Here is a 56788-nt window from a genome sequence, read left to right as displayed (position 1 = left end):
TCAGACCCGGTTGTGGATGACACGAGCGATGACCCGACGCCTGCGGATGACCCAGTGCCTGATACGGATTCCGATGGAACTGGCGATGATCCCACCGCCGATCCGCCTGTCGATGATCTTTCTCCGGAGGATGAGCCGGGGGATGGGGACACCGATCCCACTCCCAATGACAGCACCGGCGACCCAGAGGACGATGCCGGGTCTGATCCGGACAAAGGAAACGGTCAGGGCAAGGACGGGGACAAGAAAACCTATGTTGACCCGAATAGTGGCCGTGATGGTGCGGAGCCCGGCCCCGCCGATGTTTACAAGGTGATCACCGATGAGGATGGGGTGACCACGGTCACCTCGCCCACCGACAAGCGGGGCGGTGGCAAGACTGGCGATGATGGTGGTCTTGATCCCGACATTGATGTGGATGGGTTGTTTGGGGACTTCACCAATCTGGAGAAGGACGGGGCACCCGGGAATGGCAATGGCAATGGCCGGGGGAATGAAAAAGCGGCCGAGCTAGACGACCTATCCATACCTTTCGCTGCGGATGGGGGCGAAGACAACGTCTTCATGGGCGACGATATGGACGGCTTCGATTCCGATGTCGGCTCGGCCTTGGATATGGCGCATGACCATGGACCGCATGTGAATTTTTTCTGAAGCCCGACCTTTCGGTTGGCGTGTGAGAGTGACGAGTGCAAAGGGTAGGTTTGAAGTGGGATGTGGTCCCGTTGGTCGTCGCGACGCTTCTGATCGTCGCGCTGGAACTGGTGATTCCGGTCACGGTGCGCCAGGTCTATGACACGTTCATTCCACACCAATCGCTCGACTCCCTGAATGTGCTGATGACCGCTGCCGTCGGCTTTTTGCTGGTGGATGCGTTTTTGCGCTGGGCGCGGGCAAATCTTCAGGCATGGCAGGGCGCACGGCGGGCGCATGCCGCGGGCACCCGGATGATTGACGCGCTGCTGCAAGGGAATGTGGCGCCGAGCCGGAACAACATCGGCGGAAAGCTTGCGCTGATCAATCTGGTGCGCGGTTATCATGCCGGGGGCGGGGGCAGTTTAGCCGTGACGCTTGCCGAATTGACGATGATCCCGCTGATGCTGGTGCTGATTGCGCTGATCGCGGGCAAGCTGGCGCTGGTATCGCTTACGCTGATTGCCGTTTTCTGTGTGGTTATGGTGGTCGCGGGTCGGTCCTTGCGCGATGCCCGCGATGCGCGCCGGGCAGAGGATGCTGTCCGGCTTGATATGATGGTGGAGACGCTGGGGGCGGCGCAGTCGATCAAGGCGCTTTCGGCGGAGCGGGTCATGGCTGCGCGGCATGCGGGGCTAAAATACACCTCGGCGCGTTGGCAGTTTGAGGTGGGCCGTTTCCAAACGCTAGTTTTCGACATCACGCAAATCTTCGGCACGGTGATGATCTTGGCCGTAGTCTTTGTGGGCGCGGGGATGGTGCTTGATAAAGACCTGACGGTCGGTGCGCTTTTGGCGGCGATCATTCTTTCCGGTCGCTCGGTCGTGCCGATGCAAAAGGCGCTGGGCGCGCTGCATCGCAGCCAAGCGCAGCGCAGTGAGCGCAAGCAGGTCGAGGCGCTGCTCGCCACCCCTGCCAGCGCTACAGTGACGACCGTTTCTGCGGCCTTGCCCGAAAACGAGGGCAAGCTGGCGCTGCACGGCGTGCGGATCATGGAGGCCGAGGGGGAGGCTCCGCTTCTCGACACAGTCGATTTTGCCTTTCCTGCCCGTCAATTCAGCCTGCTGGATGGTTTGGATCATGCGCAGGCGATGACGGTGTTCAAAACCCTGTCCGGCTTGCAGCGCCCAGAACGGGGGGCGGTACGGCTGAATGATGCCGATCTGCTGCAACTGCCCGAAGCCTGCCGGGCGCAGCAGATTGCCTATCTGCAAGCTGAAACGGTGCTCTACCGTGGCACGATCTTGGAAAATTTGACCCGCTTTGGACAGGTGAAAATGTCCGATGCGCAATTCGTGATGCGGCAATTGCGGTTGGATGAAGATCTGAACGTGCTGCCGCGGGGCTTGCAAACCGTTTTGCGGGGCGATGGCGGCGATCCGGTGCCGCCGGGCCTGCGCGAACGTATTGCGCTGGCGCGCAGCTTGGCGCCTCGGCCGCGGGTGATCCTGTTCAATCATGCAGATAGCGGGTTGGACCGACGCAGTTATACCGCGCTTTACGAATTGCTGGCCAAACTGCGTGGTCACGCAACGATTATCATGGCCAGCGATGATGAAACGCTGCGCTCGCTTGCGCAGCATTGCTTTGTTTGTGAGGGCGGCGGGTTGCGTGCGAACGAAGGGGTCTGCCCGCCGAGCCGACCGCAGACGCGCTATCGTGAGTTGCGGCTATGAGAGATTTGCCGCTCGATATGCTGGCGCAATTGCGCCATGGGGCGCCAAGCGCACCAAAGCTCGGCCATGCTGAAAGTGCGGCGCAATTGTTTTATGCGCGGTTGAAGGGGGCCGATTGGCATGTGTCGCCAGACGCCGAGCCCTTGGCGCTTTGTTTTTGCATGCTGGTCTTGCGGCTCAAACCAACCCTGCATCCGCGCAGCTTGGCGGCAATCATCAATGCGTCCGCAGATCACGGGTTTGACCGTATGGCCTTGGTCAACACGATGGCCGCGCTGGGCTACCGCTATGATCGTGTGCGGTTGATGCTGACGGATCTGGATATTCGTGTGCTGCCGGCGCTGATTGTGGGGCGCGATGGGCAGGCCTTGGTCTATTATCGCGATGGCGATGATATCGCACTTTTTGATGGTGCGACGCGCCAGCTCGTCGATCCTGCGCAATATCGGCAAGAGGTTGAGGTTTATCTGTTTTCGCGTCTGAACCCAGACGATTTGGCGACCTCTCAAACGCGCCGTGAGGCCACGCAGCAGGCATGGTTCCTGTCATTGTTCAGTCGGTTCTGGCCGCATCTGCGCAGCGTGGTTTTGATGGGTATCAGCCTCAATCTGTTGGCGCTTTTGGTGCCCGCGCTGATCTTGGCCGTTTATGCCTTTGTGATCGACAGCGGCCAGATCGCGCCTTTGCAATATTTGGCGGCGGGCGCGGCTTTGCTTTTGGGCTTTGAGTTCACGCTGCGGCGGCTGCGCTCTCGGGTGCTGACCTGGATGATGGCGCGGCTCGATTATCTTGTGGGCGTCAGCAGTTATGACAAGCTTTTGGGCCTTTCCGCCGAGGCGTTGAATACGGCGGGCGTGTCGTCACAAATCGCGCGGATCAAGACCTTTGAGGCGGTGCGCGATTTTCTGTGCGGGCCCTTGATCCTCTCGGCGATAGAGCTGCCGGTCACGGTTTTGGCGCTGGTCGCCTTGTTCTGGATTGGAGGCACGCTCGCGGTGCCGATCCTTGTCGCCATTATCTTGCTTGTGGCGATTGCGCTTGTTGCGCGGCGCGGCATTGCGGTGCGCATTCGCCAAAGCGCGGTCGAAGGCTCGAAGATGCAGCAGTTCATCTTGGATACCTTCACGCGGCTTGAAAGCATTCGTCTTGATGGGCTGGCAGGGATCTGGATGGACCGGTTCTTGCATCTGTCGGGGCGTGAGCAGTTCGCCATGCTGCGGATGAGCCGCCTTGCCGCCACGGCGGAGATTTTGGCGCATCTGACGGTGGGGCTGGCGACGCTTGGGCTGCTTTTCATTGGCACGAAGCAGATCTGGGCCGGGCAGCTTGCCGCTGGAGCCTTGATCGCGGCGATGATGTTGCAATTGCGGGCCTTGGCGCCCTTGCATGCGATTGTTGGGATGCTGCCGCGCATCGAACAACTTCGCAATGCCATTGAGCAGATCGACCGGCTGATGGATATGGCGGAAGAAATTGACCTCAATGACCATGAAGAGGTGAATGCGGCGGCGCTGAACGGACAGATCCGCATTCGCAATGTTTCGCTGCGCTATGGCCCCAAGGTGCCTGCGGTTCTCTCGGGCTTTTCTATTGATATTGCCGAGGGGGAGGTGATCGGGATCACCGGCGGCAATGGCAGTGGCAAAAGCACCTTGCTCAAACTGCCGCTGGGGCTGAGCACGCCGCAGCTTGGGGCGGTGCAATTGGGCGGGTTTGATATTCGCCAGTTCAACGCGGCAGAGTTGCGCGAGCGGGTCGCCTATTTTCCGCAGACGGTGGATTTGTTCAGCGGCACGCTGGCCGACAATTTGCGGATTGCGATGCCGATTGCCCGCAATGCCGATTTGGAGGCCGCGCTTGAAGAAGCTGGTGCCTTGAACCAGTTACGCAGCTTGCCCGATGGGCTGCAAACGGTGGTGGACCCGGTACGGCTTTCGGCCAGCCAACCTTTGTTGCGCGAGCGGATTGGCCTTGCGCGCGCGCTCTTGCGCCCGGCGCAGGTGCTTTTGATTGATGAGCGGCCCGCGATGGCGCTTTTGGCCGGGTTGGATCGGGATATCGAACGGGTTTTGAAACAAAGCCGGGGTCATAAAACCACGCTTTTTGTCAGTTCGCGCACCGATTTTCTGCGCCTTGCGGATCGGGTGATTGCGATGACCGGAGACGGGCGCGCGCAGGTGGGGCCGCTCGATAAGATCATGAGGACAGCATGAGCTATTCGGATCAAACTGCGCTGGCTGTGTCGGCCTCGGCTGGGGGGCTTCAACCCGCGGGTGGTGTGTCTTTGGGGGCCGCGAAAAGTGGCCGTCGCCGCAAGCGCAATATCCAGTTGCGCCATTTGGCCGAAAGCATTCGCCTTGAAGAGCGCACCGATGGGATTGGTTTGCAGGCGGCGATTTGGCTTTGTGCGGCCATGTTGGTGGCCATCACCCTCTGGGCGGGGCGGGCAGAATTGCCGATTGTCGTGCAGGCTCCGGGGCAAATCATGCCCGCCAGCTTTGAACGTGAATTGGTGCATCGTGAAGCTGGGCGGTTGGTTGAATTGGCGGTGCGTCCCGGTGAAAAGGTGGCGCAGGGGCAATTGATCGCGCGGCTTGATGACGACGATCTGGTGGCGGATTTGCAGTTGCAGGCGCGCCAGCGGCTTTCGTTTTTGTTGCGGATTGAACGCCTGACAGCCTTTGTGGAGGCGCGCGACCCCGACTTTCGCACGGGTAACCCGTCTGCGCCTTTTGCGGCAGAAGAGCTTGTTTCCGCGCGTAATGCATGGGCGGCGATGAAAACCGCGCTGCACGATCAGACCACAATCGTCTCGGAACAGCTGGCGAAGGCTGTGCGCGAGCAAGGCATCGTTACCAGCCGGATCGCCGCGCAAAAGGGCCTGTTGGCGTCTATGGAAGACCTGCTTGGGCGTAAGGAGGTTCTGTTTGCCAAAGAATTGGTCGCTTATCCGGTGATTATCGAGGCGCGGCAGGCGGTGATTTCGGCCAAGGCCGAGCTGGAGATTTTAGAGCGTCAGTTTCAGCGTAGTGTGAATTCGATCCGAGAGTTGGACGCCCGGCTTTTGGCGGTGACAAGCGAGCGGCAAGCCTCTGCGCGGCAAGACCTTGAGGTGGCGCGGGCCGGGCTTGCGGAAACCGATGTGCGGATTGCGACGCTCTCCTCTGCTATCGAGATGCGCCGCATTCGCGCGCCGATTGATGGCACGGTCAAGCTGCCAGAGCGGCTGGCTGTGGGCGATTATATCGGGGCAGGGCGCCCGATTGGCCATATTGTCCCGACGACGGATCGGCTTGTTGCGCGGGTTAGAATTCCGGCGGAAGATATTGCAAATATCGCGCCGGGGATGTCGGTCGAACTTAAAATAACCGCGCTAGATTACACGCGATTTGGAACGATCTCTGGTATTTTAGAGACTTTATCGCCTGCGGCGATGTTGGCCGAAAATGGGGCGGTCTACTTTACGGCGGAAGTTTCGCCTAAGGTTGAATATATTGAATATCAAGGCCGAAAATTAACATTGATTCCGGGAATGACTGTGGAGGCTGGTCTTATTAATGGGTCGCGAACCATTCTAGAATACCTTTTTAATCCAATAAATCAAGCGGTGTATGGTGCGTTTCACGAGGGTTGAATATGTTGGAAGCAGGATCAGAGAGCTTTAAGGTCGCCTCCACCATTATGGCGGTGGATGATGATCCTGTGGCATTGTTGATGATTTCCGAGCTTCTCAAGAAGCTTGGCTATCAAACGCTTACCGCCACCAGCGGTTCGGCGGCGCTTGAGATGATGGAGCAGGGCTCTGTGCCGCAAGTTTTGTTGTTGGATCGACAAATGCCCGGCTTGAGCGGCATGGATGTCGTCCATCACCTGAAAGAAAAGAAGCAGTTCGCTCGGATTCCTGTGATTATGGTGACGGGCTCAGATGATCCGAAAGAAATCCGCGAAGGCATTGATGCGGGGGTCTTTTACTACCTGCACAAACCGGCGCATGTGGGCGTTTTGTCTTCGGTTCTGGCGGCAGCTTTGCGGCAGGCAAGCGAAAGCACCGCCCTCGTGCATGAAACGGTGCCGCAAGTTGGCTTTGACCTGTGCGAAGCCGCGAAATGGACGTTCCGCACCCCGCGCGAAGCCACGGCATTGGCTGCCACCATCGCGAATTATTTTCCGGATCCTGATCGCAGTGTCGATGGCATTGGGGCGCTTTTGCTCAATGCGGTAGAGCATGGGATTTGCGCGATCGGTTTTGAGGAAAAGGGGCGGTTGCTTGAGGAAGGGCAGCTTTCGCAGAGCATCAAGGAACGGCTGATCCAGAACCCCGATACCCGCGCAACCGCCGCGATTTCGCGCCGGGACGATGGGATGATGCTGATCGTCGATGACCCGGGCGCGGGCTTCAATTGGAGCGAATTTACGACGCTGGACCTGTCGCGTTCAAGTGCATCGCATGGTCGGGGCATCGCGCGAGCAAAGGCCATGGCTTTCGATGATTTGAAATTCAACGAGGCCGGGAACCGCGCCATCGCTTTCATGCGGTATAATGCGACTTTTGAGTGGTGAGGCGGTTCGATGCCCTTTTCTGAAGGCCTTGCTGGCGCTGCGGCAAATAAAGGAAAATACGCCGATACATGGTGGTTGCGTTGGTCCTTGGTCGCTGTATTGGGTGTGTTGACGATTGTTGGCTTGAATGTCTACTTTTTACGAGCCGATTACGAGGAATATGTAGCAGGTCAGAACGTTCATATTTCAGAAGAAATATCGAAGCAGCTTGAAGACCCTTTTCAAAAATCATCCGGGCGGGTTTTGGCCCTGCGTTCGCTCATCATGTCGTCGCATGAGGTGACTTTAGAAGAGTTTGAGGCGTTTTCTGCCGTAGCTGTCGCGCATGGGACCGATTTTGCGCATGGCTATGGTTGGCTGCCCAGTGCGGGGAGCGGGCCGATCATGATGGTTGGCAATATGCCGAACGCGCCAACATTCGAAATGAAAGACTTAAGCCCCCAAGTTCGGAAGCTATTGGAAGATGTTGAGGCCGGACGCGGCCTTCAGCGTGATGTGCTTGTGGGCGGCGTTTTGGCCGAGCAAAGCGCGAATACCGATCTGGTCACGCTTTTGCGCCAAGTCTCCACCAGCTCCCATAACGGCGACGAAAAGGGGATTGTCTTTGCCACCTTCAGCATTCGGCGGTTCTTGCTGTTTGCCTCGCTGCCGCTGGAAAGCTGGATCACGCGTGTGGCACTGGTTGAAGAGAGTGGAGAGACAACGCTTTTCCGGCATGCGCGGATGCCCGGTTTTAGCGCAGAAGAACCGCTGACCCTGACCGAAGGCCCGATGACGTTTTCGCTTGCGGTGCAATACGAAAATACGCCGTTTTGGACCTTTTTCGTCGAAGAGAAGCTCGCGAACCAATTGGTTTTTGTCGCCATGATGGTGCTTTTGTCGGCCTCGGCCTATCTGACGCTGCGCCAAATCCGGTTGAGCCGTAAAGCGGCGCAAATCTCGGCCGAGGCGAATTATCAAAAGACCCGCTTTTTGGCGACGATGAGCCACGAGATGCGCACGCCGCTCAACGGGATTATCGGCATGTCGGATTTGTTGCTTGATACGAAGTTGGATGACGAGCAACGCAGGAATGTGCAAACGCTAAACCATTCGGCCGAGAACCTGCTGGCACTGATCAACCAGATCCTCGACTTTTCCAAGATTGAGGCCCGCGAAGTGGTGTTGGACCCGCAGATCATGGATCTGGGGGAATTGGTTTCGAATGTGATCAATGCCGTTGGCGTGTTGGCCTCAGATAAACAGATCGAATTGGTGGCAATTATGCCGTTGGACGCCTGTATCTCGGTGCAGGTGGACGATATGAAGCTGCGCCAAATCCTGACCAACCTGATGTCAAACGCGATCAAATTCACCAATGAGGGCAGCGTCACGCTGCGGGTGGATGTGATCGAGAAAGACAGCAATGAGCGCGCGGTGTTCCGGTTTACGGTGGAAGATACCGGTGTTGGTATTCCGGCTGAGCGGCTGGAGACGATCTTCAAACCCTTTGAGCAGGCCGATAGTTCGACCACGCGCAATTATGGGGGCACCGGGCTTGGGCTTGCGATCACGCGCGAAATGCTTCTGGCAATGGACAGCGATATTCGTGTGCGTTCGGAAGTTGGCAAAGGGTCGGCCTTTGGGTTTGAACTGCGGCTTGAGGCCGACACCCACACCCCGGTATTGCGTAAGGAGCGCTGCATTCTGGGGCTGCAAAACATGCTGGTGGTGATGCCCGATACGCCACGCAGATTGGCGGCGATCATCGAGCTTGAAACGGTGGGCGCGCAGCCGATCAGCGCTTTCACGGTCGATGCGGCGCGGCATGTTTTGGAGGGCGCGTTGGAACGGAACGAGCCCATCGGTCTTGTTTTGGCGGGCGATGCGCCAACCGCCGCTGCAATCCGCGCTTACTGCGCCGGGCGTGAAGAATTCTCCAAGATTAAAATCGCGATCGTCCGCTCTTCGGTGCGCAACACGCAACCCTTGAGCAAAGAAGAACAAGCGGCGGCGGATTTCTTTGTGGCCTCTCCGCATACGGCAGTGACCCTGACGCAAAATATCGCCTCTGCCTTCCAGCATTGGTTCTTTAGTTCTGGCCCCGACACGGCGATGACCCAGCCGATCCAACCGCCGAAAGTGCGCTATGACGGGCTGCGGGTGCTGCTGGTGGATGACGACAAGGTCAACCAGATGTATGGCACCTCGCTTTTGGGCAAAATGGGCTGCGAGGTTGGTACGGCATGGAATGGGCAAGAGGCGATTGAGACTTTTGGCTCTGGGGCCGACTGGGATGTGATTTTGCTCGATTGTCAGATGCCGATCATGGATGGCTATGAGACGGCGCGAAAACTGCGCGAGGCAATGCAGGAGCGGCGGGTGAAGCGCCGTCCGATCATTGCGCTCACCGCCAATGCGCAAAAAGGCGACCGTGAAAAATGCCTCGCCGCGGGAATGGATTCTTTCCTCTCCAAGCCTGTGCGCCAAGGCGATGTGGAAGCCAAATTCAAAGAGCTTTTGCGCGGCTGGAGAGCGAAATCCCCTGCAAAACCTGAAGCTCAAGAACCGGAAGCCCCGCCGCCACAGCCCCCGATGCTTGTGGAACCCATCGACGCGCAGAAGGTGCTGATCGACGATGACGACATACCGCCTGCGGTGCCCGTGGCGGAGCCGCCCCCCGCGCTGACAGGGTTAGAAACCCTCGATGAATTGGAGGGCAACGCCGTGCAAGCTGCGCCCGAAGCGACGAAGGAAGAGACACTCCCCGAATATCGCCCGCGCGCCGAGATCGTTGCCACTGCGGTGATGCTTGAAACGAAAGAGATGTTGGGGGAGGCTTTCGTGCAGCTTTTGCAGACATTCCTAGATGGTGTACCGGGGCAGTTGGGCGCGATCGACTTCGACATTGACGCCCGCAATTATGACAATGTCCGGCTCGTCGCGCACACGTTGAAAAGCTCTTCAAAAATGGTTGGGGCGATGGCGATGGCGGAAGTGGCCGAGTTGCTCGAAGCGGAGGCGCGCGCCGCAGAGCCATCGCGGATCATGGCCTTGTCTTATGCCGATGCCTTGCGGCGCAGTTTCGGCAATTTTGTACGGGTGCTTGATACCGCCCAAAACCTTGCAAAATCGGCCTAGGGGGGACCATGCGGCAGTTTTTCTTTGCTTCGGTGCTGGCCTGTGCAGCGGTTTTTGCCGCCCCGGTGAGGGCCGTTGAAATCTCGATCATCGTCAATGAACCCTCGAACGAGTTCTGGTTCGAAGAGGGGGAATTGGCAAAACGCTACGCGCGGAAACTGGGCTATGACGTGCGTGTTTTTGCGCATTCGGGTGATTTGACCACGGAAACGGCCTTGCTTCAGCGCGCGGTCGAAAGCGGCAGTGCCGCGATTTTACTGGACCCTGCGCATCTGGAAAATTCGGCCAGCGCGGTGGACGAGGTGGTCGCGCGCGGTGTCCCCGTTTTTGTACTCAATGCCAAGCTGAACTCTGCCAGCGTTACGGCGCAATTTCTGTCAGATAACGAGGCTTGCGGGCGGTTGGCCGCGCAGCAATTCGTGACCGAAATGCAGGGGGCGGGCACATTCGTGCAGTTGGATGGCCCCGATAGCGATCTGAATTCACAACTGCGCCGCCAAGGGTTCGAATCGGTTTTGCCGGAATACCCCAAATTGCAGCGGTTGAAAGCGATGAGCGCGGGCTGGGACAGACAGACCGCGTTTCGGAAAGTCTCTGCATTGCTTGAAACCGGGGCGCATTTTGATGGCGTGCTCTCGGCCAATGATACGATGGCGCTTGGCGCAATTGATGCGCTTGCGAATTATGATCGGGCGCAATTCGTGATCATTGGCGGCTTTGATGGCACTTTCGAGGCCCAAGAGCGCATCACCCGGGGGGACATGAGCTACACGATTGCCCAGCCCCTGGAGCAGATCACGCAAAATGCCGTGGATATGATGGACCGGCTCTTGAAGGGCGAAGAACTGCCCAAGGTCGAGGCCCCGTTCCTGTTTCCCTGCCATGTTATCGGTGGTGGGGCGACGGGCTAAAACGCCGGAGATCAGCGGGGACTGTTCAGCTTTTAGAGGGTTCCCCAAAGCGCCACGGCTGTGATCGCGGTGGCCCCTAGAGCCAGCCCGAGCGCTTGTAGCTTGGCCGTTCTTCGCAGCCGTTTCCTCAGCGCGGTATTCTCGGCGGTGTGCTGCTGTGTTTGCGCTTTCAATTCAAAGACAAGACGCTCCAGATTGGCGAGCGATCGCGAAATGGCGGCCTGACCGGTTGGTGTGAAGCCTTCACCAAAATCGAAGGAACTGCCGGTGGAGTTCTGCCCATGCGTGCCAAAATGCTGAACCTGAGATTTTGTGGCGCAGTAGATTTTCCGCCTTCCGCGCATGTAGGTACAGATGTCCCAATCATAACAGGTTGATTGGGGAACATGGCGCAGAACCTCGGCAACCACCTCTTGCGACCAAACGGTTCCTGCAAAGCCAATACTGTGTTTGACAACCATGTCGGTGGCATCCGTTGAGGCGTAGGCTGGATGGGCCGAGGCGTTGAGCAAAGACAGAATGCCCTCGGTTTGGGAAAAATGCGCGTCCACAAAGGTAAGCGCAGAAGAGGAGACGATCAGATCGCTGTCGCACAGAAATAGGCGCTGGTAGTCGCTCTGTGCGAAATGGTTGAAAATCGCATGAACCGCGAAATCCGCGCGGCCGCTGTTGGTGGGCGAAGAGACGATCTGTGCCTGCGGGGCGAATTCTTGCGTAAGGTCACTATGGCTGTAATCTGTGCTGCCATCATTGAAAATCACCAGATCCGCATGGGTGAGCCCGTCGAGTTCAAACACCGTGCTCATCGTGTCGCGCAGGCGATCAAGCCTGTTGAACGCCGGAACCGCGATCAAGGTTTTCATAAACGGTATCCTTCCCCAGCGCAGAGCGAGGCTAGGGGAGAGTAGGGGCCTTGCCAATATCCACAAAGCCGCGGCAGCGCAGGGTCTATGGCGCCCGCTGCCGCGCTTGAAGGATCGGCCTTCTTAGGCGCTCGCGCGCGTGAAGGCGTGGTAGAGGCCGCGCAGTTCTGCGAGGCCTTTCAGGCGACCAATCGCGGGGTAACCGGGCTGCGCTTCGCGGCCAATGTCATCGAGAATGTCTTGCCCGTGGTCGGGCCGCATCGGGATCGACCAATCTGTCCGCCCAGCGTCGCGCCGCCGCGCTTCCTCCGCCACCACGGCGCGCATCATTGCCACCATGTCGGTGTGCCCGCTCAGATGCTCATCCTCAAAGAAGGAGTTCATCACCGCCGTGCCCTCGATCCGGACATTACGCAGATGCAAGAAATGCACCCGGTCCGCCAAAGCCTCAAAGATCTTCACCGGGTCATTGTCGGGCCGCGCGCCGAGTGAGCCGGTGCACAGCGTGACCCCGTTTGCGGGCAGATCGACAGCCTCCAGAATGGTGCGGTAATGCGCCTCGCTCGACATGATCCGGGGAAGGCCCAGAAGCGGGAAGGGCGGATCATCCGGGTGGCAGCACAACCGCATGCCCAGTTCTTGCGCAAGCGGCGCGACCTCAGAGAGGAAGTCGATCATGTGGCGCTGCAATTGCGGCTCTGAAATCGCATCATATTCGGCCAGATGCGCACGCACATCTTCCAGCGTGAATCGCTCTGCCGCGCCCGGCAGACCAAAGACGACATTCCCCGCGATCAAGGTTTTCTCGGCTTCGGTCATCTCTGCAAAACGTTTTTGCGCCGCTTCAACCACTTCGGGCGGGAAGCTTTCGGCAGCGCCTTTGCGCGCGAGGATATGAATATCGAACGCGGCGAAGTCGATCAGATCAAAGCGCATGCAACGCGCGCCATTGGGGCGCTCCCACGCCAGATTGGTGCGCGTCCAATCCAAGACCGGCATGAAATTATAGCAGATCACCTCGATCCCGGCGGCGTGCAGGTTCTGCATCGAGCTTTTCCACGCCGCGATATGGGCTTTCCAATCGCCTTGCTGCTTTTTGATGTCTTCCGACACGGGCAGAGATTCGACCACTTCCCAGTTTAACCCCGAGGGGCGGCCATCGCGCCGGGTGGCAATTTCAGCTTGGCGGTGGGCAATTTCTTCGGGGGTCCAGACCGTTCCAGTCGGCACATGATGGAGCGCCGAAACCACGCCTTCGACCCCGGCTTGCATCATATCATCAATGCTCACACGGTCTTGCGGCCCAAACCAACGCCAGGTCTGACGCATGTCTTCTCCTCCCCTATGTCGTCGCCCGGATGGGGCGTTCCTCGCGCTTTTCCTAGCATGCTGGGGAATGTGTTGACTAGTATGGAAGTATGGCGCATGGTCTGCCTCAGGAGGAGAGAATGACCAAGACGCGCCCCGACCCGGCACGCCTAGATCCGACTGCGCCTGTAGGGCCGCAGTTGGCGCGGCTGATCCGCTGGTCTATCGTTTCCAATGCTTTAGAGCCCGGTATGCGGCTGTCTGAATCCGAAATCGGCTTGCGCTACGGTGTGAGCCGCCAGCCTGTGCGGGAAGTGTTCATCAAACTCGCCGAAGAGGGTTTGGTGGAGGTGCGCCCGCAGCGCGGCACCTTCGTGCGCAAGATCAATATCGCCAATGTGCTGGATTCCCGTTTCGTCCGGGAAGCGATTGAGGCGGATATCGTCAAAGCCTGTGCCCGTGCGCCGGCCCCCGGTTTGGTCGAAGAATTGCGCAGCCAGCTCGAAGCGCAAAAACGCGCGCGCGGTGATGATCCGGCGGTTTTCGTCACGCTCGACGATCTGTTTCACCGCACCTTGGCCGAAGGGGCAGGGCGCCCCAGCGCTTGGGGCGTGATTGATGGGGTGAAGTCGCAGCTTGACCGGGTGCGCCAGCTGACCACCGCACGGATGCCCGTCGATCACCTTGTGACCCAGCATACCGCCGTGGTGGAGGCGATTGATGCGCGCGACCCTAACGCCGCCGAAGGCGCCATCCGCCACCACTTGCAAATGATCCTGTCGGACCTGCCCGCGATCCGCGAAGCCTGCCCGCAGTTTTTCGAACCTCAGGACAATAACCCTGACCTGAGCCAAAACCGGCCACTCCGGCCAGACCCCGAAGCGACCCAAGGGAGGAAACCATGACCGTCGCCAAATCGCTTAAGACCCTGCTGGCAGCCAGCCTTGCCACTGCAGCCCTTTCGGCTGCGGCCTTTGCGCAAGATGTCACGCTCAAGCTGGGTCACCCGGCGAACGAGCAAAACACCTGGCACCTCGCCTCGGTGAAATTTGCCGAAGAAGTCGCTGCGCGCACCGAAGGCCGTGTGGCTGTGGAAGTGTATCCGAACGAAACGCTCGGCAAAGAGATGGATGTCATCAACGGCATGCAGCTTGGCACGGCCGATATGACGATCACCGGGGAATCGCTGCAAAACTGGGCGCCGATGGCCGCGCTGCTCGCCGTGCCCTATGCCTATGGCTCGCTGGAAGAAATGGATGCCATCGCCTCGGGCGAACTCGGCGACCGGATTGAAGCGCAAATCGTTGAAAACGTGGGCATCCGCCCGATTGCTTACTTCGCCCGTGGGCCGCGCGATCTGACCTCGAACCGTCCGATCACCTCGCCCGCCGAGCTTGATGGGCTGAAAATGCGCGTGCCGAACGTGCCGCTGTTCCTCAACGTTTGGAAAGCGCTTGGCGCGAACCCGACGCCGATGGCCTTCTCGGAAGTCTTCACCTCTCTGCAAAACGGCACCATCGAGGCGCAAGAGAACCCGCTCGCGCTGATCAAATCGGCCAACTTCAACGAAGTTCAGAAATACATCAACAAGACCGAGCACGTGCGTTCGTGGATCTATCTGACGATTTCGGAACTTTCGTGGGAAAAACTCTCGGCCGAAGATCAAGCCGCCGTCATGGATGCCGCCGCCGCCGCGCAAGCCTATGAGCGCGAGCTTTTCACCGCGCAGGAAGCCCAACTCGTGGGGGAACTGGAAGCGCTTGGCGTGACCTTCGTCGATGTGGATGGCCCGGCCTTCGCCGCCGCCGCCAAAGATGCGGTTCTCTCCTCGGTTTCCGATGAGATCCGTCCCGAGGTTGAGAAACTCTTCGACAAGTAAGCCGATCCGGCATCATGAGCGGGGGGCGCATCGCGTCCCCCGTTTTTCGGACCGGGCAGGAGACCCCCGATGCAACGCCTCATAAAAACACTGAGCCTTGGCCTTACATGGGTGGCGCGTATCGCCACCGGGCTCGCCTTTCTTGTCATCATCATCGCTGTGGTGATCCAGCTTTTGGGGCGCTCGGGCGTGATCGACTCGGTGATCTGGTCCGAAGAACTGACCCGCTTTGCGCTTTTGTGGCTTGTGGCCTTTGGCGCCGGGCTTGGGCTGCGCTCTGGCGCGCTCGTCAATGTTGATATTTTCTGCGAGGCGTTGCCGGAGCCTTGGCCGTGGCGGCTGCGGCTTTTCTCGGCTGCGCTAACGGCGGTCTTCGCCTTTTCGCTTCTGCCCTCTGCGGCCTTCTTCATGCGCATTGGCGCGCGCCAAACCGCGCCGGCCCTGGGCATTCACATGAACTGGATCCACGCCTCCGCGCTGGTGACGCTGGCGGTGCTTGGCACGGTCGCCACCTTGCGCGTGATCGGCATGCTCGCCGGGACGGAAAAGGGCCGCCCCGACAATCTGGAGGATATCTGATGGGCCTTGCACTTCTACTGGGCGTTTTCGTGCTCGGCCTGATTTTGGGCGTGCCGGTGGCGGTGACGCTTGGGGTGGCCTCGGTCGCCTATCTGCTTGAGGCGGGCATCCCGCTCGTGACGATCCCGCAAAAAATGTATGCGGGCATCGACACCTTTGTTTTGCTTTGCATTCCGGGCTTTATCCTTGCGGGGAACCTGATGAATGAAGGCGGCATCACCACCCGGATCGTGCGGCTGGCGCAAGCCATGGTGGGCTGGATGCGCGGCGGCTTGGGGCTGACCAACGTTGCCGCTTCGATGCTGTTTGGCGGTGTCTCGGGCACCGCTGCCGCCGATGCGGCGTCAATCGGGGGGATGATGATCCCCGGCATGAAGAAAGCGGGCTATCCGGTTGAGTTTTCAGCGGCAATCACCGCTGCCTCTTCAACCGTGGGGCCGATCATTCCGCCCTCGGTGCCGATGATCATTGTCGGCACGCTCTCGGGCATTTCGGTGGGCAAGATGTTCATCGCCGGCGCGCTTCCGGGCGTTTTGATGGGCGTTGCCATGATGATCACGGCTTGGATCATCGCGCAGCGCCGCAATTTCCCGCGCCAGCCGTGGCAAGGCTTTGGCGAGTTGGGCAAAGCCTTCCTTGGCGCGTTTTGGGCCGTGTCGATGACGCTTCTGATCATTGGCGGCATGCTTTCGGGCTTTGCGACGCCCACGGAAACCGCCGTTGTGGCCTCGATCTACGCCTTTGTCGTCGGGGCCTTCATCTACCGTGGTCTGAAACTGAGCGCCGTGCCGCGCATCTTGATCGACAGCGCCGTCTCTGCCGCTTCGATCTTGCTCTTGGTTGGGCTCGCCAATGTGTTTGGCTGGATTTTGGTTTCTGAGCGCATCCCGCAGATGATCGCGGAAACGGTGCTGTCGATCACGACGAACAAATATGTGGTGATCTTGCTGATCAACCTCGTGCTGTTGTTCATGGGTATGTTCATGGAAACGATCGCGGCGCTGATCATTTTGTTCGTGCCGCTGCTCGCGCTGGCGCAAGGTGTCGGCATTGACCCGATCCATTTCGCGACCTTCGCCGTGCTAAACCTGATGATTGGCCTCACCACCCCGCCGGTGGGGGTGTGCCTGTTCATCTGTGCAGGCATTGGGCGAATTTCGCTGGCGCAAATCACCAAGGCGATCTGGCCGTTCCTGCTCACCAACCTCATCGTGCTGATGCTCGTGTCTTACGTGCCCTTCTTCAGCACGTGGCTCCCCAATCTTCTCTCCAACTAGGCTTTCCCGATGACCCAAGCGCTCAACCGCATCGTCCGGCTGCATGGACAAAACGACCTGCGCCTTGAAACCGAACCCATGCCCACGCCCGGCCCGGGCATGGTGATGGTCGCTATTGGCGCCGTAGGGTTTTGCGGCTCCGATCTGCATTACCATTCCGAAGGCGGCATCGGCACGATCCGCGTGCGCGAGCCGATCATTTTGGGCCATGAGGCGGCGGGGAGCATCGTCGCGCTTGGCGAGGGGGTGCAGGGCTTGGCCGAGGGCGATGTGGTCGCGCTGAACCCCTCGCACCCCTGCGGGGAATGTGAGTTTTGCGCCAAAGGCCAGCATCAGCATTGCCTGAACATGCGCTTCAAAGGCTCGGCCATGTTCTTGCCGCATGAACAGGGCTTCATGCGCGACCGCGTGGTGATTGGGGCCGCGCAATGCCACAAAATTGCGCAAGGCGTGCCAGTGACCGAAGCAGCACTTGCCGAGCCTTTGGCCGTGTGCCGCCGCGCGATCACCCGCGCTTTGGAGGTCGCGGGCGATCTGACGGACAAACGCGTGCTGGTGACCGGCGCCGGGCCGATTGGCGTGCTCTGCGTCGCACTCGCGCGTCATTTCGGGGCACGCGAGATCGTTGTCACCGACCTGCATGATGCCACGCTTGAGGTCGCGCGTCAGGTCGGCGCGACGCAGGTGATTAATGTCGCGCGCGAGGCCGAGGCTTTGGCGCCTTGGGGCGAAAACAAAGGGCAGTTTGATCTCGCCTTTGAATGCTCCGCCGCACAACCCGCTTTGCGCAGTGCGATTGCCTGCGTGCGCCCGCTCGGCACCATTGTGCAGGTGGGGGTGATGGGCGACACGCCGGTGCCCTTCAACATGCTGGTGGCGAAAGAACTCAATGTCATCGGCACGCACCGCTTTGATGCCGAGTTTGCGCAAGCGGTGGAACTGATCAACAGCCGCGCGCTCAACCTCGCCCCGGTGGTCACGCAGGTCTTCGACGGGGCCGAGGCGCTTGAGGCGATCAAGGTCGCCGCAGACCGCAGCTGTGCTGTGAAGGTCCAACTCGTCTTCACGCCCTGAGCCTCCCTCAGCGAGAAGACATCGCGCCGCTCCTTCGGGGGCGGCGTTTTTGATTCTTTTGGCGAAGGTTTCAGGTGGCGATCTATCGCGGCGGGCCAGATCGCGCGGTGGTTGGCGACACGCCGGTTTCAACGCGGATGATAACCGCGCAGTGCCGCGGCGGATTGGTCGCTTTCTTTAACTATTATTGGGTTGTGCCGCATCGCGGCGAGATCGTACAATCAAGTCGATGGGCAAGCCCGCTGTTAGGCAAGATATCCTTGCGTAAGGTTCCCTGCGTCCGTAATTGAAGACTGGTCCCGCCCGAGCGTTTTGCGATTGGAGTTACACTTGCGATTGATCATGACCGCCCTGCTTTCGGGCACCGTTCTTGTTGGCCCGTTGTCGGGCTGCGGCGTCGTCTATCACAGTTCCTCCGTCTCGCCCGGGGTCTCGGCCGAGGGTAAGGTGCGCGTGTTGCCCCTCACCGCTGAATCGGTGATGGTGGCGAATGCGGCCCCCTACCAACCGCGCGAATTGCCAAGCTATTTTCGGCAAACGGCAGGGTTGAGCGGCTCGATGTCGGCGCCAATCGCGGCCCCTGACGCCGCGTTTGACCGTGTGACCCGCCCGGGTCGGCTCGACACCCGGCTGCCGCCGCCCGCGACCACGCCCAACTACCGGATCGGCATTGGCGACGTGGTGCTTCTGGCCACGCCGCAAGCGGGGTCGACGGTGGAACAACTGACCGGCATTCTTGCCGCACAAACCGCCCGGCAAGGCTATACAGTGCAAGATGATGGCTCGATTTCCGTGCCCACCGTGGGGCGCGTGCAAATTGCGGGCCAAACCGTGGATGATGCGGAAGCAACGCTGTTCCAACGCTTCCTCGACAAGCAAATTGACCCGACCTTCTCGCTTGAAATCACCGAGTTCAATTCGAAGAAAGTCGCGATCGGCGGCGATGTCTCCAATCCGGGGATCGTGCCAGTCACGCTGCAACCGCTGCATCTTGATGAAGCGCTCGCGGCCGTGGGCGGCGTGAAATCCGCGGATCTCGATACGGCAGTGGTGCGGATTTACCGCTCCGGCAAGCTTTACCAAGTGCCGCTCAAATCGGTCTATGAGAAGCCCGAAATTGGCCGGATGTCGCTTCTGGCGGGGGATAGTCTCTTTGTCGATACGGCCTATGAGCTTGATAAAGCGGCGGCCTATTTCGAAGAGCAGATCAAATTGGCCGAGTTCAAGCAGGCCGAACGGCAATCGCGCCTGCAAGCCCTTCAGACCGAGATCGGCCTGCGCCGCAGCGAATTGCAGGAGCGCCGCGATACCTTCGCGACACGGCTCGAACTGGGCGCTGAGGCGCGCGACTACGCGTACATCACCGGCGAAATCAGCAAACAGACCCGCTATGCATTGCCCTATGACCGCAAGGCGACACTGGCCGATGCGATCTATGATGCGGGCGGCGGGCTTGACGTTGCGCGCTCTAACCTGAAGGAAATCTACGTTCTGCGTGGCTCGAGCGATCCGATGGAATACGAATCCATCACTGCTTGGCATCTCGATGCCCGCAATGCGGCGGCAATGCTTCTGGCCACCCGGTTCGAACTGCACGCCAACGATGTGATTTTCGTCGCGACCCAGCCCGTGCGCCATTGGGGCAATGTGGTGAATGCGATCACGCCTTCGCTGATCGTCTCCTCGGTGAATGCAGCTTCGAACTGAGTTTGGCAGGATCTGTTGTTGATGATCTGGACTGCCCATGGGGCAGTCCAACGTTTTTTCGCATGCCAGTCAGTGCCATACTATGTGTTGGTTTGCGCGTGTGATCGGGTCTGGATGACGGATGAAGAGCGAGCGCTAAAGCTTTGGTTACTTTGGCAATTCTATGTCACAGCAGCTTCCGCAGCGCGTAGGGCAAGGGCCATGATGGTCAGGGAGGGCGACTCGCCAAAGCCCGAAGACGGGAAAACAGAGGCATCTGTGATCCAAAGATTTTCGTGATCATGCGCGCGACAGAGGGGGGTGACCACAGAGGTTTCTGCCGCGCGTCCCATACGTGCCGTGCCAAAAACATGCGTTGCAGAGAAAGTGTCTCGGCTGCTTGCTTCCTCAACAAGCGTGGTGTCGGCGGCGGCCAAAACGGCGCGCGCTGCCGTGCGCATGGCGCGCAGGCGGGCGATAGATTGCGGCGTCAGCACTGAGGAGATCCGCGCGATCGGTTGGCCGAACGCGTCGCGCAATTGCGGATCAAGCCGAATATGCGAGCGCGCATCGGGAACCACTTGGCCGATGGCCCCGACCGCGATGGCCGCCCCAAAATTCTGCCGCATCGCCGCTTTTAGGTCGTTTCCAAAGCCAGGCAACAGGCGGTTTGCATAGGCGATCGGGCCATTGAGCCCCGTTTCGGAGGTGGTATGGTTCAGCCGAAACCCGCCTTGCGCCCCCGGTCCCCACCAAATTGCATCGGCGGGAAGGCCAAACTGGCTGCGGATGGGCGCTTTTGCCAAGCCGACACTGCGCAGCGACAGGGTTTCCATGAAATTGCGCCCGAGTTGCCCAGAGCCGTTCGCAAGACCCTCTGCATGATCCCTATTTGCCGAAGCCAGCAAAAGCCGTGGCGTCTGGACGGCACCGGCTGCAAGAAACACCATCGGTGTTTCCACATCCTGTGCGACGTCCCCCACGATCACCGTTGCCCGTTCGATGCGCCCCCCCGGCCCGGGATGAAGTTGGGTCACCGTTGCATAGGGGATCAGCGTCAGGCGCCCGGTTGCATGCGCTCTTCGCAGCAAAGAGACATCGGTTGATCCTTTGTCGCCCAAGGGGCAGCCGCGCGCGCACTGGCCGCAATAATTGCACGGGGGGCGATCATCATAGGGTTCGGAAAGCGTGAAATGCGGATTGACCTGCCAGCCTTGGCCAATCTTTTTGCCCGCTTCCAACAGGACTTGGGCGCCGGGGCTTAGCGGATGCGCGGGAAGGGGGTAGGGCTGGCTGCGCCACCGACCGTTGTCTTCAGGCGTGCCGGCGACGCCAATCATCTGTTCGACGCGCGTGTAATAGGGTTCCAGATCGGCATAGGCGATCGGCCAATCTGCGCCGTCTCCGGTCAGGCTCCCCGCCCGAAATGCATCGGGGTGAAAGCGGTGCGCTTCGCCAACAAAATGCAAAGTGCTGCCGCCCACGCCCATCACATGGAAATAGCCTTCGTTTAAAGGTGGGCGGGCGCTGCCAGTGGGCAGGCGCCAAGGAAACCCCGCCTGAGACCAATCCGCCAGATCTTCGTCTTCCGGCGCGAGGGTTCCAAGATCGCCCCATGAAACCTGCGCCCGGCTACCGGATTTGACCGGAAACGGGCGGCGCTCCCAGCCCGGCGTATCAAGCGGATAGTCCACCACAGGGTCAAAGGCCGGTCCCGCTTCCAGCAAAAGCACGCGCAACCCAAGGTCACACAATTGCCACGCCGCCGCAGCGCCCCCCGCACCGGAGCCGATGACCACAGCATCGTGTAAACCGTTTAGCTCCATGGGGGGAGGTATCCCTCGGGTTGCGGGCTTGGGTTCAACTCCAACCCCGCAAGGGACTCGGGCGTCGCATAGTAAAACTCCACCGCGAGTGCGCGCGCGATATGATAAAAACGGCCCGGGATCTGATTGTAATCCGCCGCCGACATATGGGTCAGAATCTCGGTTCTTTCGGCGAAGGAAAGCTGCCAGAACGGAACCTGCGCCAAGCCATCCATCCAGTTCAGCGCGATGATGAACAATTGTTCAAGTTGGCCATTTGCGGACAGAAAGGCCCGCAAGTCAGTGGCAACCCCGACCGCTGTCGCGGCGGGAGACAGCTCATCTTCGGGCAAGAACGTATCAAGCAAAGCCCCAAGAGAGGCGAAAGCCGCCTCATCCGAGGTGTTTTGCGCCCGTGCCGTGGAAGGCACACCGATCAAAGCAGACAGGCCCGCCGAAAGCGCAAGTGCCAGCGCTTCGCGGCGGGTCGTCTTGTTTTGCGAAAACGGCGTATGAACCGTTTTGGGCGTCATCGGGCAGGCCGAGGGTTTTTACCGGTTCTCTTCCGGGTACATGTAGCTTGTTGTCGTGGTCGTGGTCGGCGATTTGGTGGCGCCAAGACCCATCTGGAAGCCGCGCTTGCAGATATCATAGCTCGAGGTGATCGTCGCGCCAGAGGTGTTATAGGCCACCCCAATGTCACAGCCGAACGTGCCATCGAAGTTGTAGGTCACACCGCCCGTCAACGCGCCGCTATCACGTTTGTTGGTCGAGAGCGCTTTCAGGGTAATGCCCGGCGTGCCCGGAGCGCCGCCGCTGCCAAAAGTCCAAGACATCCCCAAAAACAGCGAGGGGTCATTATTGGTGGTCGTGACCGTCGTCGGGATACTCCCCCCGGCAGAGGCGATCGAAGCAACAAAGACAAACGGCGCCGCAAGCAGCAGCGCTTTAACATGGGAACCAGTCATGAGTGCCATCTAGATATTCCTTTGCGCCAATCGTGTTTGGGCTGGATGCCAAGGCGTCACGCTTTGCCCATAATTTGCGGTGCAACCCCATCCCCCAAGGCTTATGCGTAGGCTTTCCGTTTATTTGCGTCAAGTTTTGCCGATTGGGGCCTTTGTAAATGGGCGTTTCTGCCCATCGAGCGGGCGGCCTTTGGGGCCAATTCTCTTCGGTGTCAGTTTGCCCTGCGCGCCGTGTTTCCACTTCACGCGGGCGCTTAGTGCCCTATTGTCAAAACAGGGGCAGCAACCAGCGGCGCGCAAAATGAAAACCGATAGAAAACAAGTCTTTGATCGCCAAGCGCTATATTTGCGGACCAAAAATCGCGCCGAAACTGGTGTGAAGCGGTGCGTTCTTAGGATCAAGACATGAGCATGAGGCTCTTTGTATCGCTGCGCGGGGCAAGCCTGCGCCATGATCTGATCGCCGCGCTGACCTTGGCTGCGCTTGCTCTGCCCGAGCAATTGGCGACTGCGCGTCTGGCGGGCTTGCCCGCGGCGCAGGGGATCGCGGTCTTCGCGGTCGCATCGCTGGTGATGGTTTTGGTCTCGCGGAACAAAGTTCTTTCGGTCGGTGCGGATTCGAGCATTTCGCCGATCATCGCCTCAGCGCTGATTGCGGCGACCGTGCCGGGGGCGGCGCCATTGATCGCGGCGCTGGTCGGGGTGATCTTGTGCATCGTGGCTCTTTTGCGCCTAGAGGGGATTGCCCGCCTTTTGTCCTTGCCTGTCGCGACGGGAATGATGGCGGGGATTGCGCTGCATATTCTTGTGGGCCGTCTGCCCATCGCGCTTGGGATAGAGATCCCTGCGCGAAGCCCCGTCGCGACGCTTGAAGCACTATGGCAGGCCAGCGATGCAATCCGTTTTGAACCACTCGCGTTGACGGTGCTTGTCACGGGGCTGTGCGTTCTTGGCCGGGCGTGGAGCGCGCGCTTCCCCGCAGCGCTTGTTGCCTTGGCGGCCGCTGTGGCGATTGCCGCCTTTGCAGATCCAGACGCAACACTCTGGCCACGTGTGGAAACCTTTGGCGGCAGTTGGGGGCTTACGCCGCTCACGGTCTCGCCCGATGCGATCCTTTCTTTGCTGCCGGTGGCACTGGTGATCGCCTTCCTGTGTCTTTTCCAGACCACGGCGGTGCTGCGCGAGGGACGCGCGGATCAGCCCAAAGACCGCCGCAATGCGCTTGGCGCGCTCGGCCTGTCGAATTTGGCTGCCGCCGCGATTGGTGGCTTTGCGGTGAATGCCAGCCCGCCACGCACCGCCATCTTGCGCGACGCCGGTGCGACGAGCCAGTTTGCGGGGGTCATTGCCGCGCTGGTCGCGCTTGCGGTCATGGTTTTGGCACCGGATCTATTGCAACGGGTGCCCGCCGCCGCGCTTGCCGGGATTTTGGTCTTTGTTGCACTGCACATCTTTCCGCTGCGTAGCTTTGTTACGCTTTTGCGCCACAGCCGGATCGAGGCCGGTATTGCCCTCACGACCACGGCGCTGGTGACGGTGCTGCCTTTGCAAAGCGGGCTGCCACTTGCGATTTTGCTTTCTTTCTTGCACGCGACACTGCCACTTTTCGCAACGCAGGTCGTGCGCCTGTCGCAGGTTCCGGGCACGACAATTTGGTGGCACCGTCCCGAGGCCGATGCCGCCGGTCGTGTGCCCGCTCTGCTGGTGCTAGGCATCACCGCGCCGATGAATTTCGTCACGGCGGAGGGGATTGTCGCGGAAATTCGCGCCTTCCTTGCCTGCGCGCCAAAGCCGCCGTCGCGGTTGGTTTTGGAATGTGCGGGCCTTTTGTCGCTCGATTTGACCGGGGCAGGGGCCTTGATCGCGTTGATCGAGGAATGCCATCGCAATGGCACGGCGGTGGCTTTGGCAAGGGTGGAGTCCGACCGCGCCTATGCGCAACTTGCCCAAGGCGGTGTGCTGGAGGTGCTGGGCAAGGACCGCGTCTTCGACAGCGTAGCGGAAGCCGTTCATGCGCTGGGGCCGCCTGCAATCTTGTGAAGAGAACGCGCTAAGACATTGGGCTTGGCGGGGGTGCCAGTGGCCCTTTTGTGGCCCTTATCACGCAGAAGCGAAATCCAGAGAAACGCAGTGTGCGCGCAAAAAAACGCGATCGGGAGGTCAATGTGCTGCGTAGCATCATGGCCAGCTCGGGAAAGCGGGCCACGGCTATCTTCGAATTTGCGCCATCCAATCCCCTAGGCCCTCGCCTTACATGCTCCCGGAGGCTACCCGGCGTTATGTAAATTCATCCTATATTGTCAAAGGTTTGCCGTGGGCGGAAAACGGATATGGGGCGATTGCGCCTCTGATGATTTGATGAAGTAAGAAAGGTTTTTCGATGAAACTCAGCGCACGCAATATCCTTGATGGCACGATCACCGCGGTCGAGGTGGGTCAGGTAACGACGCATGTCAAACTCGACATCGGCGGCGCGACGATCACCGCTTCAATCACCAATGAAGCCGCAGCCGATCTGGGGCTGAAGGTCGGTGAAAAAGCCTGCGCGGTGATCAAATCGAGCGATGTGATCATCGGTATCGCCTAATCTTAGGGGCGGGCCAAGATCACATGGCTCGCCTTGAACAGCGCCGTGGCGGGAACGCCCGGCGCTAGCCCCAAAGCCTCGGCGCTGGCGTGGGTGATGACAGCGGTGATGGATTTGCAGGCGCCAAGGTCGATCACGATTTCGCTGTTCACCGGGCCATCGGTGCGGGCCGCCACAAGCCCCGTGAGCCGGTTGCTTGCCGAGACGCGCCCCGGGTCGCCCCCCGCCGTTAGCATCACGAAACTTGCCTTGATCAAAGCAAACACCGTAACGCCGGGTGCGAGCCGCATCTCTGCCGCCGAGCGTTCGGTGATGACGGCGGTCAGGTGATGCCCGTCGGTGAGCGCCAATTCCACCTCGGCGTTGACGGGCCCCATCGTCACCCGTGTGACCGTGCAGCGGAAGGTGTTTCGGGTGGAGGTGTGCATTGTCATGCTCCAAAGTTTCTCCAAGACCTGCTCGGGGGCGGCGCAAACCCCGCCCTCCAGCGTTGTGAGCGCCTGCGCCAATGTGGTTTCCAGCTGCTCAAAACCCGCAATCAAGGCCCGTCCAGCCTCCGTCACCCGTGCATTGCCGCCCGTTCGGCCTCCCGGCGCGGCTTCGACCAAGGGGCGGTCGAACAGGTTATTGAGCGTGCCCACCGCATCCCAAGCCGTTTTGTAAGACAGGCCCAGTTCGCGCGCGGCCCCGGCGATGGTGCCCAAGCGCTCAATCGCGGCCAGAAGGCGGATCCGGTCTTGCCCGATCCGGGCTTCGCCGGGGCGATGCAAACTGAGCGAGGCGGTCAGCGGTCGTTCATTCATGGCAAATCCTCAAACAAGCGGGGCGGGCTTACGGCGCAGCACCAAAAGCACCGCAACAGAGACAAGGCCCAAAGCGGCAGACAGGACCAAGGCCCGGTGGAAGTCGCCCACCGTGACGGCGTTATAGATTTCAAGCGAAACGGTGTTGGTGCGGCCAAGAATATTGCCGCCGAGCATCAGCGTGACGCCGACCTCGCCCAAAGCGCGTGCGGTCGCCATCAGCAGCCCCGCCGCCACCGCCCCCGCAATATTGGGCAAGATCACGCAAGCGAAAATCGAGGCCTCGCCATGGCCCAACGTGCGCGCGGCCTCAGCAAGGTTGGTGGGCAGCGCTGCGATCGCGGCTTGCACCGGTTTTACGATCATCGGTAGCCCGACAATCACCGAGGCCAGCAAGACGCCCGCTTCGGTGAAGACAAAGCCTTGGCCCAGATGCGCCTCGATCCACGTGCCAAAGCCGCGCCGCCCCAAGAGCAACAAAAGCCCAAACCCCAAGACGATGGGCGGGAAGACCATCGGCAAGGTCACCAGCACATCAAGCGCCCCACGCCCCCACCAACCGCGCCGCGCAAGCGCCCAGCCAAGGGCCACACCAAGGCTTGCATGCACCAAAAGCGTGCCGAGCATGATCCGCAGGCTGAGCCCCAAGGGAAAGGCCAGTGCCGGATCGCCCAAAACCTCGACGAGCCCGACCATATCAAAGCCCGTTCGCGGCCATGATCGCTTTGGCCGCTGGGGTTTCAAGGAAGGCGGCAAACCCTTTGGCTTCATCGCTCAGAAGCCCGCAGGCAATTTCAATCGGGCTATAAAGCGCTGAATCCACAGGCACATAGCCACCGATGGCTTCGCCCGCGCCAATCGCATCGGTGATATTGAGAAATCCAGCCTCAACCTCGCCGGTGGTGAGATAGGCGGTCACCTGCGGCACCGTCTGGACCGAGATCAGCTTCGCGCCCACCTGATCCCCCAAGCCGGAAGCGGCCAGATATTCGCGCCCCGCTTTGCCATAAATCGCCGCCTTGGCATCGGGAATGCCGATCCGGGTGACGCTTGCTTGCGCAATGTCTTCCGCCGCGCGCAGGCTTTGCCCTTTGGCATAGGCCACCACCAGCTTGCCCGCGCCAAGCGGCACGAACCGGGTGAACGTGAGCCCCTCGGCCTTCGCCAAGACCTTGCGGTCGCCGCAGACCATCGCGATTTGCCCGCTTTCACGCGCCTGACCAAGCACTTGGCCCATATTCCCATAGACTTGGCCGATGCTTTCGCCGCCTTGAGCTTCATAGGCGGCAAAGACCTGCGCCATCGGGCGGCGGTAGCCCGCGCCAGAGGCCACAGTAAGCCCTTCGGCCCAAGCAGAGGTGGCACAGACCGTCAAAAGGGCGAAGATGGCAAGCTTCTTGCGCATGGATTTCTCCTGTCAGAACGTGGGGGTGGACTCAGGGAGCGTTTCGCTATGTAGTCAGGCTATACAGCGAAACGGAGCCTGCCCATGCCAAACTTCGTGCCAAGTCCGCGCCCCCTTCACGCCACCCTGCGACAGGGGCTTTCCGGCTCCCAGGGGCGGTTTTTGCTCGATGTGGATCTGCGCATTGCACCGGGGGAATTCGTGGTGCTGACCGGACCGTCGGGGGCGGGAAAGACCACATTGATGCGATTAATCGCCGGGTTGATGAAGCCCGAAAGCGGCCATGTCACGATGGGCGGCGAGACATGGTGCGATACGAAAGCGGGGGTGATGCGCCCGGTGCGGGATCGGTCCTTGGGTTTCGTGTTTCAAGATTACGCACTTTTCCCGAACATGAGCGCGGCGCGGCAAATAGCCTATGCGCTGCCCGGTATGGCCCGGGCGGAGCGCGCAGAGCGGGTGGATGAAATGCTGGCGCTCGCAGGGCTTTTGGGGCTTGCGAAGGCACGGCCTGCGCAGCTTTCAGGCGGGCAAAAGCAACGGCTCGCCTTGGTCCGCGCGCTTGCTAGGCGACCGAAACTGCTGTTGCTGGATGAGCCGCTTTCGGCGCTGGATCCCGAGACGCGGGCACGGCTGCAAGATGATCTGCGCGCCTTGCATGCCCATTTTGGCGCCACCGCGCTGATGACAAGCCACGATCCGGCTGAGGCGGCGCGCCTTGCCGACCGAGTATTACGGCTGGAAGCGGGACGATTGGTGCCGCTGCGCCCCCCGAAATTGGCGATGTTTCCCCGACCAAAGCAAACCGAGGATATTGGGTCGCACAAAGCGGCCTGTATCGGGGTATAAGCCGCGCAGCTTGATCCAATTGCCTTTGGCGGCCTGCCTGTGGTGAACGCGGTCACAATCACCACAGGACCCTAAATGCTTGCACTGATCGGATTGTTTTTCGCCGCGCTTTTGGCCGCGACCTTAGTGCCCGCGCAATCGGAAACGGTGCTGGTTGGGCTGATCCTTGCGGGGGCGCATCCGCTTTGGGGGCTGCTGGTGGTGGCGACAGCGGGGAATGTGCTGGGCGCGCTGATCAATTGGGGGCTCGGTCGCTTTTTGGCCCATCACGCTGGCGCGCGTTGGTTTCCGTTCTCGCCCAAAGCTTTAGAACGTGCGCGCAAGGCCTATGCGCGTTGGGGGCATTGGAGCCTTTGGGGGGCTTGGTTGCCCATTGTCGGCGATCCGCTCACCTTTGCGGCGGGGCTTTTGCGCGAGCCGTTGTGGCGGTTTTTAGCCGTGGTGACTTTGGCAAAAGGCGGCCGCTATCTCGTGCTGGCTTGGGCGACGGTTCAGCTTTCGTGACTTGATGGCAATGTGATCCAAACCGCCAGCCCACCTTTGGTACGATTGGTGATCTTGAGCGGCCAAAACCGGTGCCGATACAGCGGGATAGACCCGCAGCAGGTCTGTCGCCGCCGTTGCACTTGGGCGGATTTCATCGAACCGTTACGCAAAGGTTAACATTTTGTCACTGCCTCGGGGCAGGGTCCGCGCGAACTGAACCTCGGAGAGACCCATGCTCAAAACCGTTTCCCTCGCAACGCTTGTTGCCGCCTTGACCACCACTTCGGCGCTGGCCCAAACCGAAATCAGCTGGTGGCACGGCATGGGGGGCCGTAATGGCGAAGTGATCAACGAAATCTCGATGAAATTCAACGAGGCGCAGCAGGCTTGTCATCTGACGCCGCTTTCGAAAGGCACCTATGAAGAGGCGCTGGCCTCGGGCATCGCCGCGTTCCGTTCGGGCGAACAGCCCAACATCTTGCAAGTGTTCGACGCGGGTGCCGCCACGATCATGGCCGCCAAAGGCGCGACGATTGCCGCTGAAGATCTGATCGTGCAAGCGGGCAAACCCTTCAACCGTGAAGACTTCATTGCGGGCGTGCGCAACTTCTACGCCGATGCCGATGGCAAATTCGTCGGCATGCCGTTCAACTCTTCCGCGCCGATCATGTATATCAACACCGAGGCGCTGGAAGCCGCGGGCGTTGAAGCGCCGACCACTTGGGAAGAGTTTGAAGCCGTTGCGCCGAAGCTGAAAGAAGTGGGCTACATTCCGCTGACCGCTTCGCAGCTGACCTGGATGTTCATGGAGAACTTCAAGTCCCGCAACAACCAGCAATTCGCGACCAATAACAACGGCTATGACGGGATCGAAGGCACCGAGATCATCGTCAATGACGACAACACCGTGATGATGTTCGATAAGCTCAAAGCTTGGGCAGATGCGGGTCTTTTTGGTTTCTATGGCGCGGGTTGGGCGGACAACCAAAAACCGTTCGAAGAGGGCAAAGTGGCCTTCTGGATCGGCTCTTCGGGCAGCTTCGGCGGTCTGCAAAAAACCGCCACCATGTCGTTCTCGGCAGAGTTCCTGCCCTATTGGGCCTCGCTTGGCGAAGGCACTCAATCCTTCATCGGGGGCGCGGCGCTTTTCGCGATGGCGGGCAAACCCGCGGAAGAAAATGCCTGCACGGCGGAATTCTTCAGCTTCCTGACCTCGCCGGAAATCCAAGTCTACTGGCATGAAAACACCGGCTATGTGCCGATCACCACGGCGGCTTACGAAATGGCGAAAGCCGAGGGCTGGTATGACGAAAAGCCGGTCGCTGAAGTCGGCATCCAACAGCTGATGCTGCCGGGTGGCGAATGGACCAAGGGCTATCGTCTGGGCTTCTTCCCGCAAATCCGTTCCATCGAAGAGCGTGAATTCAACCGCATCTTCTCGGGCGAAGTGAGCCCGAAAGACGCGCTCGACACGATCCAAGTGGAAGCGAATGCGCTCTTGGCGAAATTCGCCAAAACCGCGAACTGAGCCCCATTCAACTGACTTTGGCTCCGGAGGGACACCTCCGGAGCTTTCCCCATTGAAAGACGCCGATGACCGCTTCGCCTGTTGTCCCTTCTCCGTTATTGCGGCTGCGCCAATGGTGGACGCGGCCCTCCGCGCATCCTGCCAAAGTCGCGCAGTTTGACCGCCCGCTGGCGCCTTGGCTGTTTGTGGCGCCGCAGCTTTTGATTGTGGCGATCTTCTTTTACTGGCCCTCGGTGCAGGCGGTGACCTCCTCGTTTTACCTTGAGGACCCGTTTGGTTTTGGCGCGGCTTTCGTTGGGCTGGACAATTACCGCGAGGCGCTCTCCTCAACCGAATATCGCAATATCGCCGGGTTCACGGCGCTTTTTGCAGCCACGGTCACAGCGCTTTCGCTCGGCCTTGGGCTTTTGCTTGCGGTGAAGGCGGACGCGGTGATGCGCGGCTCGGGCGCCTATAAAACCGCGCTCATCTCCGTTTATGCCATCGCGCCGCCGGTTGTGGGGCTGATCGGCATGATGATGTTTGACATGCATATCGGCCCTTTCACCAAAGCCGCTGCGCTTTTTGGGTGGGAGATGCGGGTGGGGATTGATTACCGTGATACCGCCGTGGCGTTGATCACCGTCGCGGTGTGGAAGCAAATCCCCTACAACTTCATCTTCTTCCTGTCGGGCCTTCAGGCCGTGCCTTCAAGCGTGCGCGAAGCCGCGTTGATTGATGCGCACTCGGGCTGGCGGCGGTTTCGCGATGTGACCTTGCCGCTTTTGGCCCCCACCGGCTTTTTCTTGCTGGTGATCAACATCACTTATGCGCTTTTTGATACCTTCGGGATCATCGACGTGATGGTGAAAGACAAACCCGCCAACAACCCGATCACACTGGTCTACAAAGTCTATCTTGATGGCTTCAAAGGCAATGATATCGGCGGTTCCTCGGCGCAATCGGTCATTTTGATGGTGGTCGTCGCCGCGCTCACTGTGGCGCAATTCCGGCTGATTGAGCGCCGGGTTCATTACGGATAAGCCATGCAACGTTTCAGACCTTTCGACCACCTGATCTTGCTTTTGGGCGCGGCCTTTCTGGTGACGCCCGTGGTCATGGCCTTCATGTCCTCGACCCATGCTGCAACCGAAATCCATATGAACGGGCTTTTCCTCTCCCCCGGCGGAGAGGGGATGGCCACCTATGAAAAGGTGCTGACGCAAAAAGGCGGCTTTACCGGCACCGTGACCGGCGCGCGGATGGTGATGAACTCCACCATCCTTGGCCTTGGCTTTGCGCTTGGTAAGGTGGTGGTGTCGATGTTGGCGGCTTACGGGCTGGTTTACTTCCGGTTCCGGTTCGCCACGCCGATCTTTTGGATGATCTTCACCACGCTTTTGCTGCCACTCGAAGTGCGGATCATGCCCTCCTATCAGGTGATGAGCCAGCTTCATGCGCTCAACACCTATTGGGGGCTGATCATCCCGCTTTTGGCCTCGGCCACTGGCACGTTCTACTTCCGGCAGTTCTTTAAATCGGTCCCCGATGAGCTGCTGGAAGCCGCGCGGATTGATGGCGCCGGGCCGGTGCGGTTCTTCCTAGGCGTGCTGGTGCCGCTTTCCCGCCCGATGATGGCGGCGATCTTCATCATCATGTTCGTCTATGGCTGGAACCAATACCTCTGGCCGATGCTGATGACGACGGATGAGCGGTTCTTCACCCTGATGCGCGGCATCAAGACGATCCTGCAAGTCTGGATCGGCAGCCAAATCCCCGATTACAACGAAGCCTTCGCCCTTGCGGTGCTGGCGATGCTGCCGCCTCTGGGCGTCGTGCTCGCGTTCCAGCGCCTCTTCATCAAGGGCCTGACGGAAAGCGATAAGTGATGGCCGAAATCCTTCTTGAACACGTGGGCAAGACCTATGCGGGTGGCACGCAAGCGGTCAGCGATGTGTCGCTTTCTGTGGCCGATGGCGAGTTTATCGTGCTGGTTGGCCCTTCGGGCTGCGGGAAATCCACGCTTTTGCGGATGGTGGCGGGGCTGGAAGACATTTCCGCAGGCACGGTGACCATTGGTGCGCGTGTTGTGAACCGGCTTGAGCCCGCCGAGCGCGACATTGCGATGGTGTTTCAAAACTACGCGCTCTACCCGCATATGACGGTGCGGGAGAATATGTCTTGGGGGCTCAAGAACCGCCGCATCCCGAAAGATGAGATCGCCGCGCGGGTCGAAGAAGCGGCGCGGATGCTGGAGTTGCACCCTTACCTTGACCGCAAGCCCCGTGCCCTGTCGGGCGGTCAGCGTCAACGGGTGGCGATGGGCCGTGCGATCGTGCGCCAGCCCGCCGCGTTTTTGTTCGATGAGCCGCTGTCGAACCTTGATGCGAAACTGCGCGTCACCATGCGCGGCGAGATCCGTAAGCTGCAAAAGCGGCTCGGCACCACCGCGCTTTATGTGACGCATGACCAACTCGAGGCGATGACCTTGGCGGATCGTTTGGTCGTGCTCAATGGCGGGCAAATCGAACAAGTGGGCCGCCCGCTTGAGGTCTATCACCGCCCCGCCTCCACCTTTGTGGCCGCTTTCATTGGGGCGCCGGCGATGAACCTGCTTGATGCGCGGATTGAGGCCGGGCATCTGCGGCTTGCGGGCGTTGATCTGGGCCGGGTCGAGGGCGAGGCGCGGGCCGTCACGCTCGGCATTCGGGCCGAGGATTTGCAGCTTTTGCCCTCGGGCGGGCTGCCGTTCCGCATTGATGTGATTGAGGAATTGGGCGCGGGCCGCGTGGTGCATGGCTTTGTCGAAGACCAACCTCTGTGCGTGAGCCTGCCCTCGGGGGCGGAGTTACCCGCGCAACTGCATCTGGGGGTGGCTCCTGAAGCGCTGCATTTGTTCGATGCGATCACCGGCAAGCGTTTGCCGCAAACGGTCCATCGCAGCGCAAAGGTGCGTGCATGATTTTTGAAAAGACTTCGGCGCTTGATGTCCCTACGCAGGCGCTCCGCGCAGAGTTTGTCACCGCTGCGCGCGCGGGCACAGCCCATGATGACCTCGCCCGCCAAGTGCCCGCCTTCACGCAAGTGGAGGTGGGTGGCACCGCCCCCGGCGCGCCGCTCGGGCTGCCGCTTCGTGTCGCGGCGTGGAACCTTGAACGTTGCCTGTTCTCCGCGCCTTCGGCGCAAGCACTGGCGGGGGCGGATGTGCTGCTTTTGTCAGAGATGGATTGTGGCATGGCGCGCACCGCGCAACGCCACACCACAGCCGATATCGGCCAGCAGCTTGGCATGGCCTATGCCTATGGGCTTGAATTCCTTGAGCTAGGCTTGGGGTCTGAAATAGAGCACAGCTTTTGTACCGATACGTTCAACACGCATGGCTTTCATGGCAACGCGCTTTTGGCGCGTGCACCGCTGAACCAGGCTTTCGTCTTACGCTTGCCGGGGCAGGGGCATTGGTATGGCGATGCGGGCCAACCGCGTTTGGGCGGGCGCATTGCGGTGGGGGCTGAAATCGCCACGACGGCAGGGCCGATCGTGTTTGTTTCCACCCATCTTGAAAGCGCATGCGATGCTGCGCATCGTGCCGCGCAAGTGGCCGCAATTATCGCGGCGCTTGATACCCATTTCTCCGATCGGCCCGTTTTGATGGGGGGCGATTTGAACACTGGCAACCACATCGGCGGCGATTGGCGCGATGAAACGCTGTTCGATTTGGCCCGCGCCGCCGGGTTTGAGGTGCACGGCGGTCCGGAAACTCAGCCGACAACACGCCCGAGCCTGATCACCCGCTTTCCCGAACGCGCGATGAAGCTTGATTGGTTTTTCTCGCGCGGGCTGCGGTTAGGGGAAACACTGATCCACTCAAGCCTCGATGCCAATGGTAGACCGCTTTCGGACCACGACCGGGTGGAAGCCACAATCGAGGCGCTGCTCTGAGGGTTCGGATTGCGGGCCTAAGGCGCGGTTCAGATATGGCTGGGTAGGGCTGTGGAAATTCCACAGCCAAGCTTCCCCGCCTGTCTCAACCGTCCTGTTCTTTGTTTGCGTCGGTTAACACCTTTTAAGCCGCGCCCGAACCCCCTCGCGAGTGGGCGCGGCTTTGGCCCTGATTTTTCACACCGATTGATGAGTGGTTTTCATGAACGCTTGTCTTGGCGGCCCTCTAATTGTCGTGGGGCATGGGCGCTATCTGTCAGACATCTTTAAAGGCGCGCCCTGCTGAAAAGGGCAGGCCCGCTCGGGTCATAGTCGCCGCATCTGAACAGAAAGCCACGCCATGACCGCGCAAGCCGCCTTTCCCGCCACGATCACGGACCAATATTTTGAAGGGGAGCGCCCGCTTTATGCGCTTCATGACACGGTGCTGGAGGGGCTGCGCATTGGCGTTGGGGAATCCGCGCTCAAGCATGGGCAGAACCTTTTGGTGCGCAATAGCGAGTTTGCGGGCAAATATCCGTTTTGGCATTGCGATGGGGTGACGGTGGAGCACAGCCTGTTCCGCCCCGGTGCCCGCGCCGCGATTTGGTATTCCGAAAACATGCTGATGCGGGGCTGCACGGTGGAAGCGCCGAAGATGTTTCGCCGGATGCGGGGCCTGACGTTGGAAAACTGCCGCTTCCCCGATGCGGCGGAAACGCTTTGGAACTGCGAACAGGTGAAGCTGCGCAACGTCGTGTTGGATCGGGCCGATTATGTGCTGATGAACGGCATCAACCTTGAGGTGGAGGGGATGACGCTTCAGGGCAATTACTCCTTCCAAGATGCGCGCAATGTCACCTTGCGCAATTCGCATCTGGCCTCGAAAGACGCGTTCTGGGGGGCGGAAAATGTCACCGTTACCGATTGTGTGCTCGATGGCGAATTCCTTGGCTGGCATTCCAAAAACCTGCGGCTGGTGAACTGCACGATCCGGGGCACGCAGCCGCTTTGCTATGCGACCGACCTTGTGATGGAAAACTGCCGGATGGACGAAAACGCCGATCTGGCGTTTGAATATTCGACGCTGCAGGCAGAGATCACCACGCCCATCACCTCGGTCAAGAACCCGGCGGGGGGCCATATTCGCGCGCCGCGTATTGGCGAGGTGATCTTGGATGAAAACTGCCGCAACCCCGGTGCGTGCAAAATCGAAACCGCAGCGCGCTAAGCCATGACCTTCGATTTTGACGAATTGGTAGAGCGGCGCGGCTCGGGGGCCGCCAAATGGGATGATACTCCCGCCGATGTGCTGCCGATGTGGGTGGCGGATATGGATTTCCGCACCGCGCCTGCCGTTGTGGAGGCGCTGCACGCCCGCGTTGCGCATGGGGTCTTTGGCTATGCGCATCTGCCCGCGGCTTATTATGACGCGGTCGCGGGCTGGCAAGCGCGCCGCCACGGCCACCAGTTTGCGCGCGAAGACATGCTCGTGACCTCGGGCGTCGTACCTGCGGTGACGGCGATTTTGCGCGCACTGACGCGCCCCGGCGACCGGGTTATTTTGCAGCCGCCCGTCTATAACTGCTTCTTTTCCTCGATCCGCAACATGGGCTGCGGGGTCGAGGAAAACGCGTTGATCCTGCGCGATGGCCGCTATGAGATGGATTTCGCCGATCTGGAGCGCCGCGCCGCGCATCCCGATTGCCGCGCACTTTTGCTGTGCAACCCGCACAATCCGGTCGGCCGGGTCTGGAGCGCTGAGGAACTGCGTCGCCTGCATGAGATTTGCGCGCGTCACGGCGTGACCGTGGTCAGCGATGAGATCCACGCCGATCTGACGATGCCGGGCCACCGCCATCAATGTTATGCGGCGCTGGGGCCGGAGGTGGCGGCCAATTCCGTTACCTGTTTGGCGGCGAGCAAGGCGTTCAACTTGGCCGGGCTGCAAATTGCCTCCATCGTCGCGCCCGATCCCGATTTGCGCGGGCGTATCGACAAGGCGTTGAATGTGCATGAGGTTTGCGATGTGAACCCCTTTGGCATTGCCGCGACCATCGCGGCTTATACCGACGGGGCCGCGTGGCACGCGGCGCTTGTGGACTATTTGGCCGAGAATAGCCGCTTTTTGGCGGAGTATCTGGCTACCCACCTGCCCAAGCTGCACTTCACCCCGCCGCAAGCGACCTATCTCGCTTGGCTCGATGCCCACGCCTATGGCCAAAGCGCCGAGGCGCTGGCCGCGCAGGTGCAAGAAAAAGGCCTGCTTCGGCTTACCGCTGGCACTGCCTATGGCGCGGCGGGCGAAGGCTTTTTGCGGCTCAATATGGCTTGCCCACGGGCGCGCTTGGAAGACGGGCTGACCCGGCTTGCCAAGGCTCTCGGCTAACGATCCCCTCAACGGAAAGGACATATCATGACGGACACTCCCGTTTGGTTCATCACCGGCTGCTCGACCGGCTTTGGGCGCGAAATCGCGAAATTGGTGCTGGCAAAAGGCTGGCCCGTGGTGATGACGGCCCGGCGCACCGAAACGCTGGCCGAATTGGTCGAAGGGCATGAAGACCACGCCCTTGCCGTGTCTTTGGACGTGACCGATGCGGCGCAAATCGCGGCGGCTGTGGAACAGGCCGAGGCGCGCTTTGGGCGCATTGATGTGCTCGTGAACAACGCGGGCTACGGCTATTTCTCGGCTATCGAAGAAGGCGAAGATGCCGAAATTCGCCGTCAGTTTGAAACCAATGTCTTTGGGCTCAATGCGCTGACGCAAAAGGTGCTGCCCGGCATGCGGGCGCGCCGCAAAGGCCATATCATCAACTTCTCTTCGATTGGCGGGCTGATTTCCTACCCGGCGCTTGGCTATTATTGCGCCACGAAATTCGCGGTCGAGGCGCTGTCGGAAGCGCTCGCGCAAGAGGTGGCCCCGCTTGGATTGAAGGTCACGATCATCGAGCCGGGTGGCTTCCGCACCGATTGGGCGGGCCGTTCGGTGATTGAATCGCAAACCCGGATTGACGATTACGAGGCGACCTCGGGTGCCCTGCGCGATGGCCTGCGCGCGGCGTCGGGCCACCAAGATGGCGATCCGCAAAAGCTTGCCGAGGCGGTGCTGATGGTGGCGGCGGCGGAAAACCCGCCGCTGCGCTTGCTGCTGAGCAGACAAGCCTATGATCGGGCGCTTGAGCGCGTGGAAGAGATGCGCAAAAGCGCCGAAGCGTGGAAAGAGGTCACGCTCGGCGCGGACTTCCCGCCCGGCGCGTAAAGTGGCGCGGGGCGGGAAGTCCGCGCATCCTCCAGACCCCAAACATAAAAAAGGGCGCAGAGGGATATCTGCGCCCCTCTGCTTTGGCTTGTGGCCCGATCAGAGGAACTGACCGTTATCCACTTGGATCACTTGGCCCGTGACCGCGCGGCCCATTTCCGAGGCCAGATAGAGCGCGGCATAGGCCTGATCGCGCGGGTCGGTCGAAGGCACGGTGGTGTTGGTGTATTTGTCCGAAAACTCAAGCATCTCGCCGCCGCCCTCTTGCTCGCCCGCGGCCCAAGCGCGCGCGGCATCGGTATCGGTCACGCCCGGTGCAATCGCATTGACGCGGATTTTCGTGCCCGAAAGGCGAATGGCGATGTTCTTCGTCATCGTGTTGATCGCGCCTTTGGTCGAGGTATAGGCAACGCCGCAAATCGGCAAAATGCCGTTCACCGAAGAGATGTTGATGATCCGTCCTTCGCCGCGCGGCATCATGTGGTTCACCGCTTCGCGGCAATAGCGGAACGGGCCGACGAGGTTGATCCCCATGATCTTTTCAAAATGATCATCGGTGGTTTTTTCCACCGCATACATCTCACCGACACCAGCGTTGTTGACCATGATATCGACTTGACCAAAGGTCTCGATCGCGGCTTTGAAAACACGGGCCGGGGCCTCGGGGTCGGCGGAGTCCGCCACAAGGCCAATCGCCGAACCGCCTGCGGCCTTGATGGCCGCAACAGCGTCGTTCACACCTTTTTCGTGGCGTGCGGTGATCACGACATTCGCGCCTTCTTCGGCGAAAAGCGTGGCGATGGCATTGCCGATCCCCCGGCTGGCTCCGGTGACGATAGCGGTTTTTCCTTCAAGCATCTTTTGCATGATCTGTCCTTTCTTGGATATGCGCAGTCAGCCGCGCCAAAGGGCGCGCTGGTGCTGTTTGAATGGGGGAGGCGTTCTGGCCCGCTTAGGCGCGGGGCAGCACTTCCAATGTGGCCGCTTGGGCGCGTGCCGAAATCATCGGCGCAAGGTAGCGGCTGGTGGTGTATTTCGCGCGATAGGCGGCGTCGATCGCGTCGGTGAGCGCGGGGTCAACCGGGGCAAAGGTCACATCGACCGCTGTGCCATCAAGCACGATCTGGCCCGCGCCTTGCGCGCGCCCAGCTTGAAACCAGCTTGAACTTTCGCCCGAATAGGCGCGCACGAAGAGCCGCCCTTCCACTTGCACGAACCAAATATAGGTCGGCGTGCCGGGGGTCTTTCCATCCGCGCGGTAAGGCGCGATGCGGAAGGAGTCTGTCGCGGCGATCTGCGCTTGTTCCTCCGTGCTCCAAAGCTTACTCATGATATCCTCTTGTTTTTCAATGGCGTGGGGTCTTCGCCCGCCGCGTCTGAAACAGATTTAGGGCAATGGGCCGCACGGATTAGCGTGGCGTTCGTAACGGCGGCTATGAATGGGGCTCATGAAACCGGATGCGCTTTGCCGCGTAGGGCCGCGAGCGCGAGCACGCCCAGAAGGCTCAGCCCGGCGCTGGCCAAAACCGCCACATGCCAGCCCGCAAAGAAATCCGCCCCGTCGCGCCCCGCGATCAGCACCGAAACAAGCGCGATCCCGAGCGCGGAGCCCAAATAACGCGCGGTGTTATTGGCGGCAGAGCCCATCGCGGCACGTTCGGGCGGCACGGTGGCCACCGCCGCATGGCCAAGCGCGGTGTTCAGAAGCCCGTTCGATACCCCGGCCACAAAAAGCCCCGGCAGCACAGCAGCCCAACTGGCCCCGGGAGCCGCGCGCAGCATCAAAAGCTGGCCCAAGGTGCAGCCCAAAATCGCGCCAATCGCGCGTTGGCGGGCGGTGAGCCCTTTCGGCAAATAGCCCGTTCCAAGGGCGGCAAAAACCGTCACCGCCGACCAAGCAAGCAAGATCAAGGCTGCTTCAAAGGGCGTTTCGCCAAAGCCGCGCACCAGCACCGTGGGGACAAGCGACATCAGCGCCAGCACGCCCGCGCCAGAGGCAAAGGCGGCGAGCGTCGCGCCCAGAAAATCCACACGCCCAAACAGATCGACCCGCAAGATCGGGTTCGGCACGCGCCGTTCGATGACCACGAAAATCGTCATCAGCACCACACCCGCAGCGGCGATTATCCCAACCGTTGGGGTCGCGCCCAGCCGCGCCTCGGTCAGGGCGTAAAGCAGCGCGCCGAGCCCCAGCATCAAAACAAGGCTCCCCGCCAGATCGACCTTGGCGCCCGTGCGCGCGCTTTCTGGAAGCCGCGCAGCGGCAGCCAGCGCCAAACTGGCCGACACCAAAGCGAGCAGCCAATGCATCGCGGGCCAGCCGCCAAGGCGAAGCAAAAGCGAGGCAAGGATCGGCCCCAGCGCCACGCCAGCGCCCAGACCCGCCGCCCAAATTGCGGCGGCGCGTTGCCGGGCCGCCCCGTGATAGACCTGCCCCAAAAGACCCAGCCCGCAGGCCATAATGCCCGCGCTGCCCAAGCCTTGCAAAATGCGCATCGCAATCAGCATCGGCCCATTGAGCGAAACCGCCGCCAAGACCGAGGCAATGGCGGTGAGCCAAAGCCCGCCCAAAAAGGTGCGACGGCGCCCGGTCGTATCGCCCAAAGCGCCCGCCGTCAGAAGCCCACAGGCCGCGCCCAAAGGCATGGCGCTCATCACCCAAGCCTGTTCGGCCGCGCCAAGAGAAAGCGCCTGCGTCATCGCCTCGAGCGTGGTGAGCGGTTGGGTGAAGACAATGAGCGAAAGACAGGTGGCTGCCGCCACAATCACAAGCGGCAAAACGGGCGGGGCTTCGGCGTGAGGGGGCATCGGCTTAGCCCCGCTTCACACGGTGGCGCAGCCACACAATGCCATCGGTCAGCGTTTCGACTGAGATCAGCGCCAAGGCCTGCGCGGGCAAGGGGGCGCGGTGGTCATAAATCGCCGATTCCCCCGCAAGCCCGTCGATGATCGGGTAAAGGAGCGTGCTTGTTTCATCAATCACACCCGCTGCCAAAAAGGCGCCGTTGATCTCGCCTCCGCCTTCAAGCAACAGCCGCGTTACCCCAAAGGCGGTGCCAATCCGTGCAAGCGCCCCGGCGATATCCTCGCCATCAGGGCCGGAGAAAATGACCGACACCCCGCGCGCCGCCAGATCATCTACATGCGCTTGGCTCACCCGGTCTGAGACCACCAGCACCAAATGCTCGCCATCCAGATCCCCGCTTTCCGGGCGTAGCCGCCCGGTGCGGTCAAAGGCGATCCCAAGTCGGCGGCCTGCGCTGTCCGCGATGTGGTCTGCGCGCGGCTGCGGCGCGTCTTGCAGCTGCGGTTCCCCATGCGGCAGGTAATGCTCCATCGTGCGGCGCCCGGCGATCCAGCCCTCGGCTTCCAGCTTGGCGGCGACGGGGTCATAGACGGCCAGCAACTCCGCGACCGTATAGGGCCAGCGGTCAGGTTCGAGCCGCCCATCCAAAGTGGTGAGCATGTGACAAATAATTTCGGGGCGGGACATGAAGGCCTTCCTGCGCCACCGCTTTGGGTGGCTTTGTTGATCGTAACGTCTTTGCGCTAGAGCTAGGCCGCTGGCCGGGAGAGGGGAATGCGCGAAAGCGGCTAGCTTCTATGAGCCCTACTCATCAATAAACCCGGCCTGTCCCGTTGCTGCGGTTTGCCAGCCGGCCTATCTCTGCCCCAACAACAAACAGGACGCCCATGCCCCGCAACCCCTACCACTCTGGCCCGATCACCGATCATTTTGATGGCCTTCGGTTTCATTCGCCGGGTCAGCCCTCTCCGGATCGCTCGCTTTTGGACATTTGGCGCTGGAACCGGGCGGGCGAGCGGGCGCAATGGCCAAAACAGGTTGCCATTACCCCCGCCGTTCCGCCCGCGCGCAGCGAGGCGCCGCGGATCACGATGGTGGGCCATGCTTCGGTGCTGATCCAAGTGGCGGGTTTGAACATTCTGACCGATCCGGTCTGGTCGCGCCGGGCGGGGCCTTTGGGGATCACCGGGCCCAAACGCACTACCGCGCCGGGGATCGCCTTTGACGATTTGCCCAAGATCGATGCGGTGCTGTTGAGCCACAATCACTATGACCACCTGGACCTTGCCACTTTGCGCAAGCTGCATCGCCGCGATGCGCCGCATATGGTGATGCCGCTGGGCACCGATGCCACGGCGCGCAAGGCGGGCAGGGCACTACGCATCACCACGGCGGATTGGCATGAAACGGTTGCGCTTTCGGGCAGTATTTCGGTCACGCTGACGCGCGCCAACCATTGGTCCTCGCGCGGACTGCGGGACCGGCGCATGGCACTTTGGGCCGGGTTTTGGATCGATACACCTGCCGGGCAGATTTGGTTCGCGGGTGATACCGGCTATGGCGATGGTGCGATTTTCCGCGAGATCCGCGCGCGCCACGGCAGCCCCGATATCGCGCTCATTCCGATTGGCGCCTATGCGCCGCGCTGGTTCATGGAGCCCCAACATGTCGGCCCCGATGAAGCGGTGAAGATCTTTGAAGATGTCGGCGCACGCCAAGCCTATGGTATCCATTGGGGCACCTTTCAGCTTACCGATGAGCCGCGCGAAGAACCGCGTGATTTGCTGGTTGAGCATGTCAAAGCGGCCGGGATTGACCCCGCCCGCTTCATCGCGCTCGATCCCGGGGCAAGCTACGGGTAACCGTGCGCGCCCCCCGGGATGGCGTTGGGATCAGTTCAGTCCGGCGCGGGCCCAGAGCATTTGCCGGAACAGCGCCACCGCCTTGGCATCAATATAGGGGGCAACTTTCGCTGCCCGGTCGAGATGCATCGCCGCCCGGGTGGTGGTATCATATTGCGGCCAGTGCGGCAGGCCGGGCGCGGCGGGCGTGCCGGTTTTCGCAAATTGCACCCACGCCTCTGACACGGTTTTGGCAAGCGCTTCGGCCTCAGTGCCGCCGCCCGTCATCACCTGCCCCGCTTCGGTCGCAACATTGTCGAACACAAACGGGATTTCCATCGTATGCGGCGAGAACAGCTTGCCCCCGGCAATCGGGCTCATCCATTCAAACCGATAGGCGTAGACCCGGGCAGTGCCTGAGGTAGCGCGCTGATCCAAAATCTCATTCGACAGAGCGCCCATCGCGAAATCGGAAAAGAGCCGGAACCAAAGCGCCGCGGGGGAAAGTGCCGGGAAATCGCGCTGGTAGCTTTGCAACAGCCAAGCCGTATTTTCAGGGCCGAACATTTGGTTTGCGCGCGCGGCGAGCCCCTCTGCATCCAGCGTGTAAGCGGCTTCGTCTTGCAGCATGAAAAGCGTGAATTCGGTGCCCGTTTGCCCCACCATCAGCGGCACATCGCGTGCGCTTTCGGCGGTGTCTGGGTCATAGATATGGCGCGTGATGAAGCGCCCATCAATCACCGGCCAAAAGCCCGAGGGGAAACCCGGCGCAGCGAAAGACATCGGCGTCTCTGCCATCACTTTGCGCTCTGCCGCGAGCACGTCTTCCATCGTGACGGTGTTCAGCGCCTCTGGTGCGGTTTCGGAAATGCCAAGCGCGGCCAAAACTTTGCGGGCGATCTCATCGGCGGCCTCTGCGGTGTGGAAGCGCGTCAACGGGCCACTTTCGACAATGGCACGGTGAAACAGCCCTTTGGCCGCGGGCACGCCCAAAAGCGTGTTCACTTTCCAGCCGCCGCCAGATTCGCCAAAGATTGTGACCGTGTTCGGGTCGCCGCCAAAGCCCGCGATATTGGCCTGCACCCATTCGAGCGCGGCGACCATATCTTTGACGGATAGGTTCGCGCTCTCGGCCCAAGCCCCACCCAAAATGCGCGAGAAATCGGTTAGCCCATGCGCGCCAAGGCGATGGTTCAGCGTCACCACCACGACATCGCCGCGCGACGCGAGCCGCGTGCCGTCATAAATCGCGCAAGAGCCCGAGCCGCTTTGCCAGCCGCCGCCATGCAGCCAAACCATCACCGGCAGGTCTTTCGCGCCCTCAGGTGCCCAGATGTTGAGCGCGAGGCAATCTTCGCCTGCCTTCACGTAAGCAGGCGGGGCAAAGGCGGGGGTGACCGGCGTGCCGGAGACAGGTTCCGGCCCTTGCGGGGCGGTATCAGCATGGCGGTCGGCAACAAAAACGCCTGACCAAGGTACCACCGGTTGCGGCGGCAAGAAGCGGTTCGCGCCGGAAATCGGTTGCGCATAGCGCAGCCCCAAAAACCGCGAAACGCCCTTTTCGGTCACGCCTTGGACGAGGCCCTGACGGGTTGCAACAACCGGCGCTGCTTCGGTCTGCGCGCTGGCGAAGCGGGGCAACCCTGCCGCCAAAATGGCGGCGCAGCTGCCTTGCAAAACGGTGCGCCGCGGAAGGTTTGTGTTTTGAAATGAAGGGGACATGAGGGGCTCCAGATAGAAAGCCGCCGCCCCGAAGGGCGGCGGTTGAGGGTGTTAGGGCTGGGTGCAGGTGTAGCTTTCAAGCGCGTTCACATCCCCGCCGGTGTAAGCGGCATAGGCAGGATAGGCGCAGATCGGCATTTCCCGTTCCGGCATCGAGGGGGCCTTGGCGGGCATCACCTCGGGCGCGGTGCCAGTTTCGTCCCAGTTTTCCAGAAGCGTCAGCGGGTCAAAGTCTTCAAAGGCCGGGCCGCCGCCGCAATGGGTCATGCCGGGCACCACGAAGAGCCGCGCGAAATCGGCCCCAGTATCGGCGCGCGATTGTTCCACCCAACGGGTGATATCGGTGGCCGAAAAGACCGGGTCCGCCGCGCCTTGGAAGATCACCATCTTGCCACCCCGGGCGACAAAGCTGCTCAGATAGGTGTCATCGGCATCAAAATACCCGCCCACATCGGCCACGGCCTCGGCCAGCGCGCCAAAGTCTTGGGTGTCGGGCACCGTTTGCGGCGGGGTCATGAAGACCGCCCCGGTCGAGGGCAGAGTGAGCGTTTCATGCAGGCCGGGGTGATCGGCGCTGCCAAGTTTCCACGCGCGCCAGCCCGCCGAGGCAATGCCCGGATCCCACGGCCAGCCGGTGTAAACGGCGTTTCCATTCAGATCTTTGGCCCCGCCCATCACCGCAACCAGCGCATCAAGCTTATTGTCGGGCAGTTGGCCGCGCAGCGCCTCGGCGTTGAAATCGCATTGGCCGTAAGCGGCAACGATCCCATCTTCCAGACCATCCAGCGCATCGCATTGCTTCAGGATTTCTGCCGAAACGGTGTCCAGTTCATCTTGCGTCAAAGCGGCATGAAGCTGGCCTTCAGGCGCGACCGGCAGCAGGTGCTGCACATCCCAAACGCCCCCCAAAGCCGCGCGCGACAGATGGAAGCCGGGGTTGCCCGCAACCACACCGTCAAATTCGAGCGGGAAACGCTCTGCCGCCATCATCGCCTCGCGCCCGCCGTTCGAGCAGCCCATGAAGAACGACTTTTCAGGGAGTTGCGTATAATAGGCGCGGATCAACGTTTTGGCGGCATTGTTCACTTTCCCAATCGCCGCATAGGCCAGATCAATCCGCGCTTGTTGATCGGCGGTAAAATCAAGCCCAAGCCCGTTGTGGCCGCTGTCCATGCTGACGACGGCATAACCGCGTTGCAGCGCAGGCACCGCCGTCGACCCGGTCGAGGGCACCGCCCCCGTGGCAGGGGCAATAAACCCATCGGTGCCGCCACCGCCTTGGAACAGGAATCGCCCGTTCCAGTCTTCGGGCAGGCGCAGTTGGAAGGTGATCCCATAGCGCCCGTTCACACCCTCGCGGTCTTCGATCTTGCCTTCGACAAGGCAATGCGCGCCCACTGCAACCGGGCGCGGCGAGCCGCCCGTCATCGCGCTCATCGGATCAGGGGGCAGGGTGCCCGCCGATTGTGCTTCGGCATTGGTGATTTGCACGCCATAAAGGTCAAGCCCGGTGAGCGCCGCGCAGCTATCGGCCAGTGCTGGTGCCGCGCAAAGCGCGCTCGTCATCAAGAGGGCACTCGTGAAAAGGGGGGTCTTCATGTCTCTCGTCCGTTTCGGTTTCATCTGTCAAAAGGGTCAAAGACCCCCAAAGGCTGGTGTTTCGTGGCGGCCTTGCCTATAATTGACTTGCGGTCAGATAAATAGTGACCGCCGGTCATTTATCAAGCCCTAAAAGGATTCTGTGGGAGGAAATCCGCTATGACGCTGCCGCAAAACAAAAAAAGGGCCCGCTCTGACAGTGAGAAAGAGGCGCGGCGCACAGCGATTTTGGGCGCAACCCGGCGCAAGATCGACTCAGATGGTTTCGATAAGGTGACGATGAATGCGATTGCGCATGAGGCGGGCGTCTCCAAGGGCACGCTTTATCTTTACGCGCAAAGCAAGGAAGAGCTGTTCCTCGCGCTCTTTGTTGAAACGATGGAAGAGGTGGTGAGCCGGATCGAGGACACCGCCACCGAAGACACCTTGGCCGAGGTGCTGACCCATGCGCCCGCCGAGGTGCCGTTGTTCCTCGCTCTGCTCGCGCGGCTTTTTGCAGTGATTGAGCCCAATGTCTCGGATGAGGCGCTGTTTGAAGAAAAACGCCGGATGCGGGAGATGGGGTTGCGTGTGGCCAATGTGATCGCGCGGCTCACCGGCGCGCCCGAAGAGCAAGCGCGCGGGGCGAGTATGGTCTTGATGCTGACGATGCAAGGCGCGGCGCAATTTGACATTGCCACCCAGCGCGACCCCGAAACCGTGCCCGATGACCTGAAACAAGCCTTTGCGGTACAGGCGTTCACGAAATCCTATTCGGTGGCAGTGCGGCTGATCCTTTGGGGGCTTACGCAGCCGTAAGGGGTGACCTTTGCGGGCGAGCGTCTTAGTTTGGCTGGCTAGGTTTGCGCGGGGTGATGTCCATGTCCTCCGGTCACCGCGAAATCGGCGCGTTGGTCGCGCGTCCACCCGCAAGGCCATCGCAAACGGTTCAACTCTGGTGTTGTTGGCTCCGATAACGCCAGCCCAGAGCCGCTCCGATTGTGAGGGTAAGCTCTCAGGATATTGAAATGCTATCATTTCTTGGTCCCCGGGCTGTGCTGTTACCCCTCCTGTGATCACGGATGCGTGAGCGCTGTAACGAATGCATGCCCCGCTGCGAACTGTTCTTTGAAGGGCAAGGGAGCCTTTCTTCAGCAATAGGGAGATTGATCATGACCGCATCCACCTCGCATCGCCGCACGCAACTTGCTTTGGGGGCCACGCTGGTTTGCGCGCTTGGCGCGATGGCGGCCTTGCCCGCACAGGCCGAGGACATGGAAAAATGCTATGGCGTTGCGCTTGCCGGGCAAAACGATTGCGCTGCCGGCCCCGGCACGACCTGCGCGGGCACCTCGAAGGTCGATTATCAGGGCAATGCGTGGAAGCTCGTTCCGGCGGGCACCTGCATGACGATGGACCTGCCCGCCGATGCCGATGGTATGGCGCGCCATGGTGGGCTGATGGCGCTTGACCGTGACATGGCCTCTTAAACCTGCGCATTGGAGGCGCGGGACCCTCTGCGCCTCCCTTTCTTGGGAGGTTTTTCCATGACCCATCTGCCCACCAACCTGCCCGCGACGGCGGGGCTTGGTTTCAAACCAGAGCATTTTGACCAGATCCGTGCAGATCGCCGCCGTGTTGGCTTTTTTGAAGTTCATGCCGAGAATTATCTCGGCGCAGGCGGGCTGCCGCATGCGCAACTCGCCGCTTTGCGATCTGATTACGCGCTTTCGGTGCATGGGGTGGGCCTGTCGATTGGCGCAGCGCGTCCGCTTGATCGGGACCATCTCGCCCGCGTGAAAGCCCTATGTGACCGTTACGCGCCAGAAAGCTTTTCGGAGCATCTTGCGTGGTCGAGCCACGACAGCGGTTATCTGAACGATCTGCTGCCGCTGCCCTATACCGAAGAAACGCTCGCCACCGTCTGCGCTCATATTGATCAGGTTCAAGACGCCCTTGGTCGCCAGATATTGCTCGAAAACCCAGCGACTTACGTATTGTTCGCCAGCTCAACCATCCCTGAGACGGAGTTTCTGCGCTGCATTGCTGCGCGCACCGGATGCGGGCTTTTGCTGGATGTGAACAACCTCTTCGTGTCGTGCACCAATCATCGCCGCGATCCGTGGCAGATGCTGGCCGACTTCCCCCTTGATGCGGTGGGCGAAGTTCATCTTGGCGGTCATGCGGTGGAAGACCTGCCCTCTGGCCCGCTTTTGATTGATGCGCATGGCAGTGCGGTCGCTGACCCGGTTTGGGCGCTTTACGCGGAAACGATCCGCAGGGCTGGCCCGCTGCCGACGCTGGTGGAATGGGATAATGACGTGCCCGCTTGGCCCGTGCTGGCGGCAGAAGCCGAACGCGCCACGGAAATATTGCAATGCGAGGCCGCCCATGAGCCCGCATAGTCAGACCCTTGACCGGTTCGGGGTAGCTTTGGCGGGCGGCGCGGTGCCGCAAGGCGTGACGGCCGATCCGCCAGAAGAGGCGGAGCGCCGCTTCAATGTCTATCGCAACAATGTCGCGGTCAGCCTTGGTGCCGCGCTTGCGCAACGCTTTGCTGTTATCGCGCGTCTGGTGGGGGAGGCGTTCTTTGCCGCGATGGCGCACGAATTTATTGCCAAGCATCCGCCGCAAAGCCCGGTTTTGCACGAATGGGGTGAGAGCTTTCCCGCATTTTTGGAGCATTTTCCCCCGCTCGCAGCCTATCCTTATATGGGCGACGTGGCGCGGATCGAATGGGCGCGGGGGCAGGCTTTCCATGCAGCTGACGCGCTGCCAATCTCGCCCGCGCAATTGATAGGCGCTGACCCAGAACGGCTCCAACTGGCGCTGCATCCCTCAGTTCTCGTGCTGCATCTTGCAACGCCTGCTGTGTCGATCTGGCAGCGTAACCAGCCGGGTGGGGAGGGGGAACCCATTGGCCAGTCAGCGGAAATCGCGTTGATCCTGCGTGATCGCGCCTTTCAGGTGCCCGTGCGCGCCATCTCTGCGCCCGAGGCTGCCTTGATTGCCGGGCTGAAGCGAGGTGAGACCTTGGCGCAAGCTGCGGCCCAGATGGATGATTTTGACCCAACCGCGCTTTTGCTCCAATTGATGCAAGCGGGCGCTTTATGTGAAAGGGCCGAGCCATGACCTTCGTTGCACGTCTTACCCAAGGGCTCGCCCGGTCTGCCGGGAAAGTGCCGCTGGATCTTGTCGCGCTCGGGTTGCGGCTCTTTCCGGCGTTTGTGTTCCTGCAATCGGGCCGCACCAAGGTGGAGGGGGTCACCATAAAACCCTCCACCTATTTCCTGTTTGAGCATGAATATGCTCTGCCAGTGATCCCGCCCGAAATCGCGGCGGTGATGGCCACCACGGCGGAGCATTTGCTGCCAATGCTGATGATCTTGGGGCTTTTGACCCGGTTTTCGGCGCTGGGTTTGATGGGCATGACGGCGGTGATCCAGATATTTGTTTATCCGCAGGCTTGGATCACCCACGGGCTTTGGGCATCGGCGCTTTTTGCTTTGGTGGTGCTTGGCCCGGGGCGGTTTTCGCTGGACCGCTTGTTTGGGTTTGAAACTGCACCTGGGGGGCGGTGAAATGGCGCTAGCGCTTGCCACGCCCGCCGCCATGACCACTGTCGCCCCTGCGCTGCGTTGCCGGGAGCCACACCCATCGGCTAGGCTTGAACAACGCGGCACCGCGCGGCCGGAGGACAGCATGGTCGAGCACGATGATTGGGAGACGCTTTTGCGTCGCGCGAATGCAGGCGACGGCGCCGCATTGGCGCAATTCCTGCGCGCGGTCAGCCCGTCGATCCGCACTATTTTGCGCGCTCGGGGGGCGGGATTGCCCGTCGACCAGCAAGAAGATGTGCTACAAGAGGTGCTTTTGGCGATCCATCTCAAACGCCATACGTGGCAGCCAGATGCGCCTGTGCGGCCTTGGGTGCATGCGATTGCACGCTATAAGCTGATTGACGCCTGTCGTCGGCGCGGTGCGGCGATCCATGTGCCGATCGACCCATTCGCGGAAACGTTGGCAGACCCGCACCAGCGCGTGCCGCTTGCGGGGCGCGATGCAGAGCAGCTATTGGCCCAAATCGACCCGCGTTCGGCGGCGCTTGTGCGGGCGGTGGCGATTGAAGGCGAAAGCGCCGAAGCCGCCGGTGCGCCGCTTGGCCTGACCGGGGGCGCGGCGCGGGTGGCGCTGCATCGTGCGCTCAAGCGCCTGCGCCAGATCGTGAAAGGATGATGCGATGACCACGCCTGATCAGACCGATGCCTTTATCGCGCAACTGGCGGCGCAGCCGACCCCCGCACCCTTGCGCCCGGCGCGTGCTGTTGGCTTGACCCTTGCGGGGCTGCTGGCGGGTCTTTGCGTGCTTTACGCGATCCTGGGGCTCCGGGCCGATCTTGTCTTTGCGCTCGTGCATCCCTTGATCGCGGCCAAAACGCTCTTGCCGCTCATACTTGGTGTGTTGGCGCTTGGGGCGGTTTTTGCGAGCACGCGCCCTGCGCAGCGCGTTACGCTGTGGCCGCTTGCATTGCCGCTGGTGGTCGCGCTGGGTCTGTTTGTGGCCCGCGTGCTTGTTACGCCCGCCGATCAATGGAAGACGGAATTTCTAGGCCAGACCGTGGGGGCTTGCCTGCTCTCGATCTCGCTTCTCTCGCTCTTGCCGCTTGGGCTTGGGCTTTTCGCGCTGCGCCGCGGGGCGGCAACCAAGCCAACCCTGACCGGCGCATTGGCGGGATTGGCTGTGGGGGCCTTTGCCGTCGTGGGTTATTCGCTGCACTGCATCGAAGATTCCCCAATGTTCTACGTGCCGTGGTACGGGGCGGGCATCGCGCTTAGCACGGTTCTTGGGGCCGCGGCAGGGCGCAAGCTATTGCGTTGGTGATGCTGTGGCCTCGATCTGGTCTAACGCTTTGGACATACCTCCGTCCAAGATCGTTTGAAACGCGGCCGGTGCCACATAGCCTGGGCTGATATAGGGGTTTGACAGCGCCAAAACGAAGAAAGTGATCAACCCAGTGTAGGCGGCAAAAGCGCTGATCAGCAGCAAGTTGAGCCGGTTTGGCGGAAAATGGAAATAGGTGGTGGCCATCATCACAAGCCCAACCACCGCCGCAATAAAAAACATGGAATCCAGCTTTTCGCGCACGGCGGCCTCGCGTTGTTGGCGCAGTGTCGAGATTTCGCGCACATGCGACAGCAAAATCGGCTTCAGAGAGCGTTGCACCTCGGTCTTAGGATCAAGCGCGAGCACCGCTTCGTAACTGCGCTCCCAATCGTGCCACGCTTCAAGCGACAAGGTTTTATCTTGTGCGAGTGTGGCCCATTCTTCGGAGACAACGCGGTGCGCATATTGTGCCAGCCGTTGCCGCAAAGCTTGTGTCGCCTCCGCATCGTAGCGGCGCAGATCATAATATACATCCGAGACCATCGCCGCCTCGCGCTCGGTCGCTGCATAGGTCTTTTGGATGTTGTTGAGTTCGGTGGCAAAAACGATGGCGAGCATCATCCCGTGCAAGGCCGCAATCCGGAACGTGACGGAATTGGCAAGGTCCCGGTGATCGAGATCGAGATTGCGCCCCAAAAGGAACCGCGTCACGCCATAACAGGCCAGCGCCAAAATCACGGTTGCAAGAACAAATACGGGGCCTGCCATCAGGCCAAACCCCGCCAAGAAGAAATCAAACCCCAAACCCGTCACTCCTTACACGCGCCAAAATTTGCGCTGCGGCCCGCGCAACCCGGGCCCGATTGCAGCGCCACAGGACGCATGCGGAGAAATCATCTGTTAGAAAGGGCCGGTCTGACAAGCGTGCCTTTTGGGGAGGCAGAGACTTTCCCGAATGGCTGGTCGTTACGCATGGCGCACAAGGGATGCCTCGGATCACTAGCGCCGTAGCTGCACGGCGAACAGGCTGGCAAATATCAGGCATGCGCCGGTCATTTGCTGGGCGCTCAGGCTTTCTCCCAAAGCAATCATTGCGAAGGCTACGGAGAATAGGGGAACGAGGTTCGAGAACATGCCAGCCCCCTCCGGCCCCGCGCGCCTTGCGCCGAAATGCCAGCAAGAATAGGCAAGAGCAGAGGCGATCGCCCCCAAGTAAAACAGGTGCAGAAGTGTCGTGCCATCCAGCGTTTGAACACTGGGCTGTTCGGCGAAAAGAACGACGACGGGCAGTTCTATCGCCAAGGCCACAAGGATCTGCGCCATCAAAATGCTGATCGGTGCCGCACGAATTTCGAATTTCAGGCAAACGACGTTATACGCTGCCCAGCACAAAGTCGCCGCAATCATCGCGCTTAGGTGCCATGGATCGGCCCGCATCCCTCCTGCCAGCCCGCTCAAATCCCCCCCGCTTAACACCAATGCCACGCCTGCAAGGGATGCGAGGGCAGCCAACACCACAGAGGGCGCAGGCAATCGTCTGTAGATGAGAGCAAGGATCATCAAAATCAAAACGGGCGACGTCGCGTAGCCAATGGCCGTGACCGAGGCAGGAACCGTTTGTAGGGATACCATCACCAGAGTGTTCGAGCCGATGATGCCCAAAAGCGCCATCAAAAGAAGTGGGCCTGCCGCTTGGCGCAAGGTGCGCCAATCCCGTACCATCGGCCCGAGGGCCACGGGCAGAAGGCAAACCGCTGCGATTAGCCAACGCAAGAAGTTCAGCCATAACGGGCTGATATCCGTCACGGCTTGTTTGGCGACGACGAAATTGCCCCCCCAAATCGCGGCGGCGGACGCCAAGGCCAATGCGGCGCCGATCCGACCGGGGGCCAGCTTTATGCGCAGTCTGGTTTCGGGCTGGCCAAAAACGGTTTCGACGTCGAGCAGGCTCATACGCCTTGGTCCCTGTCGCAGCAGGCCGGGATTTCCCTTAGCGACCAAATGGCCGCCAGAATTGCATGAAACTCGACGGAAATAAAAACACTCATCCGCGCCTCTCAAATCGTACACTCGGTTAGGCTACGTCGAGAGGCGGATCACGGTCATACCGCAAATGGGGGAAAGTGGTCTTGAGAGGCGCGGTGCCAGCCGTTGCGCCAATCGCTCTCACACTCAAGCGCGAGTGAGGTCGTTAAGAACCTCCAGCGCGTCTTGCCAATGCCGGAATAGGATCAGTTGCCCCGCATCGGGATAAACGCGGAAGTCGATCTGGGGATGGTTTCGGAGCATTTGTTCGATGGCTGCAGGAGGCACTTGGGGATCTTGCAAGCCGTTGAAAAAGATGACGGGGATCCGCGCAGTCACCGGAGCGATGAGCGCGCTCCAATCTCTCAACATCCCGCCGATCATCGACCTGACATAGGAGTCATGCGCTGAAATCCCTTCAGATAGGCCGACTTCGGAGCCAATGAGCAATGCCTCAAGAACGTCGGGGTCGCTATAGGTTTCCTTGTCGGCCTCAGAGCCGCTGTAAATGGCGTTGAGAAACCCTATTTTTCCGATCCGCCGGGTCAAAGCAAAACCTGTTTTCACCATGAAAGACAGAAGATGCGGCGTGTATTTGGCCCCACCGACGATGAACCGATGCCATTTGCCCATACCGTCGTAGGTCGTGTGGTCCAGATCGGGCAACATGCCCCCGCCACACAAAATGCCCGAGATCAATTCGGGGTTTTCATGGGCAAACCGGAACGCAAAATACGCCCCCCCCGCAACGCCGACATAGGGGCAGCGCGTGACGTTTTCGGCCAATAACACGCGCCGCGCGTCACTGAGGAGCACCGCATCGTAGTCCGATTTGCGCGGCGCCGGGGTCGTGTGCCCATAACCTGGATAGATCGGGACGATGATCCGCAGCCCACGGCGGCGCGCAAATGCCTCTGCGGATGCGGGCCAGCGCGGCATCGCGAGCGCCATATGGGAATAGAGGATCGGTCGCCCCATTGGGTCGCCCAGTACAAAATAGTCTATGCGCCTCCCCTCAGGGGTGGTCAGGGTCTTGGAGGCGAACGAGGTCAGCTTTTTGACGCTGCGTCCCTTGCTTTCGGTCGCTGCATCCGGCGGGGAGACCTGCGAGATTTCCACAACCGACAGGGCCAGCCGTACAAGCTCCACCTGCGACCGGGTCTCCGTCTTGGACATGATCGTTTTTATTTGCGAACGGATCGTATCAAGCGAGCGCCCACGCTTTGTTGCGATCTCTGTCAGAGACCCGCAATCGACCAAGGCGTGCAAGACCTCTGCTTCGGCCTGCGTCAACGCAAAGGCATCGCGCAACACGGCTTGGCCTTGAGCGGGAAATTTGAGGTCGTTTGCGGCCACAACAACAATCGGGGATTGGTCTGCCATAAGAAAACGTTGCAACCGCAGGATCAGAAACCGACCGTCTTCCCCCGTGCGCACGCGCATGATTGCCGCGGTGTGATCTTGTTCTGCCGCTAGTCCGGCAACGGCATTGCGGATCGAGGCGATTTCGGTGCCGAGTATAGGAAGGTCCGTCAATATGCCGCCGTCGACCGCACCCAATTGCACGCGTGCGACGGTATTCACCGCGCGTATCCGCATGCGCCCATCAATCGCAAAGGCGGGGACGCGCCCGAAGGGACGCAGGATTCTCGTGATTTCTTCTTCAATATTTTCCGGCATCACCCGATCAAGCACCTCGCCTGCGCGGCGAAAATGCTCGGCGATTTCGGGGTCGTTTAGTAAAGTCGTGTTGAAAGCATCCGCGCGTTTGCGCATTGGGCCAACGGCATCTTCCCAGACGTCGATGAGGGTCTCATAGTGCAAGGGATCAAGCGCCACATCATACAGTCGACCAAGCGCAGCATGCCATGTGTCATCAGGAAGGGAGCGAGCGATTTGCGGGATAGACCCATCGCGCGCGGCTTCCGACTCAACGGGCCGATTTTCTTTTTGATCGAAATGCATGGGGTATTGTGCCAGTGGCACTCTACCCTGCAAAGGCAGGAATACCTTACTTGCAGATGCGCATTTTAGGGCATGAGGAAGTCGTTAAAACATGAGGCATATTAACGCAAGGGCCGGAAAATATGCGCCGCGCGGCTTGGAAAGCTTATCTGGGAGGCGGCCCCTTTTGAAGGTCTCCGCCGATTGCGCCAGCCCCGTCAGTGCCCGTTGTCATTTGGCGTGATGGTGTCGTAAGGATGCTCAAACACTGCAGGACTGACAATGCGAACCCATTTTGCTGCCCTTCTCGTCCTCTTGATCGCGACCGGATGCACAGCCGGTTCTGGCGCCGTTGTCAAAGGTGCCGGACCAAATGATCTTCTGAAGCTGCGCGAAGGGCCGGGCCTTGAGCATGAAATCATCATCGGCTTGCCCGACGGGACGCCTCTCACCCGTCAGAACTGCGTCACAACTGATGGCAAAGTCTGGTGCCGGGTGTTCCTGACAGATAAACCGAGCGTCTCGGGATATGTCTCGGCGGACTATCTGGCGCATCGCTGAACCCGGTCGCCCCGTGGTGCGACGCCGGTCGCTGCGTCGCCCATTGGCGGCGTGGCCGTGGCCTCTGTGCGGCATCGCGAAAATCTGGCACGGGCCACGGTGACGGGGCTGAAAATGCCTGCGAAGGCTGGTGATCTGGACTGACCCGCGCCCGAGGTGTTCGGTCATGCCAAGAAAAACCGTCAGGAAAGACTGGATTTCATGCGCCGAATGTTTAGCTTTGGCGCATGACAGAACGAGCCGCCCCCCCGCCGCCTCCTTGGCTTTCGATTGAAGGCGTCAGCCGCCGTTTCGATGGTGTTGCCGCGCTGAAGGATATTTCTTTCGCGCTCGGGGCCGGAGAAATTCTGTGCCTTCTGGGCGCATCGGGCTGCGGAAAGTCTACCTTGTTGCGCCTGATCGCGGGCGTGGAACGGCCAGAGACAGGCGCAATCACCTTGGCAGGGCAGGTTCTTTCTGGGCCCGGAGCGTTCGTGGAGCCCGAAGCGCGCGGCATCGGCTTCATGTTTCAAGATTACGCGCTGTTTCCGCATCTGAATGTGGCGGATAACGTGGCCTTCGGGTTGAAAGGCCGCCCGCGCGCCGAAGTGCAGGCGCGGGTGAACGAGGTGCTTACTGTCGCGGGTGTGGCGCATTTGGCGGATCGCTTTCCGCATATGCTGTCGGGGGGCGAAAGCCAGCGCGTGGCCTTGGCACGCGCGCTCGCCCCGCGCCCGCGGCTTTTGCTGATGGATGAGCCGTTTTCCAACCTCGACCAAGGCTTGCGCGAAACGGTCCGGGCCGAGACGTTGGCGCTCTTGCGGCAGATGCAGGTGGGGGCGATCATCGTCACCCATGACCCGAGCGAGGCCCTCGCCGTGGCAGATCGGCTGGCGGTGATGCATGCGGGGCAGATCGAAGCGCTGGACGGGCCGCGCCAGCTTTATCATGTTCCCCCAACACTTTATGTGGCGCAGTTCCTTGGCGCGGGCAATGTGGTGCCGGGCGTGGCGGAAAGGGGACAGATTGCAACGCCCTTGGGGGTGTTTCCGGCGCCCGACCTCGCGCAGGGGCAACTCGCACTTGCCTTCTTTCGCCCGCAAGCCCTGACGCTGTGCGACCTTGCCGAGGGGGCGGCGGCGCGCGTGCTGCGGCATGATTTTCTGGGGGCGCAGGAACGGGTCTTTCTGACGCTGGAAGAGGGGGGCGCGCCGCTACAGCTAGATCTGCCCGCGACCGCGCAGTTTCGCCTGCACGAGCGGGTGGGCTTGCGGCTCGATCCGGCGGCGGTCCGCGTCTTCGCGGCAGAGGGATAAAAATACGAGTATTAAAGTCAGAAATAATTCTTGATTGAATTAGTTGGTCATGGCATCGAGGGGGAGCCCGTTCCCGGGCGACACGACCTTTCCAGCCTTGGAGGCCTTGCCATGACCCTTTCCTCGCGTGCCACATTGCTGGCGACTGTGCTGTGCCTGCCCGCAGCCCTGAGCGCTGCAGAACTCAATCTCTACACCTCGCGCGAGCCAAAATTGGTTGAACCACTGCTGGAGGCCTTCACCGCCGAGACCGGAATTGCGGTGAACACAGTGTTTTTGAAGGATGGTCTGGCAGAACGGGTGGCGGCCGAGGGCGGCTCTTCCCCGGCGGATGTTCTGATGGCGGTCGATGTCGGCAATATGGCAGATTTCGTTGAAAAAGGGCTGACGCAGGCCATTACGTCAGAAGCCGTTCTCGCCGCCGTGCCCTCGACCCTGCGCGATCCGCAAAACCAATGGGTGGCGCTGTCGATGCGCGCCCGTGTGGTTTATGCGGCCAAAGAGTTGGACCTTGACGCAATCACCTATGAGGATCTGGCCGATCCGAAATGGGCGGGCAAAATTTGCATTCGCTCGGGCCAGCACCCTTATAACACCGGGCTCTTTGCCGCCTATCTGGCCCATCATGGTGCCGAGGCCACCGAAGCTTGGCTGAGCGGGATCAAGGCGAACCTTGCGCGCACGCCGGGGGGCGGTGACCGCGATGGCGCAAAGGATATTCTGGGCGGCATTTGCGATATTGCGGTGGCCAATTCCTATTATGTCGGGCTGATGCGTACGAATGAAAAGGACCCCGAGCAAAAAGCTTGGGGTGCGGCGATCAAGGTCTTGCTGCCCACTTTCGAAAACGGCGGCACGCATGTGAACATCTCGGGCGCGGCGCTTGCCAAACACGCGCCGAACAAAGCCGAGGCG

General features: G+C 60.6%; 54 protein-coding genes (2 of these 54 only partly in view). 37 read left to right on the top strand and 17 right to left on the bottom strand.

Features of this window, described 5'->3' with window-relative positions; translation table 11 throughout:
- The 7 genes from CRO18_RS06650 to CRO18_RS06620 form a co-directional block, all read left to right on the top strand.
- Nucleotides 1–654, top strand: partial view of a hypothetical protein gene (locus tag CRO18_RS06650; RefSeq protein ID WP_097081511.1) — the end only. It extends 687 nt beyond the left edge of the window; the window shows 654 of its 1341 coding nt (coding positions 688–1341); its start codon lies beyond the left edge, outside the window; its stop codon occupies nt 652–654.
- 62 nt (nt 655–716) lie between these two features.
- Complete coding sequence (locus CRO18_RS06645) at nt 717–2369, top strand: ABC transporter transmembrane domain-containing protein (protein ID WP_170952579.1); 1653 nt, start codon at nt 717–719, stop codon at nt 2367–2369.
- A complete protein-coding gene (locus CRO18_RS06640) occupies nt 2366–4582 on the top strand; it encodes a peptidase domain-containing ABC transporter (protein ID WP_097081509.1) in 2217 nt (738 codons plus the stop codon). The genes CRO18_RS06645 and CRO18_RS06640 overlap by 4 nt, the downstream gene beginning before the upstream one ends.
- Nucleotides 4579–6003 (top strand): HlyD family type I secretion periplasmic adaptor subunit, encoded by a 1425-nt coding sequence (locus CRO18_RS06635; protein ID WP_097081508.1) that lies wholly within the window; start codon nt 4579–4581, stop codon nt 6001–6003. The genes CRO18_RS06640 and CRO18_RS06635 overlap by 4 nt, the downstream gene beginning before the upstream one ends.
- Nucleotides 6004–6005: 2 nt before the next feature.
- Nucleotides 6006–6929 carry a response regulator gene (locus tag CRO18_RS06630; RefSeq protein WP_083951834.1) on the top strand — a complete coding sequence of 308 codons (924 nt, stop codon included), beginning with the start codon at nt 6006–6008 and terminating at the stop codon, nt 6927–6929.
- 264 nt (nt 6930–7193) lie between these two features.
- Complete coding sequence (locus CRO18_RS06625; RefSeq protein WP_170952578.1) at nt 7194–10049, top strand: hybrid sensor histidine kinase/response regulator; 2856 nt, start codon at nt 7194–7196, stop codon at nt 10047–10049.
- Nucleotides 10050–10057: 8 nt separating this feature from the next.
- A complete protein-coding gene (locus tag CRO18_RS06620) occupies nt 10058–10960 on the top strand; it encodes a D-ribose ABC transporter substrate-binding protein (RefSeq protein ID WP_097081506.1) in 903 nt (300 codons plus the stop codon).
- Between the two features lie 32 nt (nt 10961–10992).
- Here CRO18_RS06620 and CRO18_RS06615 read toward each other — a convergent pair whose 3' ends face one another.
- Together CRO18_RS06615 and uxuA are read right to left on the bottom strand one after the other, a co-directional pair.
- Nucleotides 10993–11889 (bottom strand): glycosyltransferase, encoded by an 897-nt coding sequence (locus tag CRO18_RS06615; protein ID WP_170952577.1) that lies wholly within the window; start codon nt 11887–11889, stop codon nt 10993–10995.
- 57 nt (nt 11890–11946) lie between these two features.
- Complete coding sequence (gene uxuA, locus CRO18_RS06610) at nt 11947–13152, bottom strand: mannonate dehydratase (protein WP_097081504.1); 1206 nt, start codon at nt 13150–13152, stop codon at nt 11947–11949.
- Between the two features lie 119 nt (nt 13153–13271).
- Between uxuA and CRO18_RS06605 the strand changes: the two genes are divergently transcribed.
- The 7 genes from CRO18_RS06605 to CRO18_RS06580 all read left to right on the top strand — a co-directional run bounded on the left by CRO18_RS06605 (nt 13272) and on the right by CRO18_RS06580 (nt 19647).
- Complete coding sequence (locus CRO18_RS06605) at nt 13272–14036, top strand: GntR family transcriptional regulator (protein ID WP_076483107.1); 765 nt, start codon at nt 13272–13274, stop codon at nt 14034–14036.
- Nucleotides 14033–15010: a TRAP transporter substrate-binding protein gene (locus CRO18_RS06600; RefSeq protein ID WP_076483108.1), complete on the top strand. Its 978-nt coding sequence runs from the start codon at nt 14033–14035 to the stop codon at nt 15008–15010. Before CRO18_RS06605 ends, CRO18_RS06600 begins: the two co-directional genes overlap by 4 nt.
- A 69-nt stretch (nt 15011–15079) precedes the next feature.
- A complete protein-coding gene (locus CRO18_RS06595; RefSeq protein ID WP_076483109.1) occupies nt 15080–15589 on the top strand; it encodes a TRAP transporter small permease in 510 nt (169 codons plus the stop codon).
- Nucleotides 15589–16866 (top strand): TRAP transporter large permease, encoded by a 1278-nt coding sequence (locus CRO18_RS06590; protein ID WP_076483110.1) that lies wholly within the window; start codon nt 15589–15591, stop codon nt 16864–16866. Before CRO18_RS06595 ends, CRO18_RS06590 begins: the two co-directional genes overlap by 1 nt.
- A 9-nt stretch (nt 16867–16875) precedes the next feature.
- Nucleotides 16876–17940, top strand: a complete 1065-nt coding sequence (locus tag CRO18_RS06585) for an L-idonate 5-dehydrogenase (RefSeq protein WP_097081503.1) — start codon at nt 16876–16878, stop codon at nt 17938–17940.
- A gap of 74 nt (nt 17941–18014) precedes the next feature.
- Nucleotides 18015–18230 (top strand): YjbF family lipoprotein, encoded by a 216-nt coding sequence (locus CRO18_RS19235; protein WP_143128606.1) that lies wholly within the window; start codon nt 18015–18017, stop codon nt 18228–18230.
- Nucleotides 18231–18282: 52 nt separating this feature from the next.
- Nucleotides 18283–19647, top strand: a complete 1365-nt coding sequence (locus tag CRO18_RS06580; protein WP_170952576.1) for a polysaccharide biosynthesis/export family protein — start codon at nt 18283–18285, stop codon at nt 19645–19647.
- A gap of 161 nt (nt 19648–19808) precedes the next feature.
- On the opposite strand, the gene CRO18_RS06575 is transcribed toward CRO18_RS06580, so the two are convergent.
- The 3 genes from CRO18_RS06575 to CRO18_RS06565 are packed head-to-tail and all read right to left on the bottom strand — an operon-like array spanning nt 19809 to nt 22399.
- Nucleotides 19809–21452 (bottom strand): GMC oxidoreductase, encoded by a 1644-nt coding sequence (locus CRO18_RS06575; protein ID WP_097081502.1) that lies wholly within the window; start codon nt 21450–21452, stop codon nt 19809–19811.
- Nucleotides 21443–21964 carry a gluconate 2-dehydrogenase subunit 3 family protein gene (locus CRO18_RS06570; RefSeq protein WP_097081501.1) on the bottom strand — a complete coding sequence of 174 codons (522 nt, stop codon included), beginning with the start codon at nt 21962–21964 and terminating at the stop codon, nt 21443–21445. Before CRO18_RS06570 ends, CRO18_RS06575 begins: the two co-directional genes overlap by 10 nt.
- A gap of 18 nt (nt 21965–21982) precedes the next feature.
- The gene (locus tag CRO18_RS06565) at nt 21983–22399 is read right to left on the bottom strand and encodes a hypothetical protein (protein WP_143128605.1); all 417 of its coding nucleotides are present in this window, start codon (nt 22397–22399) and stop codon (nt 21983–21985) included.
- Nucleotides 22400–22804: 405 nt separating this feature from the next.
- On the opposite strand from CRO18_RS06565, the gene CRO18_RS06560 reads away from it, so the two are divergent.
- Together CRO18_RS06560 and CRO18_RS06555 are read left to right on the top strand one after the other, a co-directional pair.
- Nucleotides 22805–24439, top strand: a complete 1635-nt coding sequence (locus CRO18_RS06560; protein ID WP_097081499.1) for a SulP family inorganic anion transporter — start codon at nt 22805–22807, stop codon at nt 24437–24439.
- Between the two features lie 340 nt (nt 24440–24779).
- Nucleotides 24780–24986 (top strand): molybdopterin-binding protein, encoded by a 207-nt coding sequence (locus tag CRO18_RS06555; RefSeq protein ID WP_076483116.1) that lies wholly within the window; start codon nt 24780–24782, stop codon nt 24984–24986.
- Nucleotides 24987–24988: 2 nt separating this feature from the next.
- Here the strand turns inward: CRO18_RS06555 and CRO18_RS06550 are convergent, their stop codons facing one another.
- From CRO18_RS06550 to modA, 3 genes are read right to left on the bottom strand one after another with little or no spacing between them, the layout of a single operon-like run.
- Nucleotides 24989–25789 carry a TOBE domain-containing protein gene (locus CRO18_RS06550; protein ID WP_097081498.1) on the bottom strand — a complete coding sequence of 267 codons (801 nt, stop codon included), beginning with the start codon at nt 25787–25789 and terminating at the stop codon, nt 24989–24991.
- Nucleotides 25790–25798: 9 nt separating this feature from the next.
- Nucleotides 25799–26485 carry a molybdenum ABC transporter permease gene (locus CRO18_RS06545; RefSeq protein ID WP_097081497.1) on the bottom strand — a complete coding sequence of 229 codons (687 nt, stop codon included), beginning with the start codon at nt 26483–26485 and terminating at the stop codon, nt 25799–25801.
- A gap of 1 nt (nt 26486) precedes the next feature.
- The gene (gene modA / locus CRO18_RS06540) at nt 26487–27194 is read right to left on the bottom strand and encodes a molybdate ABC transporter substrate-binding protein (RefSeq protein WP_097081496.1); all 708 of its coding nucleotides are present in this window, start codon (nt 27192–27194) and stop codon (nt 26487–26489) included.
- A gap of 171 nt (nt 27195–27365) precedes the next feature.
- Between modA and CRO18_RS06535 the strand changes: the two genes are divergently transcribed.
- From CRO18_RS06535 to CRO18_RS06490, 10 genes are all read left to right on the top strand, one after another.
- Nucleotides 27366–28043, top strand: a complete 678-nt coding sequence (locus CRO18_RS06535; RefSeq protein ID WP_249276005.1) for an ABC transporter ATP-binding protein — start codon at nt 27366–27368, stop codon at nt 28041–28043.
- Between the two features lie 75 nt (nt 28044–28118).
- Nucleotides 28119–28547, top strand: a complete 429-nt coding sequence (locus tag CRO18_RS06530) for a YqaA family protein (protein WP_097081494.1) — start codon at nt 28119–28121, stop codon at nt 28545–28547.
- A gap of 214 nt (nt 28548–28761) precedes the next feature.
- A complete protein-coding gene (locus CRO18_RS06525) occupies nt 28762–30057 on the top strand; it encodes an extracellular solute-binding protein (protein ID WP_097081493.1) in 1296 nt (431 codons plus the stop codon).
- Nucleotides 30058–30122: 65 nt separating this feature from the next.
- A complete protein-coding gene (locus CRO18_RS06520) occupies nt 30123–31079 on the top strand; it encodes a carbohydrate ABC transporter permease (protein ID WP_097081492.1) in 957 nt (318 codons plus the stop codon).
- Nucleotides 31080–31082: 3 nt separating this feature from the next.
- Nucleotides 31083–31925, top strand: coding sequence for an ABC transporter permease subunit (locus CRO18_RS06515; protein WP_076483123.1), 843 nt, complete (start codon nt 31083–31085; stop codon nt 31923–31925).
- Nucleotides 31925–32998, top strand: a complete 1074-nt coding sequence (locus CRO18_RS06510; RefSeq protein ID WP_097081491.1) for a sn-glycerol-3-phosphate import ATP-binding protein UgpC — start codon at nt 31925–31927, stop codon at nt 32996–32998. The genes CRO18_RS06515 and CRO18_RS06510 overlap by 1 nt, the downstream gene beginning before the upstream one ends.
- The gene (locus CRO18_RS06505) at nt 32995–33975 is read left to right on the top strand and encodes an endonuclease/exonuclease/phosphatase family protein (protein ID WP_097081490.1); all 981 of its coding nucleotides are present in this window, start codon (nt 32995–32997) and stop codon (nt 33973–33975) included. The genes CRO18_RS06510 and CRO18_RS06505 overlap by 4 nt, the downstream gene beginning before the upstream one ends.
- A gap of 340 nt (nt 33976–34315) precedes the next feature.
- Nucleotides 34316–35185, top strand: a complete 870-nt coding sequence (locus CRO18_RS06500; protein ID WP_097081489.1) for a DUF3737 family protein — start codon at nt 34316–34318, stop codon at nt 35183–35185.
- Nucleotides 35186–35188: 3 nt separating this feature from the next.
- Nucleotides 35189–36343, top strand: coding sequence for a MalY/PatB family protein (locus tag CRO18_RS06495; protein ID WP_097081488.1), 1155 nt, complete (start codon nt 35189–35191; stop codon nt 36341–36343).
- Between the two features lie 27 nt (nt 36344–36370).
- The gene (locus tag CRO18_RS06490; RefSeq protein WP_170952575.1) at nt 36371–37216 is read left to right on the top strand and encodes an oxidoreductase; all 846 of its coding nucleotides are present in this window, start codon (nt 36371–36373) and stop codon (nt 37214–37216) included.
- A gap of 99 nt (nt 37217–37315) precedes the next feature.
- On the opposite strand, the gene CRO18_RS06485 is transcribed toward CRO18_RS06490, so the two are convergent.
- The 4 genes from CRO18_RS06485 to CRO18_RS06470 form a co-directional block, all read right to left on the bottom strand.
- Nucleotides 37316–38083 (bottom strand): SDR family NAD(P)-dependent oxidoreductase, encoded by a 768-nt coding sequence (locus CRO18_RS06485; RefSeq protein ID WP_097081486.1) that lies wholly within the window; start codon nt 38081–38083, stop codon nt 37316–37318.
- An 85-nt stretch (nt 38084–38168) separates the two neighbouring features.
- Nucleotides 38169–38546, bottom strand: a complete 378-nt coding sequence (locus tag CRO18_RS06480; RefSeq protein WP_097081485.1) for a DUF2255 family protein — start codon at nt 38544–38546, stop codon at nt 38169–38171.
- Between the two features lie 116 nt (nt 38547–38662).
- Nucleotides 38663–40024 carry an MFS transporter gene (locus tag CRO18_RS06475; protein WP_097081484.1) on the bottom strand — a complete coding sequence of 454 codons (1362 nt, stop codon included), beginning with the start codon at nt 40022–40024 and terminating at the stop codon, nt 38663–38665.
- A gap of 4 nt (nt 40025–40028) precedes the next feature.
- A complete protein-coding gene (locus CRO18_RS06470; protein ID WP_097081483.1) occupies nt 40029–40709 on the bottom strand; it encodes a dihydrofolate reductase family protein in 681 nt (226 codons plus the stop codon).
- Between the two features lie 200 nt (nt 40710–40909).
- Here CRO18_RS06470 and CRO18_RS06465 point away from each other — a divergent pair, with 200 nt between their 5' ends.
- Complete coding sequence (locus CRO18_RS06465; RefSeq protein WP_097081482.1) at nt 40910–41884, top strand: MBL fold metallo-hydrolase; 975 nt, start codon at nt 40910–40912, stop codon at nt 41882–41884.
- 30 nt (nt 41885–41914) lie between these two features.
- On the opposite strand, the gene CRO18_RS06460 is transcribed toward CRO18_RS06465, so the two are convergent.
- Nucleotides 41915–43585, bottom strand: coding sequence for a carboxylesterase/lipase family protein (locus CRO18_RS06460; protein WP_097081481.1), 1671 nt, complete (start codon nt 43583–43585; stop codon nt 41915–41917).
- A gap of 51 nt (nt 43586–43636) precedes the next feature.
- Nucleotides 43637–45184, bottom strand: a complete 1548-nt coding sequence (locus CRO18_RS06455) for a tannase/feruloyl esterase family alpha/beta hydrolase (protein WP_170952574.1) — start codon at nt 45182–45184, stop codon at nt 43637–43639.
- 159 nt (nt 45185–45343) lie between these two features.
- On the opposite strand from CRO18_RS06455, the gene CRO18_RS06450 reads away from it, so the two are divergent.
- From CRO18_RS06450 to CRO18_RS06420, 7 genes are all read left to right on the top strand, one after another.
- Nucleotides 45344–45982, top strand: a complete 639-nt coding sequence (locus CRO18_RS06450; protein WP_097081479.1) for a TetR/AcrR family transcriptional regulator — start codon at nt 45344–45346, stop codon at nt 45980–45982.
- Nucleotides 45983–46407: 425 nt separating this feature from the next.
- The gene (locus tag CRO18_RS06445) at nt 46408–46653 is read left to right on the top strand and encodes a DUF2282 domain-containing protein (protein ID WP_249276004.1); all 246 of its coding nucleotides are present in this window, start codon (nt 46408–46410) and stop codon (nt 46651–46653) included.
- Nucleotides 46654–46710: 57 nt separating this feature from the next.
- Entirely contained in the window at nt 46711–47568 is an 858-nt protein-coding gene (locus CRO18_RS06440; protein WP_097081477.1) for a DUF692 domain-containing protein, read from the top strand.
- The gene (locus CRO18_RS06435; RefSeq protein ID WP_170952573.1) at nt 47555–48295 is read left to right on the top strand and encodes a DUF2063 domain-containing protein; all 741 of its coding nucleotides are present in this window, start codon (nt 47555–47557) and stop codon (nt 48293–48295) included. The genes CRO18_RS06440 and CRO18_RS06435 overlap by 14 nt, the downstream gene beginning before the upstream one ends.
- Nucleotides 48292–48744, top strand: a complete 453-nt coding sequence (locus CRO18_RS06430; RefSeq protein WP_097081475.1) for a DoxX family protein — start codon at nt 48292–48294, stop codon at nt 48742–48744. The genes CRO18_RS06435 and CRO18_RS06430 overlap by 4 nt, the downstream gene beginning before the upstream one ends.
- A 121-nt stretch (nt 48745–48865) precedes the next feature.
- The gene (locus CRO18_RS06425; protein ID WP_097081474.1) at nt 48866–49399 is read left to right on the top strand and encodes a sigma-70 family RNA polymerase sigma factor; all 534 of its coding nucleotides are present in this window, start codon (nt 48866–48868) and stop codon (nt 49397–49399) included.
- Between the two features lie 4 nt (nt 49400–49403).
- Nucleotides 49404–50045 (top strand): NrsF family protein, encoded by a 642-nt coding sequence (locus CRO18_RS06420; protein ID WP_097081473.1) that lies wholly within the window; start codon nt 49404–49406, stop codon nt 50043–50045.
- Here CRO18_RS06420 and CRO18_RS06415 read toward each other — a convergent pair.
- The 3 genes from CRO18_RS06415 to CRO18_RS06405 all read right to left on the bottom strand — a co-directional run bounded on the left by CRO18_RS06415 (nt 50031) and on the right by CRO18_RS06405 (nt 54038).
- Nucleotides 50031–50852, bottom strand: a complete 822-nt coding sequence (locus tag CRO18_RS06415) for a DUF4239 domain-containing protein (RefSeq protein WP_097081472.1) — start codon at nt 50850–50852, stop codon at nt 50031–50033. The two genes, CRO18_RS06420 and CRO18_RS06415, sit on opposite strands and share 15 nt — an antisense overlap.
- A 195-nt stretch (nt 50853–51047) precedes the next feature.
- Complete coding sequence (locus CRO18_RS06410; protein WP_097081471.1) at nt 51048–52001, bottom strand: DMT family transporter; 954 nt, start codon at nt 51999–52001, stop codon at nt 51048–51050.
- A 219-nt stretch (nt 52002–52220) separates the two neighbouring features.
- Nucleotides 52221–54038, bottom strand: coding sequence for an alpha/beta fold hydrolase (locus CRO18_RS06405; protein WP_097081470.1), 1818 nt, complete (start codon nt 54036–54038; stop codon nt 52221–52223).
- 261 nt (nt 54039–54299) lie between these two features.
- Between CRO18_RS06405 and CRO18_RS06400 the strand changes: the two genes are divergently transcribed.
- From CRO18_RS06400 to CRO18_RS06390, 3 genes are all read left to right on the top strand, one after another.
- Entirely contained in the window at nt 54300–54578 is a 279-nt protein-coding gene (locus tag CRO18_RS06400; protein ID WP_097081469.1) for an SH3 domain-containing protein, read from the top strand.
- A gap of 227 nt (nt 54579–54805) precedes the next feature.
- Nucleotides 54806–55873 carry an ABC transporter ATP-binding protein gene (locus CRO18_RS06395; RefSeq protein WP_097081468.1) on the top strand — a complete coding sequence of 356 codons (1068 nt, stop codon included), beginning with the start codon at nt 54806–54808 and terminating at the stop codon, nt 55871–55873.
- A gap of 111 nt (nt 55874–55984) precedes the next feature.
- Nucleotides 55985–56788, top strand: partial view of a Fe(3+) ABC transporter substrate-binding protein gene (locus CRO18_RS06390; protein ID WP_097081467.1) — the 5' portion only. The gene runs 210 nt beyond the window's last position; 804 of the gene's 1014 nt are visible here — the first part of the coding sequence; the start codon lies at nt 55985–55987; its stop codon lies beyond the right edge, outside the window.

This window comes from Rhodobacter sp. JA431 (assembly GCF_900217725.1).
Classification (GTDB): domain Bacteria; phylum Pseudomonadota; class Alphaproteobacteria; order Rhodobacterales; family Rhodobacteraceae; genus Rhodobacter; species Rhodobacter aestuarii.
Note: the sequence above shows the minus strand (reverse complement) of the source record. Positions and strands in the feature narration are given on the sequence as shown.

Bases quoted from the DNA above. Each gene is read 5' to 3' on its own strand.
- CRO18_RS06640 (WP_097081509.1), top strand. From the start codon at position 2,366: ATGAGAGATTTGCCGCTCGATATGCTGGCGCAATTGCGCCATGGGGCG.
- CRO18_RS06635 (WP_097081508.1), top strand. From the start codon at position 4,579: ATGAGCTATTCGGATCAAACTGCGCTGGCTGTGTCGGCCTCGGCTGGG.
- CRO18_RS06630 (WP_083951834.1), top strand. From the start codon at position 6,006: ATGTTGGAAGCAGGATCAGAGAGCTTTAAGGTCGCCTCCACCATTATG.
- CRO18_RS06625 (WP_170952578.1), top strand. From the start codon at position 7,194: ATGTCGTCGCATGAGGTGACTTTAGAAGAGTTTGAGGCGTTTTCTGCC.
- CRO18_RS06620 (WP_097081506.1), top strand. From the start codon at position 10,058: ATGCGGCAGTTTTTCTTTGCTTCGGTGCTGGCCTGTGCAGCGGTTTTT.
- uxuA (WP_097081504.1), bottom strand. From the start codon at position 13,152: ATGCGTCAGACCTGGCGTTGGTTTGGGCCGCAAGACCGTGTGAGCATT.
- CRO18_RS06605 (WP_076483107.1), top strand. From the start codon at position 13,272: ATGACCAAGACGCGCCCCGACCCGGCACGCCTAGATCCGACTGCGCCT.
- CRO18_RS06600 (WP_076483108.1), top strand. From the start codon at position 14,033: ATGACCGTCGCCAAATCGCTTAAGACCCTGCTGGCAGCCAGCCTTGCC.
- CRO18_RS06595 (WP_076483109.1), top strand. From the start codon at position 15,080: ATGCAACGCCTCATAAAAACACTGAGCCTTGGCCTTACATGGGTGGCG.
- CRO18_RS06590 (WP_076483110.1), top strand. From the start codon at position 15,589: ATGGGCCTTGCACTTCTACTGGGCGTTTTCGTGCTCGGCCTGATTTTG.
- CRO18_RS06585 (WP_097081503.1), top strand. From the start codon at position 16,876: ATGACCCAAGCGCTCAACCGCATCGTCCGGCTGCATGGACAAAACGAC.
- CRO18_RS06580 (WP_170952576.1), top strand. From the start codon at position 18,283: ATGACCGCCCTGCTTTCGGGCACCGTTCTTGTTGGCCCGTTGTCGGGC.
- CRO18_RS06575 (WP_097081502.1), bottom strand. From the start codon at position 21,452: ATGGAGCTAAACGGTTTACACGATGCTGTGGTCATCGGCTCCGGTGCG.
- CRO18_RS06570 (WP_097081501.1), bottom strand. From the start codon at position 21,964: ATGACGCCCAAAACGGTTCATACGCCGTTTTCGCAAAACAAGACGACC.
- CRO18_RS06565 (WP_143128605.1), bottom strand. From the start codon at position 22,399: ATGACTGGTTCCCATGTTAAAGCGCTGCTGCTTGCGGCGCCGTTTGTC.
- CRO18_RS06560 (WP_097081499.1), top strand. From the start codon at position 22,805: ATGAGCATGAGGCTCTTTGTATCGCTGCGCGGGGCAAGCCTGCGCCAT.
- CRO18_RS06555 (WP_076483116.1), top strand. From the start codon at position 24,780: ATGAAACTCAGCGCACGCAATATCCTTGATGGCACGATCACCGCGGTC.
- CRO18_RS06550 (WP_097081498.1), bottom strand. From the start codon at position 25,789: ATGAATGAACGACCGCTGACCGCCTCGCTCAGTTTGCATCGCCCCGGC.
- CRO18_RS06545 (WP_097081497.1), bottom strand. From the start codon at position 26,485: ATGGTCGGGCTCGTCGAGGTTTTGGGCGATCCGGCACTGGCCTTTCCC.
- modA (WP_097081496.1), bottom strand. From the start codon at position 27,194: ATGCGCAAGAAGCTTGCCATCTTCGCCCTTTTGACGGTCTGTGCCACC.
- CRO18_RS06530 (WP_097081494.1), top strand. From the start codon at position 28,119: ATGCTTGCACTGATCGGATTGTTTTTCGCCGCGCTTTTGGCCGCGACC.
- CRO18_RS06525 (WP_097081493.1), top strand. From the start codon at position 28,762: ATGCTCAAAACCGTTTCCCTCGCAACGCTTGTTGCCGCCTTGACCACC.
- CRO18_RS06520 (WP_097081492.1), top strand. From the start codon at position 30,123: ATGACCGCTTCGCCTGTTGTCCCTTCTCCGTTATTGCGGCTGCGCCAA.
- CRO18_RS06515 (WP_076483123.1), top strand. From the start codon at position 31,083: ATGCAACGTTTCAGACCTTTCGACCACCTGATCTTGCTTTTGGGCGCG.
- CRO18_RS06510 (WP_097081491.1), top strand. From the start codon at position 31,925: ATGGCCGAAATCCTTCTTGAACACGTGGGCAAGACCTATGCGGGTGGC.
- CRO18_RS06505 (WP_097081490.1), top strand. From the start codon at position 32,995: ATGATTTTTGAAAAGACTTCGGCGCTTGATGTCCCTACGCAGGCGCTC.
- CRO18_RS06500 (WP_097081489.1), top strand. From the start codon at position 34,316: ATGACCGCGCAAGCCGCCTTTCCCGCCACGATCACGGACCAATATTTT.
- CRO18_RS06495 (WP_097081488.1), top strand. From the start codon at position 35,189: ATGACCTTCGATTTTGACGAATTGGTAGAGCGGCGCGGCTCGGGGGCC.
- CRO18_RS06490 (WP_170952575.1), top strand. From the start codon at position 36,371: ATGACGGACACTCCCGTTTGGTTCATCACCGGCTGCTCGACCGGCTTT.
- CRO18_RS06485 (WP_097081486.1), bottom strand. From the start codon at position 38,083: ATGCAAAAGATGCTTGAAGGAAAAACCGCTATCGTCACCGGAGCCAGC.
- CRO18_RS06480 (WP_097081485.1), bottom strand. From the start codon at position 38,546: ATGAGTAAGCTTTGGAGCACGGAGGAACAAGCGCAGATCGCCGCGACA.
- CRO18_RS06475 (WP_097081484.1), bottom strand. From the start codon at position 40,024: ATGCCCCCTCACGCCGAAGCCCCGCCCGTTTTGCCGCTTGTGATTGTG.
- CRO18_RS06470 (WP_097081483.1), bottom strand. From the start codon at position 40,709: ATGTCCCGCCCCGAAATTATTTGTCACATGCTCACCACTTTGGATGGG.
- CRO18_RS06465 (WP_097081482.1), top strand. From the start codon at position 40,910: ATGCCCCGCAACCCCTACCACTCTGGCCCGATCACCGATCATTTTGAT.
- CRO18_RS06460 (WP_097081481.1), bottom strand. From the start codon at position 43,585: ATGTCCCCTTCATTTCAAAACACAAACCTTCCGCGGCGCACCGTTTTG.
- CRO18_RS06455 (WP_170952574.1), bottom strand. From the start codon at position 45,184: ATGAAGACCCCCCTTTTCACGAGTGCCCTCTTGATGACGAGCGCGCTT.
- CRO18_RS06450 (WP_097081479.1), top strand. From the start codon at position 45,344: ATGACGCTGCCGCAAAACAAAAAAAGGGCCCGCTCTGACAGTGAGAAA.
- CRO18_RS06445 (WP_249276004.1), top strand. From the start codon at position 46,408: ATGGCGGCCTTGCCCGCACAGGCCGAGGACATGGAAAAATGCTATGGC.
- CRO18_RS06440 (WP_097081477.1), top strand. From the start codon at position 46,711: ATGACCCATCTGCCCACCAACCTGCCCGCGACGGCGGGGCTTGGTTTC.
- CRO18_RS06435 (WP_170952573.1), top strand. From the start codon at position 47,555: ATGAGCCCGCATAGTCAGACCCTTGACCGGTTCGGGGTAGCTTTGGCG.
- CRO18_RS06430 (WP_097081475.1), top strand. From the start codon at position 48,292: ATGACCTTCGTTGCACGTCTTACCCAAGGGCTCGCCCGGTCTGCCGGG.
- CRO18_RS06425 (WP_097081474.1), top strand. From the start codon at position 48,866: ATGGTCGAGCACGATGATTGGGAGACGCTTTTGCGTCGCGCGAATGCA.
- CRO18_RS06420 (WP_097081473.1), top strand. From the start codon at position 49,404: ATGACCACGCCTGATCAGACCGATGCCTTTATCGCGCAACTGGCGGCG.
- CRO18_RS06410 (WP_097081471.1), bottom strand. From the start codon at position 52,001: ATGAGCCTGCTCGACGTCGAAACCGTTTTTGGCCAGCCCGAAACCAGA.
- CRO18_RS06405 (WP_097081470.1), bottom strand. From the start codon at position 54,038: ATGCATTTCGATCAAAAAGAAAATCGGCCCGTTGAGTCGGAAGCCGCG.
- CRO18_RS06400 (WP_097081469.1), top strand. From the start codon at position 54,300: ATGCGAACCCATTTTGCTGCCCTTCTCGTCCTCTTGATCGCGACCGGA.
- CRO18_RS06395 (WP_097081468.1), top strand. From the start codon at position 54,806: ATGACAGAACGAGCCGCCCCCCCGCCGCCTCCTTGGCTTTCGATTGAA.